The 56,152-nt window shown below is 65.4% G+C and carries 55 protein-coding genes (2 of these 55 only partly in view); 30 read left to right on the top strand and 25 right to left on the bottom strand.

Annotated features, from left to right (window positions below; all coding sequences use genetic code 11):
* The 9 genes from FBF35_RS03465 to FBF35_RS03505 form a co-directional block, all read right to left on the bottom strand.
* A protein-coding gene (locus FBF35_RS03465) for a LutB/LldF family L-lactate oxidation iron-sulfur protein (protein WP_060566689.1) crosses the window boundary here: on the bottom strand, positions 1–609 show its 5' portion. The gene continues 1,014 nt to the left of window position 1, outside the view; the window shows 609 of its 1,623 coding nt (coding positions 1–609); it begins with the start codon at positions 607–609; its stop codon lies beyond the left edge, outside the window.
* Between the two features lies 1 nt (position 610).
* Positions 611–1,408 (bottom strand): (Fe-S)-binding protein, encoded by a 798-nt coding sequence (locus FBF35_RS03470; RefSeq protein WP_007589553.1) that lies wholly within the window; start codon positions 1,406–1,408, stop codon positions 611–613.
* A 312-nt stretch (positions 1,409–1,720) separates the two neighbouring features.
* The gene (locus FBF35_RS03475; protein ID WP_060566692.1) at positions 1,721–2,269 is read right to left on the bottom strand and encodes a hypothetical protein; all 549 of its coding nucleotides are present in this window, start codon (positions 2,267–2,269) and stop codon (positions 1,721–1,723) included.
* Positions 2,270–2,301: 32 nt separating this feature from the next.
* A complete protein-coding gene (locus FBF35_RS03480) occupies positions 2,302–2,856 on the bottom strand; it encodes a hypothetical protein (protein WP_060566695.1) in 555 nt (184 codons plus the stop codon).
* Positions 2,857–2,961: 105 nt separating this feature from the next.
* Positions 2,962–3,543, bottom strand: coding sequence for a hypothetical protein (locus tag FBF35_RS03485; protein ID WP_060566697.1), 582 nt, complete (start codon positions 3,541–3,543; stop codon positions 2,962–2,964).
* 3 nt (positions 3,544–3,546) lie between these two features.
* On the bottom strand, positions 3,547–3,909 hold the full coding sequence (locus FBF35_RS03490) for a hypothetical protein (RefSeq protein WP_060566699.1): 363 nt from the start codon (positions 3,907–3,909) through the stop codon (positions 3,547–3,549).
* A gap of 33 nt (positions 3,910–3,942) precedes the next feature.
* The gene (locus FBF35_RS03495; RefSeq protein ID WP_060566702.1) at positions 3,943–5,127 is read right to left on the bottom strand and encodes a hypothetical protein; all 1,185 of its coding nucleotides are present in this window, start codon (positions 5,125–5,127) and stop codon (positions 3,943–3,945) included.
* Positions 5,121–5,411: a hypothetical protein gene (locus tag FBF35_RS03500; protein ID WP_060566704.1), complete on the bottom strand. Its 291-nt coding sequence runs from the start codon at positions 5,409–5,411 to the stop codon at positions 5,121–5,123. Before FBF35_RS03500 ends, FBF35_RS03495 begins: the two co-directional genes overlap by 7 nt.
* Positions 5,412–5,510: 99 nt before the next feature.
* Positions 5,511–7,172 carry an L-lactate permease gene (locus FBF35_RS03505; RefSeq protein WP_060567181.1) on the bottom strand — a complete coding sequence of 554 codons (1,662 nt, stop codon included), beginning with the start codon at positions 7,170–7,172 and terminating at the stop codon, positions 5,511–5,513.
* Between the two features lie 182 nt (positions 7,173–7,354).
* Here FBF35_RS03505 and leuA point away from each other — a divergent pair, with 182 nt between their 5' ends.
* Positions 7,355–9,109 (top strand): 2-isopropylmalate synthase, encoded by a 1,755-nt coding sequence (gene leuA / locus FBF35_RS03510; RefSeq protein WP_060566706.1) that lies wholly within the window; start codon positions 7,355–7,357, stop codon positions 9,107–9,109.
* Between the two features lie 70 nt (positions 9,110–9,179).
* Here the strand turns inward: leuA and FBF35_RS03515 are convergent, their stop codons facing one another.
* Positions 9,180–9,764 carry a TetR/AcrR family transcriptional regulator gene (locus tag FBF35_RS03515; RefSeq protein WP_060566707.1) on the bottom strand — a complete coding sequence of 195 codons (585 nt, stop codon included), beginning with the start codon at positions 9,762–9,764 and terminating at the stop codon, positions 9,180–9,182.
* 244 nt (positions 9,765–10,008) lie between these two features.
* Complete coding sequence (locus FBF35_RS03520) at positions 10,009–10,548, bottom strand: TetR/AcrR family transcriptional regulator (RefSeq protein ID WP_034467160.1); 540 nt, start codon at positions 10,546–10,548, stop codon at positions 10,009–10,011.
* 242 nt (positions 10,549–10,790) lie between these two features.
* On the opposite strand from FBF35_RS03520, the gene recO reads away from it, so the two are divergent.
* Entirely contained in the window at positions 10,791–11,528 is a 738-nt protein-coding gene (gene recO / locus FBF35_RS03525; RefSeq protein WP_060566709.1) for a DNA repair protein RecO, read from the top strand.
* Positions 11,525–12,349, top strand: coding sequence for an isoprenyl transferase (locus FBF35_RS03530; protein ID WP_060566711.1), 825 nt, complete (start codon positions 11,525–11,527; stop codon positions 12,347–12,349). The genes recO and FBF35_RS03530 overlap by 4 nt, the downstream gene beginning before the upstream one ends.
* On the opposite strand, the gene FBF35_RS03535 is transcribed toward FBF35_RS03530, so the two are convergent.
* From FBF35_RS03535 to FBF35_RS03560, 6 genes are all read right to left on the bottom strand, one after another.
* A complete protein-coding gene (locus FBF35_RS03535; protein ID WP_060566713.1) occupies positions 12,346–12,888 on the bottom strand; it encodes a hypothetical protein in 543 nt (180 codons plus the stop codon). The genes FBF35_RS03530 and FBF35_RS03535 overlap by 4 nt on opposite strands.
* Positions 12,889–13,001: 113 nt before the next feature.
* The gene (locus FBF35_RS03540; protein WP_060566715.1) at positions 13,002–13,391 is read right to left on the bottom strand and encodes a Fur family transcriptional regulator; all 390 of its coding nucleotides are present in this window, start codon (positions 13,389–13,391) and stop codon (positions 13,002–13,004) included.
* Between the two features lie 13 nt (positions 13,392–13,404).
* Complete coding sequence (locus tag FBF35_RS03545) at positions 13,405–14,334, bottom strand: metal ABC transporter permease (protein ID WP_060566717.1); 930 nt, start codon at positions 14,332–14,334, stop codon at positions 13,405–13,407.
* Positions 14,335–14,347: 13 nt separating this feature from the next.
* On the bottom strand, positions 14,348–15,172 hold the full coding sequence (locus tag FBF35_RS03550; protein ID WP_060566719.1) for a metal ABC transporter ATP-binding protein: 825 nt from the start codon (positions 15,170–15,172) through the stop codon (positions 14,348–14,350).
* The gene (locus FBF35_RS03555) at positions 15,169–16,209 is read right to left on the bottom strand and encodes a metal ABC transporter substrate-binding protein (protein WP_060566721.1); all 1,041 of its coding nucleotides are present in this window, start codon (positions 16,207–16,209) and stop codon (positions 15,169–15,171) included. The genes FBF35_RS03550 and FBF35_RS03555 overlap by 4 nt, the downstream gene beginning before the upstream one ends.
* A gap of 65 nt (positions 16,210–16,274) precedes the next feature.
* The gene (locus FBF35_RS03560; RefSeq protein ID WP_060566723.1) at positions 16,275–17,291 is read right to left on the bottom strand and encodes a LacI family DNA-binding transcriptional regulator; all 1,017 of its coding nucleotides are present in this window, start codon (positions 17,289–17,291) and stop codon (positions 16,275–16,277) included.
* Positions 17,292–17,456: 165 nt separating this feature from the next.
* Here FBF35_RS03560 and FBF35_RS03565 point away from each other — a divergent pair, with 165 nt between their 5' ends.
* The 9 genes from FBF35_RS03565 (at position 17,457) to aroD (ending at position 27,354) form a co-directional block, all read left to right on the top strand.
* Positions 17,457–18,683: an extracellular solute-binding protein gene (locus tag FBF35_RS03565; RefSeq protein WP_060566726.1), complete on the top strand. Its 1,227-nt coding sequence runs from the start codon at positions 17,457–17,459 to the stop codon at positions 18,681–18,683.
* Between the two features lie 215 nt (positions 18,684–18,898).
* A complete protein-coding gene (locus FBF35_RS03570; RefSeq protein WP_060566728.1) occupies positions 18,899–20,491 on the top strand; it encodes an ABC transporter permease subunit in 1,593 nt (530 codons plus the stop codon).
* The gene (locus FBF35_RS03575; protein WP_060566729.1) at positions 20,491–21,387 is read left to right on the top strand and encodes a sugar ABC transporter permease; all 897 of its coding nucleotides are present in this window, start codon (positions 20,491–20,493) and stop codon (positions 21,385–21,387) included. The genes FBF35_RS03570 and FBF35_RS03575 overlap by 1 nt, the downstream gene beginning before the upstream one ends.
* Before the next feature lie 200 nt (positions 21,388–21,587).
* Positions 21,588–21,977, top strand: coding sequence for a GntR family transcriptional regulator (locus FBF35_RS03580; protein ID WP_060566730.1), 390 nt, complete (start codon positions 21,588–21,590; stop codon positions 21,975–21,977).
* Positions 21,974–22,870: an ABC transporter ATP-binding protein gene (locus tag FBF35_RS03585; protein WP_060566732.1), complete on the top strand. Its 897-nt coding sequence runs from the start codon at positions 21,974–21,976 to the stop codon at positions 22,868–22,870. The genes FBF35_RS03580 and FBF35_RS03585 overlap by 4 nt, the downstream gene beginning before the upstream one ends.
* On the top strand, positions 22,867–23,589 hold the full coding sequence (locus tag FBF35_RS03590) for a hypothetical protein (protein WP_060566734.1): 723 nt from the start codon (positions 22,867–22,869) through the stop codon (positions 23,587–23,589). Before FBF35_RS03585 ends, FBF35_RS03590 begins: the two co-directional genes overlap by 4 nt.
* 222 nt (positions 23,590–23,811) lie before the next feature.
* A complete protein-coding gene (locus FBF35_RS03595) occupies positions 23,812–25,200 on the top strand; it encodes a glycine--tRNA ligase (protein ID WP_060566737.1) in 1,389 nt (462 codons plus the stop codon).
* A 40-nt stretch (positions 25,201–25,240) separates the two neighbouring features.
* A complete protein-coding gene (gene dusB, locus FBF35_RS03600; RefSeq protein WP_187348966.1) occupies positions 25,241–26,518 on the top strand; it encodes a tRNA dihydrouridine synthase DusB in 1,278 nt (425 codons plus the stop codon).
* A gap of 11 nt (positions 26,519–26,529) precedes the next feature.
* The gene (gene aroD / locus FBF35_RS03605) at positions 26,530–27,354 is read left to right on the top strand and encodes a type I 3-dehydroquinate dehydratase (protein ID WP_060566741.1); all 825 of its coding nucleotides are present in this window, start codon (positions 26,530–26,532) and stop codon (positions 27,352–27,354) included.
* A 181-nt stretch (positions 27,355–27,535) separates the two neighbouring features.
* Here the strand turns inward: aroD and FBF35_RS03610 are convergent, their stop codons facing one another.
* A complete protein-coding gene (locus FBF35_RS03610; protein WP_060566743.1) occupies positions 27,536–29,608 on the bottom strand; it encodes a glucose PTS transporter subunit IIA in 2,073 nt (690 codons plus the stop codon).
* Between the two features lie 184 nt (positions 29,609–29,792).
* Between FBF35_RS03610 and FBF35_RS03615 the strand changes: the two genes are divergently transcribed.
* The 3 genes from FBF35_RS03615 to FBF35_RS03625 are packed head-to-tail and all read left to right on the top strand — an operon-like array spanning position 29,793 to position 33,599.
* Complete coding sequence (locus tag FBF35_RS03615; RefSeq protein WP_060566745.1) at positions 29,793–31,097, top strand: deoxyguanosinetriphosphate triphosphohydrolase; 1,305 nt, start codon at positions 29,793–29,795, stop codon at positions 31,095–31,097.
* Between the two features lie 45 nt (positions 31,098–31,142).
* Positions 31,143–33,116, top strand: coding sequence for a DNA primase (gene dnaG / locus FBF35_RS03620; RefSeq protein WP_060566747.1), 1,974 nt, complete (start codon positions 31,143–31,145; stop codon positions 33,114–33,116).
* Positions 33,117–33,119: 3 nt separating this feature from the next.
* A complete protein-coding gene (locus tag FBF35_RS03625; protein ID WP_060566748.1) occupies positions 33,120–33,599 on the top strand; it encodes an S-ribosylhomocysteine lyase in 480 nt (159 codons plus the stop codon).
* A gap of 118 nt (positions 33,600–33,717) precedes the next feature.
* On the opposite strand, the gene FBF35_RS03630 is transcribed toward FBF35_RS03625, so the two are convergent.
* The gene (locus FBF35_RS03630; protein WP_060566750.1) at positions 33,718–34,215 is read right to left on the bottom strand and encodes a hypothetical protein; all 498 of its coding nucleotides are present in this window, start codon (positions 34,213–34,215) and stop codon (positions 33,718–33,720) included.
* A gap of 198 nt (positions 34,216–34,413) precedes the next feature.
* Between FBF35_RS03630 and FBF35_RS03635 the strand changes: the two genes are divergently transcribed.
* Positions 34,414–35,562, top strand: a complete 1,149-nt coding sequence (locus tag FBF35_RS03635) for a branched-chain amino acid aminotransferase (RefSeq protein WP_060566752.1) — start codon at positions 34,414–34,416, stop codon at positions 35,560–35,562.
* An 84-nt stretch (positions 35,563–35,646) separates the two neighbouring features.
* Here FBF35_RS03635 and FBF35_RS03640 read toward each other — a convergent pair whose 3' ends face one another.
* Positions 35,647–36,552 (bottom strand): LysR family transcriptional regulator, encoded by a 906-nt coding sequence (locus FBF35_RS03640; RefSeq protein ID WP_060566754.1) that lies wholly within the window; start codon positions 36,550–36,552, stop codon positions 35,647–35,649.
* 88 nt (positions 36,553–36,640) lie between these two features.
* On the opposite strand from FBF35_RS03640, the gene FBF35_RS03645 reads away from it, so the two are divergent.
* From FBF35_RS03645 to manA, 4 genes are all read left to right on the top strand, one after another.
* Positions 36,641–37,702: a YeiH family protein gene (locus FBF35_RS03645; RefSeq protein WP_060566756.1), complete on the top strand. Its 1,062-nt coding sequence runs from the start codon at positions 36,641–36,643 to the stop codon at positions 37,700–37,702.
* Between the two features lie 119 nt (positions 37,703–37,821).
* On the top strand, positions 37,822–39,423 hold the full coding sequence (locus FBF35_RS03650) for an ABC transporter ATP-binding protein/permease (RefSeq protein ID WP_060566758.1): 1,602 nt from the start codon (positions 37,822–37,824) through the stop codon (positions 39,421–39,423).
* Positions 39,420–41,177 (top strand): thiol reductant ABC exporter subunit CydC, encoded by a 1,758-nt coding sequence (gene cydC, locus FBF35_RS03655; protein ID WP_060566760.1) that lies wholly within the window; start codon positions 39,420–39,422, stop codon positions 41,175–41,177. The genes FBF35_RS03650 and cydC overlap by 4 nt, the downstream gene beginning before the upstream one ends.
* Positions 41,178–41,257: 80 nt before the next feature.
* The gene (gene manA, locus FBF35_RS03660) at positions 41,258–42,475 is read left to right on the top strand and encodes a mannose-6-phosphate isomerase, class I (RefSeq protein WP_060566762.1); all 1,218 of its coding nucleotides are present in this window, start codon (positions 41,258–41,260) and stop codon (positions 42,473–42,475) included.
* Between the two features lie 216 nt (positions 42,476–42,691).
* On the opposite strand, the gene FBF35_RS03665 is transcribed toward manA, so the two are convergent.
* On the bottom strand, positions 42,692–43,384 hold the full coding sequence (locus tag FBF35_RS03665) for a type 1 glutamine amidotransferase (RefSeq protein ID WP_060566764.1): 693 nt from the start codon (positions 43,382–43,384) through the stop codon (positions 42,692–42,694).
* Between the two features lie 278 nt (positions 43,385–43,662).
* A complete protein-coding gene (locus FBF35_RS03670) occupies positions 43,663–44,856 on the bottom strand; it encodes a cobalamin-independent methionine synthase II family protein (RefSeq protein WP_060566766.1) in 1,194 nt (397 codons plus the stop codon).
* Between the two features lie 322 nt (positions 44,857–45,178).
* Between FBF35_RS03670 and ilvD the strand changes: the two genes are divergently transcribed.
* Both ilvD and FBF35_RS03680 read left to right on the top strand, forming a co-directional pair.
* Positions 45,179–47,026, top strand: a complete 1,848-nt coding sequence (ilvD, locus tag FBF35_RS03675) for a dihydroxy-acid dehydratase (RefSeq protein WP_082632871.1) — start codon at positions 45,179–45,181, stop codon at positions 47,024–47,026.
* A 23-nt stretch (positions 47,027–47,049) separates the two neighbouring features.
* A complete protein-coding gene (locus tag FBF35_RS03680) occupies positions 47,050–48,099 on the top strand; it encodes a biotin/lipoate A/B protein ligase family protein (RefSeq protein ID WP_060566770.1) in 1,050 nt (349 codons plus the stop codon).
* A 67-nt stretch (positions 48,100–48,166) separates the two neighbouring features.
* On the opposite strand, the gene FBF35_RS03685 is transcribed toward FBF35_RS03680, so the two are convergent.
* Together FBF35_RS03685 and FBF35_RS03690 are read right to left on the bottom strand one after the other, a co-directional pair.
* Positions 48,167–48,787 carry a MarC family protein gene (locus FBF35_RS03685; RefSeq protein WP_060566772.1) on the bottom strand — a complete coding sequence of 207 codons (621 nt, stop codon included), beginning with the start codon at positions 48,785–48,787 and terminating at the stop codon, positions 48,167–48,169.
* A 47-nt stretch (positions 48,788–48,834) separates the two neighbouring features.
* Positions 48,835–49,533, bottom strand: coding sequence for a YggS family pyridoxal phosphate-dependent enzyme (locus FBF35_RS03690; protein WP_060566774.1), 699 nt, complete (start codon positions 49,531–49,533; stop codon positions 48,835–48,837).
* 115 nt (positions 49,534–49,648) lie between these two features.
* Between FBF35_RS03690 and FBF35_RS03695 the strand changes: the two genes are divergently transcribed.
* The 8 genes from FBF35_RS03695 to FBF35_RS03730 all read left to right on the top strand — a co-directional run bounded on the left by FBF35_RS03695 (position 49,649) and on the right by FBF35_RS03730 (position 53,888).
* Positions 49,649–50,038, top strand: a complete 390-nt coding sequence (locus tag FBF35_RS03695) for a YccF domain-containing protein (RefSeq protein WP_060566776.1) — start codon at positions 49,649–49,651, stop codon at positions 50,036–50,038.
* Between the two features lie 19 nt (positions 50,039–50,057).
* The gene (gene ybaK, locus FBF35_RS03700) at positions 50,058–50,567 is read left to right on the top strand and encodes a Cys-tRNA(Pro) deacylase (protein WP_060566778.1); all 510 of its coding nucleotides are present in this window, start codon (positions 50,058–50,060) and stop codon (positions 50,565–50,567) included.
* Positions 50,568–50,718: 151 nt separating this feature from the next.
* Positions 50,719–50,997 carry a type II toxin-antitoxin system RelB/DinJ family antitoxin gene (locus FBF35_RS03705; RefSeq protein WP_034496870.1) on the top strand — a complete coding sequence of 93 codons (279 nt, stop codon included), beginning with the start codon at positions 50,719–50,721 and terminating at the stop codon, positions 50,995–50,997.
* Positions 50,987–51,286, top strand: a complete 300-nt coding sequence (locus FBF35_RS03710) for a type II toxin-antitoxin system YafQ family toxin (RefSeq protein WP_081493511.1) — start codon at positions 50,987–50,989, stop codon at positions 51,284–51,286. Before FBF35_RS03705 ends, FBF35_RS03710 begins: the two co-directional genes overlap by 11 nt.
* A 37-nt stretch (positions 51,287–51,323) precedes the next feature.
* Complete coding sequence (locus FBF35_RS03715; RefSeq protein ID WP_034496886.1) at positions 51,324–52,007, top strand: Pr6Pr family membrane protein; 684 nt, start codon at positions 51,324–51,326, stop codon at positions 52,005–52,007.
* A gap of 53 nt (positions 52,008–52,060) precedes the next feature.
* Positions 52,061–52,489, top strand: a complete 429-nt coding sequence (locus FBF35_RS03720) for a bleomycin resistance protein (protein ID WP_007589492.1) — start codon at positions 52,061–52,063, stop codon at positions 52,487–52,489.
* Positions 52,490–52,666: 177 nt separating this feature from the next.
* On the top strand, positions 52,667–53,230 hold the full coding sequence (locus FBF35_RS03725; protein WP_007589486.1) for an NAD(P)H-dependent oxidoreductase: 564 nt from the start codon (positions 52,667–52,669) through the stop codon (positions 53,228–53,230).
* A gap of 34 nt (positions 53,231–53,264) precedes the next feature.
* A complete protein-coding gene (locus FBF35_RS03730; protein WP_007589536.1) occupies positions 53,265–53,888 on the top strand; it encodes a TetR/AcrR family transcriptional regulator in 624 nt (207 codons plus the stop codon).
* On the opposite strand, the gene FBF35_RS03735 is transcribed toward FBF35_RS03730, so the two are convergent.
* Positions 53,869–56,152 carry the 3' portion of a DEAD/DEAH box helicase gene (locus tag FBF35_RS03735; RefSeq protein ID WP_060566779.1) on the bottom strand. It continues 470 nt past the right edge of the window, so only the last 2,284 of its 2,754 coding nucleotides appear in the window; its start codon lies beyond the right edge, outside the window; the stop codon is at positions 53,869–53,871. The two genes, FBF35_RS03730 and FBF35_RS03735, sit on opposite strands and share 20 nt — an antisense overlap.

Here is a 56,152-nt window from a genome sequence, read left to right on the forward strand (position 1 = left end):
ATCCAGGAAGATACCGCGGACCTCGGAACGGTTGCGGTGGATCGCGGGGACCACGATGTGGCTGGGCATGTCGTCGGCCAGCTGGACGATCATCTCGGCGAGGTCGGTCTCGCGAGCGTGGATGCCCTGGTCCTTCAGGTACTCGTTGAGGTTGGTCTCCTGGGTGGCCATGGACTTGACCTTGACGACCTCGTCAACGCCCTTGGACTTGATGATGTCCGCGACGATGCGGTTGGCCTCGTGCTTGTCGCGCGCCCAGTGGACGATGCCGCCGCGGGCGGTCACGTTGCGCTCGAACTCTTCGAGGAGCTCGGGCATGCGGGACTCGACCTCGAACTTGACGGCCTCGGCGGCGTTACGCAGATCCTCCCAGTCCGGCATCTCCGCGACGCGCTGTCCGCGCTTGGTGCGGATCGTACGGGTGGCGTGACCCAGGTTGCGGCGCATCTGGGTGTTGGCCAGCGTCTTGTGGGCGCCTTCCGGGAAGGTGGGGCCCCAGCGGAGGGTGTCCTCAGGGATGGAGACGGTGGTGCGCCAGCCGCCGGTGTGTGCCTGGGCGTTTGAGTCGTCAGAGACCACGCCGGGCATGCCGATGAACGTTTCAGACATATCAGATCACCTGTGCGCTTTCGGGTGCGAAGGAGATGTTGCCCTCGAAGGGCTGATCCTTGGTGGATGCCAGGATCTCGGCGAGGTGCATCGGGCGGATGCCCGAGTTGAGTCGGGAGAGGCCGCCGCCGACGTGCATGAGGCAGGAGTAGTCGCCCATGACGAGGACCTCAGCGCGCGTGGACATGACGTTGGTGACCTTGTCCGCGAGCATCGACGTGGAGGTCTCAGAGTTCTTCATGGAGAAGGTGCCACCGAAACCGCAGCAGACCTCGGCGTCGGGCAGGTCGACGAGAGTCAGTCCCTCGACGGCGCGCAGGAGGCGGTAGGGGCGGTCGCCGACCTTGGCGATACGCAGCGAGTGGCAGGTCGGGTGGTACGTGACGGTGTGGGGGAAGTACGCGCCCACGTCCTCGAGGCCCAGAACGTCGGTGATGAGCTCGGTGAGGTCGTAGGTGTGCTCAGCGATACGCTGGGATTGCTTCGCGAGATGCTCGTCGCCCACGTGCTCGGCGACGATCTTCTGCTCGTGGCGCGCTGCACCGGTGCAGGAGCCGGAGGGGACGACGATAGCGTCCCACTGGCCGTCGAGCACGGGCTCGAAGGTCTTGACGTGGTTGCGGGTAATCTTCGCGGCGTCTTCGAAGTAGCCGGTGTTTGCGTGCATCTGGCCGCAGCAGACCTGGTCTTCAGGGAAGACAACCTCGTGGCCGAGGCGTTCAAGCAGGGTCACTGTGGCCTGGGCAGCCTGGGGGAACATGACGTCTGCCAGGCAGGTGGAAAAGAGAGCGATGCGCACTGGGGGATCCTTCCTCGTGGGTGCTGTCCAGCCCAGGTTATGACTGGGTCCGAGGTCCCAGCGGCCGTTTTTGTTCAGACAAGATAGGTGGGTGTGATTTTTTGGCTTTTTCGTGCGGAAAAATCGCCACACGTAATCAACGAAAATTGGCCTCTCATTGGGCGTTTTAGGACCTTCGAGGCGCGACTTAGCTCAGGGTGAGTTTTCGTTTTTCAGTTTTGCGATGGTTTCGTGTGCACAAGAGGTCGCCCGGCCTCGAAAATGGACGAGGTTGGGGCGCGGTGGAGAGGACGAGTGGGAGGTCCCTGGGGCTCAGGAGTAGCCGAGGGCGGTGAACACGAGAAGGTGACAATCTTCCGACATGGCCAGCGCTTGGATGTCCATGGGACCGAAATCGTGTGGGATCTTCTCTTTATCCGGCGCGAGGGCCTTATCCGCGAACTCCGGGTCGATCGTGGTGAACTGGCATCCCTGCGGCACGTACTCGTAGAGATCGGGATAGATGCCGGGCAGGAGCGTGTCGGTGGCTGCGCCCTCCGCGAGGAGCTGGATCGTCTCATCGGGGACAGCGGCAACGGCGGTGAGCCAGAATTCGGGGTCCTTGTCGGGAAGGAAGCCTGTTTGGCTGGAATAAGCGATGGTGAGGTGCGCTTCGCTTGCCTCCATGTTTGGCCAACGTAGGTTCACGGAGTCCGTCTGATCCTTGATGGTCGGCTCCTTATCGCTTTGGAAGACGAACTCCGCAAAGCGTGGATCCTTCGGGTACTGAGGAGCCGAAGACTTGTGTGCGAACGGGTTGCACGCGGCAGCGAGCGCCACGACCGCGAGTAGGGGCACGATGGTCTTGAGTGCGAGCTTCATGAGCGTCTTTCGGTCGCTGGTCGGTGGGGGAATTAGGGGCGGCCGATCGCTGTGAGGACGAGCAGCTGGCAGTCCTTGGACACCGCTATAGCGCTGATGGGCAGGGTTCTGAAATCCTTATTTCCCTTGCCTTTCTCGGGTGGGAGAATGGCGTTGGCGTGATCGGGGTTGATCGTCGAGAAGTGGCAGTTCTCGGGCACGAACTTGTGGAGCCGCGGATTGATTCCGGGCAGAACGCTCGCGTCCCCGGTTGCTCCTTCCATGAGGGTGTCGATCGTCGTGGTGGGGACGGTGGCGACTCCGGTCAACCAGTATTCGGGATCCTGCTCGAGGGAGTGGAGGATTCCCGAATGGGTGCGAGCGGCGACCACGTTGCCGTTGGTTGCTTGCATTCCCGGCCAACGCTCGTTGAACGAGTCGAGGCGTGTCTGCACCTTCGTCTTACGGTCGCTCGTGTAGGTAAACGGGGCGAAGCGTGGGTCCTGCAAGCCGTTCGAGCGGGAATTACCCTGCGCGAACGGGTTGCACGCGGTGGCGAGAGCCGCGACCGCGAGTAGGGGCACGATGGTCTTGAGGGGGAGCTTCATGGCTTTCCTTGGCTGGTCCTTTGGACTGTCATTGACGAGACCGGGGTGAGGGGCGTCAACGCGGTGCTTGAGAGCGTGTCTTGGCAGTTACGACCATGCAACTGCTCACTGGGATTGGCCAGGATACGAAGGGGGAGTGTACTCATGCCCGAGCGCTGTCATCACGACCAGATGACAGTTCTTTGACACCGCAAAACCGGTGATTGGGATTGGGGTGAAGCCTTTCGTGGCCTTATCGATGTCTATCCCGAGGCGATCGTCGGCAAATTTGGCGTCGATGGTTGTGAACTGGCAGTCCTGAGGGACGTATTCATAGAGACCGGGGTAGATCCCGGGCAAGAGAGAGGTGTCGCCGATGTTGTTGTCAACCAGCTGAGTGATTGTCTCGTCCGGGACGGTCGCGACAGCGGTGATCCAAAACTCTGGTTCCGTCTGCGGAATACCAAAACCCGAACGAGAGTATTCGACCGTGATGTGGGCTTCAGAAGCTGCCAGCCCCGGCCAACGGAGGTTAAGTGAATCGACGCGCGTTTGGATCTTAGGTTCTTCATTAAAGTCGAAGACGAACTCAGAGAAACGCGGATCCTTCGGGTACTGAGGAGCCGTCTTGTGTGCGAAGGGGTTGCACGCTGCCGTGAGAGCCACCGCGACGAGGATCGGGAGGATGAGTTGACGTATGGACTTCACCCGTCACACCCCGATGTGCGCGCAGACATACACATACTGTCCGCAGACCGCGACGCGGGTCGGGTAGCTGCTAATGCCGAGATAGGTCGGCAGGTCGGGACCGGTCATCCAGCGCTGGCCTGCGAGGTGTTCAAGGGCCTCGGGAAGCCACAGATCACCCGTGTATTCGCCGGTGCAATTGTCGACGAGGAGGTCACTCCACTCCTGGTTCACCTCAACGCAGATCACCATGAACCTATCCGATGGAAGTGGAAGATCCGACTCGGACTTTAAAATGACGCGACGGTCAATGACGCGAAAAAACTCGTGGGTCGGCAGCAGTTCGTCGAGCATCTCCGCTGACATGAGCTGACGGAAACTCACCATGGGCTGCGGCCTCCTTTCTCGTTCCTGTTTTCTTTATCGGCGACCGTTATTGTCGTAGACCGGCTGAAAAGGTGGTTGTTGGCCGACCTTCCAGGTGTATGTCTTGGTCATGCTCCCACTGGTCTCGAAGCTTTTGGCCCATCCGAGTTCCTCGAAACGGCCGTTGACATCATCGCCGAGGCCTGTAATTGAGTCGTGATCGCCCCTGTTGAAGTTCCACTTGTCCCGCGCATGAACGGTCACGGTCGCGGTGATCGTGTCCCCGTTGACCTGAACGTCGGTGTCGGTGTAGGTGTTGTGGCCGCCGAGTGTCCATCTCCAGTTCGCTGTCTCCGGATAATTTCCGGTTGCGCCGAGACTGGTCTGGGGTCCATGGAGCGTGACGCCGGACTGGCCGGCCAAAGCCGCCTCGTTCGCCGCTGCCAGCGCACCATTGAGTTCTCCGTTGACGTGGTTACGGATACCTGCGTCCTCCTTGTACGCTCTCTCGTAATCGACAGACATGGGCGTGCCGGTGTTGTCGCGGAAATGCGCGTAGCACCTCGCTGCGTCGGTCATGCCGAGGCTATATGCGCCGCCGAGGCCGCTCTGTCCCGCCTCCCAGAGGGCATAATCTCCGGCGTTGGCTTGCCCCTTCTTTGACCCCCAGACGAAATCTTCGTCCCATTTCTGGGTGCGATCGGGCTCGACGGTCGAATAGCCGCCCCATGTCGTGTAAGGCGTCGCTCCCGGTCCGGCCGTGATTGCAGCCTGCAAATCGTACTGCTCGAAGGCCGAGACCCGCGGGGCCAGGATGTTTCGATACTGAGTCGCCAGGATGAAGAGTCGTCCGATGTCCTTGGGGCTTGCAAACAGCAGGCGGTTTCGGAGCGGTCGAACACCCCACGTGTCAGTGACGACGAAACCATGGAGCTCGATCTGCTCTACCAGCGTAATAACGTCGCCCTGAAGGCTCGTCTTGTTCGTGCGATATGTCGTAACGACAGTCTGTAACTCTTCAACCAGCGCGATGTGAGTGTTGATCTGGCTTTCAATCTTCTGCAGATTGGCGAGGAGCGCGTCGGCGCTCTGGCCCTGCATCGTCTGTGTAATGAGCTCTTTTGCGTGCGCAATATCGTCCAACTTCGCCTGATCCTCGCGAAGTACCAAATCGCACCTGGCAATCGTGTCCGTGAAGCTGGACAAATCGAGTGCGTAGAGTTCCGTTTTCGTTACCACGAAATGTCCCCCTTCAGGACGGAGGCAATCGAGTCGGAGATGTCGCGTTCCATGGCTTCGAAGGAATGGAGCGTCTTGAGCATGTTTGCGCGGGTCTTCTTCATCGCTTTCTGGATGCTCTTTTGTTCCTCATTGATGACCTGGATAGGCTCGCTGATCCGCTGTGCGTAGATGCGGCTGCACGGATCTCCCGCGGGGGGCGTGACCTCTGTGGTGGATGATGACCCGTCGAGGTACTGAGCCGCCGTGCGTAAGGCGTCGCTCGAAAAACTCAAGTCCGGCACTGTCGTCTCCTTTGTCCGTACTTCTGTTAGGAGCCTACAAGGGGGAGGTCCCGGGAAGCAACTTGCTTCCCGGGACCTCCCGAGCCCATCCGCCGGCGATCAGTGCGGCATGTAGGCGCCGAGCCAGCCCTGGGATGCGATGAACACCAGGGTGCACAGCACGAGGAGCAGGCCGATCGAGTAGGGGGCGGCCTTCTTGAGGATTTCCGCGTCGGAGCCCTTCGAATCCACCGCGGTCGCGGCGATCGCGAGGTTCTGCGGGGAAACGATCTTGCCGATACCGCCGCCGATTGTGTTGGCGGCCAGCAGGATCGACGGGTCGAGGCCCGCGCCGGCTGCGGCGGTCGACTGCAGGTTTGCGAAGAGCGCGCCCGCCGAGGTCGCGGAGCCTGCGACGGCCGTGCCGATCCAGCCCAGGATGGGGGAGAGGAACGCGAAGGCCGCGCCCGTCGTCGCCAGCGCGGCGCCGATCGAGGTGGTCTGGCCGGAGAAGTTCATGACGAAGGCGAGGGCCATGACGGAGGCGATCGTCAGGATGGCCATGCGCAGCGAGTAGATGGTGCGCGGCAGGACCGCGAACATCTCACCCACGGAGGTCTGGAAGCGTCCGTTCGAGGAGTTCGTGCCGTAGACGATGGCGACGATGATGCCGGTGACGAAGATCCAGGTGCCGGGGTTGGACAGGATCTGCAGGTTGTAGTTGGCGGCGGTCGAGGGGGAACCGTCGGCGGTCAGCAGGTTGCCGTAGATGCCGGGCCACGGGATCTTCACGTCTGTCGAGGAGAAGAAGGCAGCGACCGGCTTGGCCAGCTTCGTGATCGCGATGATGACGACGACGAGGACGTAGGGCAGCAGGGCCAGGCCGATGCGCGAGCCGGTGGGCTTGTCGGCCTCGTCGGCCTCGGTTGCGCACTCCGCAGGGGTCGTCGGGCCCCAGACCAGCAGGAAGACGTAGCAGGCCGCGAAGCCCAGGAGTGAGGCGACGACGGCGGTTAGCTCGTAGGAGACCGATGGGGTGAAGAAGTGGCCCGCACCGGCAGCAAGGCCGGCAACGAGGGCGAGGGGCCAGAGCTGGCGCACGCCGCGGCTACCGTCGAGGATGAACAGCATTAGGACCGGGATGAACAGACAGAAGATCCAGGTCAGGTGGCCCATGTCGCCGGCGACGACAACGGGCTCTGCGCCGCCGAGCTTACCCGCGGTGGTCGTGGGGATCGCCATGGCACCAAAGCCCACGTTGATGGCGTTGCCGACGACGGTGACGACAGCAGCCTTGATCTTCGGGACGCCGAGGGTCACTAGCATGGCGCAGGTGATGGCCACGGGGGCGCCGAAGCCGGCCAGGCCCTCGAGCAGGCCGCAGAAGCACCAAGCGACGATGAGGGCCTGGGCGCGCTGGTCGCCGCGGCCGATCGTATTAAAGACGGCCTTCAGGTCAGAGCTGCGGCCCGACTTCTCGGTGAGGTTGTAGAGCCACACGGCCGCGATGATGATGTAGATGATCGGCATGAAGCCCATCGCGGCGCCCTGCGTGCCGGACAGGAGCGCCATACCGACGGGCATCTTGAAGGCGAACACCGCGATGCCCAGGGACAGCACGAGGGAAATGAGCGAGCACCAGTGGGTGGCGACCTTGAAGACGCCCATGAGGACGAAGAAGACGACGAGCGGAAGGAGCCCGACGACGGCTGTCAGGAAGACATTCCCCGCGACTGCCGTCGTCGACGGGGTAAAGGATTGGGCTAACAAGAGAGAAGTCATGGCTGCTCCGCGCGTCAGTGTGTGGGACATTGGACCCAATTATCATGACATATGAACGCTGAGGCGTACACATTTTTGAGCGTTTTTCTTTGTCAATTCTGGATGGGGGAGCGCGCCGCATCTCACGTCCAGTATGCGCAGCGTCTGCTCGCGGGCGGGGCCTCGTCGATAGACTACGAAGCGTGAAGACTACATCCGCTGTTCCCGTCCCCTCCGGTTCGCGCATGCCGATTCGTAAGTATCGGCCGTTCCTCGATACGAATCCGATCGACCTGCCGGATCGCCAGTGGCCCTCCAAGCGCATCACGAAGGCGCCGCGCTGGATGTCCACCGACCTGCGCGATGGCAACCAGGCCCTCATCGAGCCGATGGATCCTGCTCGCAAGCGCCGCATGTTCGACCTGCTCATTAAGCTGGGTTATAAGGAGATCGAGATTGGTTTCCCCGCGGCCTCGCAGACGGACTACGACTTCGTGCGCTCCCTGATCGAGGACGACGCGGTGCCCGAAGATGTGACGATCTCGGTGCTCACCCAGTCGCGCCCCGAGCTGATCGAGCGCACGGTCGAGGCCATGGTGGGCTTCCCGCGCGCGACGGTGCACCTCTACAATGCGACGGCCCCCGTGTTCCGCGAGGTCGTCTTCCACGCTGATAAGGCGCAGACGATCGAGCTCGCCCAGTCCGGTGCGCGCGAGATTATTGCGCAGGCTGAGAAGCGCCTGGGCGATGAGACGATCTTCGGATTCGAGTACTCGCCCGAGATCTTCGTCGACACCGAGCTCGATTTCGCCCTCGAGGCGTGCGAGTCCATCATGGACGTCTGGGAGCCGGGCGAGGGACGCGAGATTGTCCTGAACCTGCCGTCCACGGTCGAGCGTGCGACCCCGAACGTGTTCGCTGATCAGATCGAGTGGATGAGCCGCAACCTGAGCCGCCGCGAGTACGTGGCGCTGTCCGTGCACCCGCACAATGACCGCGGCACGGGCGTGGCGACGGCCGAGCTGGCGCTGCTGGCCGGCGCGGACCGTATCGAGGGTTGCCTGCTGGGCCAGGGCGAGCGCACCGGCAACGTCGACCTGCTGACGCTGGGCCTGAACCTGTTCAGCCAGGGTATCGATCCGGGCATCGACTTCTCCGACGTGGACGCGATTCGCCGTACGGTCGAGTACTGCACGCAGATGGAGACGTCCCCGCGCGCCCCCTACGTCGGCGACCTCGTTTACACGAGCTTCTCCGGTTCCCACCAGGACGCGATCAAGAAGGGCTTCACCGCCCGCAAGGCTAAGGTTGACGCGGCCGGCGGCGACGAGGAAGCGGTCGTGTGGGAGCTGCCCTACCTGCCGATCGACCCGCACGACGTGGGCCGCTCGTACGAGGCCGTGGTGCGCGTGAACTCGCAGTCCGGCAAGGGTGGCGTCGCCTACCTCATGTCGACGGCGCACGCCCTGGAGCTGCCGCGTCGCCTGCAGGTGGAGTTCTCTCGCATCGTCCAGCGCCACACCGACACCTACGGCGGCGAGATCAATGCGGCCACGCTGTGGCAGATCTTCGCGGACGAGTACCTGCCCACGAGTGCCGCTCCCGGTCTGGAGCCGTGGGGTCGCTTCGATCTGCGCGCCTCGCAGGTCTCGTCGATCGACGATGAACACGTCGAGCTCAACGCGACGCTCACGGACGGCGGCGAGACCGTGAAGGTGCAGGCAACGGGTACGGGCCCGATCGACGCCTTCGTCTCGGCGCTGCACGAGTTCGATCTCGATGTGCGCATCCTCGACTACTCCGAGCACGCGATGAGCCAGGGGCGCGACGCCCGAGCCGCCGCCTACGTGGAGGCCGCGGTTGACGGTCAGATCGTGTGGGGCGTCGGCATCGACTCCTCGATCACGCGCGCGTCCTACAAGGCCGTCATCTCGGCGGTTAACCGAGCCCTGCGCTAAGCGCTCGCAGACAGATAAGGCGAACCCCGGCCTCGTTGATGGAGAAACGAGGCCGGGGTTCGTCGTGTCATCAGGTGCGCTGGGCGGCCGGGATCGGGTTGGCCGCCAGGGCCTCAAGGGATCGGCGCACCTGGCCGTCGAGGACGCGGGCGATGCGCTCGGTGAGGATGTAGGGGTCGGTGCTCATGCCGGTTGCGAGCCACTGAGAGGTGTGGCCGAGAATGGCGAGGGTGAAGTGGTCGGTGACGAACACTCGATCGTCTTCGGTGACCTGCAGATCGATGCTGTGCTGATCGACGATGGGTTCCATGACGGCTCGCAGCTGCTTGTGGAGGAAAATCTGCAGGTCCTCCATGCCGATGGAGGAGACGACGGAACGGGTCTCTTCGGGGTGGTTTTGCATCCACACGAACATGGCGAGCAGGCCATCGGACCAGTCATCGTAGGTGGTGTTGGCGATGATCTGGTCGGCGACCTCGCGCTTGAAGACCCACACGGTGAGGTCGCGGATGTCAGAGAAGTGGTAGTAGAAGGCCTGGCGTGTCACGCCGGCGGTGCGCGTGATTCCGGAAACCGTCACCTTCGACAGTGGGACGGTCGTGAGGGCCTCGCGCAGGGCGCGTGCGAGCCGCTCTTTCGCATCGGGGTGGGGCATCAGTGATCCTCGGCGACAAGAAACGATGAGGTTACGTGCGAACTATACATGCAAATTCGCGGAGCTGCCTACTGCCTGTCTAGACAGAACTGACCAATCGTACAGCGAGGCCCAGGTCATGCGTCTAGGGATTGGTTGTCACGATTGTGTTGCGGATATGCGTCAGGCCCCGGTCTCGTTGGAACGAGGCCGGGGCCTGACGTGAGCTGTGTCTGCCCTCGTGCGGTTGGTGGGAATTACCGCATTACTTGGCGAGACGACCCAGCGCCGGGGTGGTCTGGTCGGTCATGAGCACTCGCATGCGCGCAATCGCGAGCGAGGGGTTGACCTCCAGGCCGGAGAGCATCCACTGAGCCATGTGGGCGGTGGTCGCCAGAGCGAAGTGCTGAGCGACGACGTCGCGCGCCGTGGCCGAGGCGGAGCCGGGGAGGCGGGACTCGATGAGTTCCTGAATGTGGGAGGCCAGGAACGCCCACAGGTCGTTCGCCTCGATGGTCTTCATGGCGGCGGCGGTCTCGTCGCGATGGGCGTGCATCCACGTCATGGTCGCTTCGATGGCGTCGAGCCATTCTCCCGAACTGGTGGTCAGGTGCGCTGTGACTTCCTCGCGGAAAACCCAGGCATTGAGGTCGTTGAGGGAGTTGAAGTGGTAGTAGAACGCTTGACGGGTGACCCCGGCGGAGCGTGTCAGTGCGCTGACAGAGATCTTTGACAGCGGGGTCTGCGTCAGGGCCTGGCGCAGTGCGGTGCCAAGCTTTTCGCGGGCATCAATCGGCGGAGCCATTTGTTTCCTTCCTTCGACGGTTATGGGTAAACCATATCCAGTTACGAAGAAACTATCTACTCGAAAACCATTTGCCGGCTGTGTAACCGACCACGCTGTCAGTTTCTCATACATTGTTGACAGTGCACGCGGGGGCGCTTGTCGATCGATGTGACAGCGCACTTCACAACAGATTTCGCGCCCTGCGATGCGGGCCGGGCCTCCTCTCCCAAGTCCCGCGGTCGTGACACAATGTTCGTGTGATGAAGTCCTATCGAGACGAGGCGATCGTCCTGCGCACCCACAAGCTGGGCGAAGCGGATCGCATCATCACGCTTCTCACCGCCGAGCATGGGCAGGTGCGCGCCGTCGCCAAGGGAGTGCGCAAGACGACCTCAAAGTTCGGCGCGCGCGTCGAACCCTTCTCCGTCATTGATGCCCAGCTCCATCGAGGCCGCACTCTCGACACTCTCACCCAGGTCGCCTCAATCGCCCAATACGGCGACGCCATCGCCGCCAACTATGACCTCTACCTTGCGGCCACCGTCGTCGTCGAAACCGCCGAGCGCCTCACCACGGACGCTCACGACGGCACCCACTCCCAATACCTGCTCCTCCTGGGGGCGCTTAACGCCCTGGCGCGAGGCCGTCACGACCCGACCCTCATTCGCACGTCCTACACGCTGCGCGCCCTCGCTCTCGCCGGATGGGCGCCCTCCTGCTTCGACTGCGCCGTGTGCGGCACCCAGGGGCCGCACACCTCGTTCTCGATCCCCGACGGTGGAACCGTCTGCGATACCTGCCGACCGCCCGGCGCCTCCTCGCCCGCACCCGACACGGTGGCCCTCCTCGGTCAGCTGCTCAGTGGCGACTGGGAGCGGGCCGACCGGTGCGAACCCTACGCGCGCACCGAGGCCTCGGGCCTCATCTCCTCGTACACTCAATGGCATCTGGAACGTCGCCTGCGCTCGCTGAGCGTCATCGATAGGAGTCACCCATGACGGACCTGCGACCCACCCCCATGGACCGCGCACCGAACGACCCCACCGCGCCGCTGCTCGGCCCCGGCCAGTGGCACTGCGAGGCGCCCGTCTTCCGTAAGGGTGAGGTGCCCGCGCACGTCGCGCTCATCATGGACGGAAACGGGCGCTGGGCCAATAGCCGAGGCCTGGCGCGCACCGAGGGACATCGGGCGGGGGAGTACGCGCTCATGGACACGATCGCCGGTGCGATCGACGCGGGTGTGCGCTACCTGAGCGTCTACACGTTCTCCACCGAAAACTGGAAACGTTCGCCCGCCGAGGTCTCTTTCATCATGAACTACGCCTCCGACGTGCTCGCGCGGCGCACCGACCAGCTCGCCCAGTGGGGTGTGCACGTGCGGTGGAGTGGGCGCCGGCCCAAGCTGTGGAAGAGCGTCATCAACGCGCTGGAGAAGGCTGATCGGGCGACCTCACACTGCAAGACTCTCGACCTGATCATGTGCGTGAACTACGGTGGTCGAGCCGAGCTGGCGGACGCCGCGCGCTCCATCGCCGAGGACGTCGTGGCGGGGCGTCTGAGCCCGCGCGGTGTCACCGAAAAGACGCTCTCGCGCCACCTCTACCTGCCTGACGTGCCCGACGTCGACCTCATGATCCGTACGTCGGGGGAGCAGCGCCTGTCCAACTACCTGCTGTGGCAGATGGCGTATGCGGAAATGATGTTCGTCGACACCCCCTGGCCCGCGTTCGACCGCGAGGAGCTGTGGGGGTGCCTGGAGGAGTTCGCGGGACGCGATCGCCGTTTCGGCGGTGCGGTCGACCGTGTCGCGCAGTCCTAGGCGTTGTCTGTAGCCAGCGCCGCGTCGACCGCGCGGCGCTTACGGCGGCCCCACGCGATCTTCGCGGCGATCAGCGCGATGATGAGGGCGAGGCCCGCCCAGCCCCAGGGGGAACCGGCAACCGCACGGATCGCCGTAGCGAAGACCGCGAGCGTGCCGAGGCCGTACAGCAACGCCCAGAGGACACAGCCCGGGATCATCGCGATCGTGTAGGTGCTCCAGCGCATGCGCACGAGGCCCGCGCCCGCGTTGATTGCCGTCTGGATGCCCACCGTCAGGAAGCACAGGGGAATGGCGATGATGCCCCACTTGTCCAGCATGGCCGCGCCCTTGCGGGGAACCGGGCCGTCGAACCAGCGGGCCATGGTGCCCAGGAAGCCCTGTCGTCCTGTTGCCAGGACTGCGCCGGAGGCGGCGCCGCGAGCCAGCCAGTAGGTCGCCTGCGCGCGGAAGAAAACGACCACAAACAGGAAGACGAAGAGCCAGATACCTTCGCGTGCAAACGCAGGGACCATGGAGTCGATTCCGGCGGCGAACATGACACTCCCAGACTGAGGCTAACCAAACGAAGCCTATCCTAACCTACGCAAGAGGCCTGGGAAAGCGTCGTCCGCTTCCCAGGCCTCGTCGTGACTGATGCAGCCTCAGTAGGTCACTTCTTCGACTGGCACGAGCTGCATACCCCGAAGAGCTCCAGGGAATGCTCGACATCTCCAAAACCGTGCGCCGCTGCGACCGAATCCACCCACGACTCGATCTGCGACTGCTCGATCTCCTCGGTGAAACCGCACTTGCGGCACACCAGGTGATGATGGTGGTGGTGCGTCGTGCACGAGCGGTACAGGGCCTCGCCGTCGGAGGAGCGCAGCGTGTCGACGCGGCCGTCATCCGCGAGGCTCTGGAGCGAGCGGTACACGGTTGCCAGGCCCACGCGCTGCCCCTGGACGTGCAGGTCCTCAAAGATCTGCTGGGCGCTGCGGAAGTCGCTGACACGGGTCAGCTCATCGAGGACCGCCTGACGCTGCTTCGTCATGCGCTGCATGGTGTTCCCTTCCTCATGATGCGTCTGCGTGAGCGAGGTGTTCGCGCTCCGGATGCTGGTTGAGACCGCGGGCTGCGCGAAGCCTGCGCACCCTGCGGATACGGTCCACAATAGCCCGGATCGTAAATCCAATCGCGTACAGGCAGATTGCGCCGACAACGATGGTCGCGCCGGGCGACAGGTCAACGAAGTACGTCAGCGACAGGCCGCACGTGCAGATGATGACCCCGAGAGCCATCGCGATGCCCATCGTGGAGCGGAAGGAGCGTGCTCCGAGCTGTGCGATTGCCACGGGGATGACCATCAGTGCGCTGACTAGCAGCGAGCCGACGACCCGCATCGCGACGGCCACGGTCAGTGCCGACAGGATCGCGATGAGCAGGGACAGCGTGCGTACGGGCAGCCCCGTCGAGCGTGCGAAGTCCTCGTCGTTGGTCACCGAGAAGAGCGCGGGGGCCAGGCCCACGCCGAGCGCCACGATTGCGACCCCGAGGAGCGTGATGAGCGTAATGTCGCTCCACCGCACGGTCGAGATCGAACCGAACAGATAGGAGTTCAGCTGGGCGGACGTGCCGCCTGCGAGGCCGATCAGGAGGACGCCGCCGGCGATGCCCCCGTAGAACAGCATGGCCAGGGCAGTGTCGCCGGATGTGCGACCGCTCTGGCGGACCAGCTCGATCGTGATTGCGCCGAGTAGGGAGATGATGACCGCGCCGGGGATCGCCCACGAGTCGGCGGGGCTCACGTTCGCGAACGTGCCCGCCAGCCACCCCAGCGCAACACCGGTCAGAGAGATGTGGCCGATGCCGTCGCCGAGCATGGCGAGGCGCCGATGGACCAGGTAGGTGCCGATGATCGGGGCGGTGAGGCCGACGATCAAGGCGGCGAGCAGCGAACGCTGCATCATCGGTGAGGACAGGAGGGTCGTCAGTGCGTCAATCATGCGTTGCTCCCGTCTAGATTCCGCTCACGAGGCCGTGGTCGACCGTCACGGGCCTCGTCTCGGTCTCGGGGTGGCAGTGGTCGCCGCCGCCGTGGTGCTGCTCGTGATCATCCTCGATGTGGGGCGGGCCGTCGTAGGAGACGTGTCCCGCGTTGATGTGCAGCTCGCGATCCAAGAGCGGGCCGAGCTCGCCCAGTTCGTGCAGGACGATGAGGATCGTGGTCCCCTCCGCCTTGGCCTCGGCGACGATCTGCGCGAGGCGCGCTCGCGATGTCGCGTCGATCCCAGCCATCGGCTCGTCCATGATGAGCAGCTCAGGTCGGCGCACGAGGGCGCGCGCGATGAGGACGCGTTGTGCCTGCCCGCCCGACAGAATGTTGAGGGGGGAGTGGGCGCGGTGGGCCATGCCGACGCGCTCGAGGGCGGCCAGAGCCTTCGCTGTGTCGCCCGGCAGTGCCCACAGGCGACGAGGCCCGAGCAGGCCGGATCGCACGACCTCGATCGCGCTGGCGCTAATCGCGCCGCCCGAGGAGATGCGCTGGGGGACGTAGCCGATCTTGTTCCACGGCACGCGGCGGCGAGTGGAAATCGAGTGACCGAAGAGCTGGGCGTCGCCGCTTGTGATGGGCGCGGTGCCCAGCAGGGCCTTCAGGGTTGTGGACTTACCCGATCCGTTGGAACCGGTGATCGCTACGGTCTGGCCGGCGGGGATATCGAGCGAGATCCCGTGGAGGATCAGGTCCGTATCCCAGGCCACGTGCAGGTTGTCGAGACGCACGACGGCGGTCGCCTCCGCGAAGGAGGCTCCCGCCGTCGTGGGGTTGTCAGTCGTTGTCACTGGCAGTCGAGGGCTTTCGTCAGGGCGTCAATGTTGGAGTTCATCGTCGCGGCGTAGTCCTTGGACGCGTCGGTCTGGGACTCGATCGGGTCTAGGACGGCCGTCGTGATGCCGAGGTCGTCGGCCAGGGTCTGAGCGACCTTGGGATCGATGAGGGCCTCGGTGAAGATCGTCGTCACGCCCTGCTCCTTGGCGATCTGGGCGATTTCAGCCAGACGCGCGGGGGAGGGGGAGGACTCGGGGTCGAGGCCGGAGATGCCGACCTGGGTCAGGCCCGTGCGGTCCGCCAGGTAACCGAAGGCGGTGTGGGCGGTGACGAAGGTCTTGACCTTGCAGCTCGAGGTCTTGGTGACCAGGGTGTCGCTCAGGGTGTTGAGCTCCTCGGCCAGGGCCTTCGCGTTCGCCTTGTAGACGTCGGCGTGGGCGGAGTCAGCCTCGGCGAGCTTGTCGCCCACCAGGGTGGCGGCATGCGCCATGCGGGTGGGATCCAGCCAGAAGTGCGGGTCCGCGCTCATGTCGTGGTGGTGCTCGTGGCCCTCGTGGTCGTGGCCTTCGTGGTCGTGGCCCTCATGATCATGGTCGTGGGCTTCGGTCTCGCCGGACTGGGCCTCCTCGGTGGCCTCTTCCTCCTCCTCGGCGGGGTGGTTGGCGTCGGTGCCCGCCTCAACCAGCTCGGCTGCGGGAGAGACGTCGATGACGGTCTTGGGGGCCTGCTGCTCGATGGCCTCGTCAACCGCGCTCTGGAAGCCCGCGAGGTAGACGACCGCGTCCGCGGAGGACAGAGAGTCGACCATCTTGGGGGAGAGCTCGAGGTCGTGCGGCTCGGCGCCTTCCGGGGTCAGAGAGGTGACGGAAACGTGCTCGCCGCCGATCTTCTCAGCCAGGTACTGCAGGGGGTAGAACGAGGCCATGACGGTCAGTTTGCCGTCCTTGGAGGAGCTATCTCCGGACGTGGCCGTGGAGGTGCAGGCGGACAGGGCGAGCGCTGTGGCAGCCGCGCATGCGGCAGCAAGGATTCTCTTCGACATGAAAATCATTCTCTTTGAAATTGAGAATCTTTGTCAAGTCAATCTCGGTGCCCGGACCGCCGTGATCTGGGGAGTTAGCGGACGTGTCCAGTGGAGCTCCGCACGATCAAATCGGGCGAAAAGACGTAGTCGGCGTGCGTGGGGGTGTAGTCGGCTGTGTTCAATGCCTCGAAGAGGGCGCGCACGGCGGATGCGACGATCGACTGCACGGGCTGGTGGATCGTCGTGAGTGCCGGATCCAGGTGGCTCATGAGGAACGTGTCGTCGAAGCCGATGACCGAGACGTCGCTCGGGACGGATAGGCCGAGCGAGGAGATCGTGCGGATGGCGCCGAGGGCCTGCAGGTCGGATCCGGTGATGATTGCTGTCACGCCGCGCTCCAGGAGGGCGTGCGTGTAGGCGGCAGCGGCCTCGTACGTGTAGAAGGTTTCTTCGATGATGGGGGAGTGGTCTCCGATCAGCTCGCCCATCACCTGTGTGAATGCCTCGGCCTTACGTAGGGCCGGGACAATGTGCGTGCGGCCGGTGAGAAGCGCGATGCGCGTGTGGCCCAGCTCGTGCAGGTGAGTGACCGCGGCGCGAATGCCGAGGGAATCTCCGGTGGAAAAGTCGGGGGCTGGGACCTCCGGGCGCGCGCCGTTGATCGTGACGAAGGGGATTCCGCGCGCAGCGACGTCGTGATAGGGGGAAAGGTCGGACAGGAGATCCGCGTGCCTGCCGGAGACAAAGATGAGTCCGTCGACGCGGTGATCAATGAGTGAGGAGAGGTGGTCGAACTCGGACGTCGCGCCCGGTGTCTGCGTGCGAATGAGGGCGATGCCGCCCGCGCGGGAGATCTCCTCTTGAAGGTGATGGGCGAAGGAGGCGAAGATCGGGTTCGTCAGCTCCGGCACGATAACGCCGACCGTCGGAGTGCTGGGCGTGTGCTCGCTGGGAGGGCGGTCGTAGCCCAGCTCGTCGATCGCCGTCAGGACCCTGCGGCGTGTGTCTTCGGAGACCTGGCCGACGCCGTTGAAAACGCGTGAAACAGTTGCGGTTGATACACCCGCATGGGCCGCGATATCGGCCATGCTTGTACGATTTTTGGTCATCGGCTCAACTCTCCTTTGGGTGTCCGAGTGCAGCTGTTTCCCTATAAATGTAACAGCTTGCACACAATTGCGAAAATTGTTGCAGAAACAAAATCGGGCGTATTACAGTGACCATGTAGCAGGTCGCTGATGGAGGCGACCCGCCTGACCAACACAGGAGTAATAATGCGACGTGGCATCGCAGCGCTCGGCGTCCTCGCGGCGGCTACCGCCCTGGCCGCCTGCAACAACGGCACCACCTCTTCCTCGACCTCCTCGGACAGCGCGAACACCGACGCTGTGGCGACCCTGACGATCTGGGCGGATGACACCCGCTTCTCCCAGGTTGAGGACCTCGCCGAGGACTTCACCACCAACACAGGCGTGAAGGTCAACGTCGTGCAGAAGTCTGAATCCGACATGGATACCGAGTTCACCACCCAGGTGCCCACCGGCAACGGCCCCGACCTGATCGTCATGGCCCACGACAAGCTGGGTGCACTCGTCGCTAACGGCGTCGTCGCCCCCGTGGACCTGGGCGAGGCCAAGTCCAACTTCGCAGACGTCGCCGTCAAGGCCGTCACCTACAACGGCCAGACCTACGGCGTCCCCTACGCCGTTGAGTCTGTCGCACTGGTGCGCAACAACGCCCTCACCAAGGACGAGCCCAAGACCTACGACGACATGATCGCCTCCGGTAAGACCGCCGGCGTCGAGTACCCCTTCATCATCCAGATGGGCGACAAGGGCGACCCGTACCACTTCTACGGCTTCCAGACCTCCTTCGGCGCCCCCGTCTTCAACACCAACGCTGACGGCGAGTACACCTCCGAGCTGGCCATGAGTGGCTCCGGCGGCACCGACTTCGCAAACTGGCTCAAGGCTCAGGCTGACGCGAATGTGTTCTCCACGTCCATCACGGGCGACATCGCCAAGCAGGCCTTCCTCGACGGCAAGGCCGCCTACACGGTGACCGGCCCCTGGAACGTCGCCGCCTTCCGCGAGGCCGGCATGGACGTCTCCGTCCTGCCGATCCCCTCCGCCGGCTCCCAGGCTGCGCAGCCCTTCGTTGGTGTCCAGATGTTCTACCAGAGTGCCAAGTCTGCCAACCCGGTCGCTGCCAAGCAGTTCTTCAACTACCTGGCCACCCCCGAGGCTCAGGAAGAGATGCAGAAGCTCGGTGGTCGCGCCTCTGCGATGCCTTCGGTCGCCGCCAAGTCGGATGACCAGGACATCAAGGACTTCGCGAAGGTTGCCGAGTCCGGCGCTCTCGCCCCCGCGATCCCCGCGATGGGTTCCGTCTGGAACTTCTGGGGCCAGACCGAGGCCAACATCGTGAGTGGCACCGAGGCCCCGGCCGAGGGCTGGGCGACCATGGTCACCAACATCAACAACGCGATCGCCTCCAAGTGATCGAACTCGCCGGTTGCATAGCGACTGGCACCCCGCTCGCCTGAGGCGAGCACCCAGCCTCGCACCCGCCCGCGTCCCACGCGGCGGGCGGGTGCGAGGCCCACAAAACGCTCGCGCCGCCCTGCGGCGCACTCGCACCCCCGGGTGCTTTCCGACCCGCCACCAGGCGGGTATCGTCGCAATGACGCGCAAACTGCGCACGTGTGGAGGACACGATGTCTGAGCCAGCGAAGGCTGCAGAAAAGAAAAAAGAGGCGCGCACAGCCTCGCACGCTAGCGAAGTGACCAGGCCCGGTTTCTTCGTCAAACTCGTCCTGATGATGCTCATCGATGCCCTGGGGATCTACGGCATGTTCACCGCTTACCTGGTGAAGTCCTGGACGGTTCTCGCCGTCCTCGCCGTCCTGCTTCTCGCGGTCAACTGGGTGTACTTCTCCAAGCGGACTATTCCCGCGAAGTACCTCGTTCCCGGCATGGTCTTCCTGCTCATCTACCAGGTCTTCGTCATGGGGTACACGGGCTACGTGTCCTTCACGAACTACGGCCAGGGCCATAACTCCAGCAAGGATGACGCTGTCGCCTCGATCCTGCAGGCTTCCGAGCAGCGCGCCGAGGGTGCGCCGAGCCTCCCCGCCGCCGTCGTTGAGGACAGCAACGGCCTCGGGCTCGCGGTGGTCGACACTGCGACGGGCGCGATCCGCGTGGGCGACTCCGAGACCCCGCTGCACGAGGTGTCCGGCACCTACGCAGCCGGCGTCATCAGCGCGGTTGACGGTTACAAGGTCCTGACGCTCGCCGAGATCCTCAAGCCCGAGGTGCAGCAGAAGGTCTCCGCCATCAAGGTTCCGGTCTCCGACAATCCGAACGACGGAAGCTACCGAAGCGATGACGGATCGACCGCCTACCTGGCCAAGTCCCGCTACAACTACGACGAGGCCGCCGACACCCTGACCGACACGACGACCGGCGTCGTCTACACGGCCAACAACAAGATCGGCGCCTTCGTTGACGCGGACGGCAATCAGGTCGACCCGGGCTGGCGCGTCTTCGTCGGCTTTGACAACTACATGAACATGTTCGCCCGCGGCGACCTGGCCGGTCCCTTCCTGAAGGCCCTGCTGTGGTCCTTCGTCTTCGCCGCGGTCTCGGTCCTGTCGACCTTCGCGCTCGGCCTGATCCTGGGCCTCGTGTTCGCAGACAAGCGCATCAAGGGTCGTAAGATCTACCAGTCCCTCATGATCCTTCCCTACGCCTTCCCGGCCTTCCTGGCCACCCTGGTGTGGAAGGGCATGCTCAACACAGACTTCGGCTTGATCAACCAGGTGTTCCTCGGCGGCGTGAAAATCCCGTGGCTGACGGACGGATTGCTGGCGAAGTTCTCGATCTTGGGCGTGAACCTGTGGCTGGGCTTCCCCTACATGTTCCTCGTGTGCCTGGGTGCCCTGCAGTCCCTGCCGGGTGACGTCGAAGAGGCCGCGAAGATCGACGGCGCCTCCGGCCTGCGTACCGTGTGGTCCATCAAGCTGCCGCTCGTGCTGCAGTCGACCGTTCCGCTGCTGATCGCGTCCTTCGCGTTCAACTTCAACAACTTCTCGCTCATCTACATGCTGACCGGCGGCGGCCCGAACTACCCGGGCTTGGATGTCGGCCAGACTGACATCCTGATCTCGATGGTCTACAAGATCGCGATCGAGTCGGGTTCCCCGAACTACGGCCTGGCCTCGGCCATGTCTATCGTCATCTTCATCGTCGTGGGCGTGATCGCGTGGCTCGGTTTCCGCCAGACGAAGACCCTTGAGGAGCTGTGATGAGCGCTGCAACTGTGAAGAAGAACCGTGAGTCTACCCTGAAGGGTGCGCGCTGGTGGAAAGAGGTCGGTTGGCGCCACATCGTCGCCATCCTGATGATCATCTACTGCCTGGTCCCGCTGCTCTACGTCCTGTCGGTGTCCCTGAACCCCGGCGCGACGCTCACCGGATCGACCAAGCTCTTCTCCGCGTTTTCCTTCGAGAACTTCCTGGCGCTGGGCTCCGGCAAGTACGCCGGCTACTGGTCGTGGGTCCTGAACTCCCTCATCGTGTCGACCACGACCGCTGTGGGCACCGTCCTCATGGGCGCGGCTGCCGCCTACGCGTTCAGCCGCTTCCGCTTCAAGGGACGCCGTGCGACCCTGACCGGCCTGCTGCTGGTGCAGATGTTCCCGCAGATGCTGGCCTTCGTGGCCCTGTACCTGCTGCTCCTGGGAATCCAGGACATCTTCCCGGTCCTCGGCCTGAACTCCAAGCTCGGCCTGATCTGCGTCTACCTCGGTGGCGCGCTCGGCTCGAACACCTTCCTGCTCTACGGATTCTTCAACTCGATCCCGCGTTCGCTGGATGAAGCGGCCATGATCGACGGCGCGACGCACGCCCAGACCTTCTGGACGATCATCATGCCGCTCGTCCGCCCCGTCCTGGCAGTTGTGGGCCTGCTGAGCTTCATCTCCTCGCTCGGCGACTTCGTGATCGCGAAGGTCGTCCTGCAGGATCAGAGCCAGTTCACCCTGGCTGTCGGCATGTACATGTGGGCATCCGATGAGCGCACCGCTCCGTGGAGCATCTTCGCGGCCGGCTCCGTCATCGCGGCCATCCCGGTGATCCTGCTGTTCCAGTACCTGCAGAAGTACATCGTCTCCGGCCTGACCGCCGGCGGCGTCAAGGAGTAAGCGTCTCCGCGCTTTTCCGCTGAGCCAGCCCCGGCCTCGTCCCCTATCCCCGTGGGACGAGGCCGGGGCTGTTTTATGCGTTCGGGTGCGGGGGAGTGGGCTTCTTGGGGTCCGCGTGGTGGGAGCAGTTGACAGGTTAGTTGGTTATATGGTTCATTAGTCATGTAATGAACCACTGAAGCTGAAGGGAGGACTTGCGCATGGCACCCACGTTCGTCTCGGGGATCCCGATCTACGTGCAGATCGCCGACGACATCCGCGCGCAGATCCTGCGCGGCACCCTGCGTGCCGGGGATCAGCTCACCTCCACCACGGAATACTCCGCGACCTACCGCATCAACCCGGCCACCGTCGGCAAGGCCTTCGCGATCCTCGTCGACGAGGGCCTCGTCGAAAAGCGGCGCGGCATTGGCATGTTCGTCGCCGAAGGCGCCCGCCGCGCGCTCGTGGCCGACGGGCTCGCATCCTACGTGGAGGAGACCCTGAACCCCGCCGTCGAAGCGGGCCTGGCCCTGGGCCTCGACATCGACGCCATCATCGACCACGTCCGCGCCTACAGCGCCGACACGACCGCCAAGGACAACTCATGATCACCCTCAACTCCATCAGTCACACGTATCCGGGAGAGAACGAGGCGGCGCTGCGCGACATCTCGCTCACCCTCGGGGACGCCACCGTCACGGCCCTGGTTGGCCCCAACGGCTCGGGCAAGACGACGCTCATGCAGATCCTCGGCGGCCTGCTTCCGCCGTCGTCGGGAAATGTGTCCATATGCGGAACGGAGGTGAGTTCTAACGACCTACTTGGTTACTCAGTCGTGGTCTCTTCCGACAGGGACTTTGATAATTCATCGGCTTCGGCCATGGTCGCCTACGCCGCGCTGCGTCCGACCTGGGATCAGAAACTCTTTGACCACTACGTTCAGCGTTTCTCCTTCCAGCTGAAGGGGCGCAAGAAGCTGCGCAAGATGTCCTCGGGGCAGGCTGCCATCCTGGCCGGCGCTGTGGCACTGGCATCGGGTGCACCCATTACCGTCCTTGATGAGATTCAGGCTCCCATGGACGTTCCCACCCGATACGCGTTCTACGAGGAACTGCTCACCCTGGCCTCCGACAGTATGGAGGGACGACGCCCGCAGCGCGCCTTCCTCATGTCCTCACATATGGTCTCCGAGCTCGAAAACGTTGCTGAAGACGTCGTCGCCCTCAAAAATGGGCGTCTGCTTGCCCATGAGAGCGTTGATGAGTTCACTTCGCGTATCTGTGCGATTACCGGTAACACCGCTGACGTGGAACGCTTCCTGGCCGATCACTCCGATATTGCCGTCATTACTTCTCGCGTGCTTGGGTCCGCACGAGAAGTCATCGTGGACCTGCGTGGCCGTGGTGTCGCTGACCATGAGATTGCATCCCACTCACTGACCTCCTCGCCCTGTTCCTTCCAGGACGCCTTCGCCTACCTCATCCAGGAGAACGACCAATGAGCACTGCCACCCCCGACCTCATCAAATCCGCCCCCTCCCCCCTGCGCATTGGCCTTGTTGGCTCGAGATTCACTGTGGTGCTCTACCTGCTGGTTGTGGGCCTCCAGTTCCTCACCAACTTGGCGATCAACGGCATCGTCTACCTCGCAGTCTCCGACATCGACAAGAACATTGAACAGTCCGCCACAAACTCCGCTTTTGTCACGGGTACTTTCCTCTTTATCTGCGGGATCGTCAGCGCTACCGTCGACTTGCGAGCCTCTGCTCTCAGCGGTGGATCACGTACCGCACTCACTGTGGCGAGTTACGTGCACTCCGTTGTCATCATTGTCCTGGGGTCTCTTATCTGGTGGCTTCTTATCGCAATCCATCCCCTGCTCTTCTTCATGGGACGCGGCTCCTTTCCACTCGGCGTCGACACGTGGTTATTTGTTGTCTTCGCTTGGGTCGTCTGCGATGGGGCCGGACGTTTCATCGGAGGAGTTTCTCGTTGCGTCGGCTCGACCTGGAAGAGGGCTTTCGCGCTCATGCTCGCAATCCCGCTGGGTATCTGTAGCATTGGCGTGCCGATCACTTGGGTGATTCTCACGCTTGTCCACAAGTCAGGCTATCTGCCCCCGATGAACCCGGCCTTTTGGCTGCTCGGCCTTATTTCGGCAGCAGTTGTCGTCGCGGGCTGGCCCCTGACGGCATCCGGCCACATCCGTCGCGTCGGCTGAATGCTAGTTGCACTGGGGAACATGACCCCTCGGCCCGGCCCCGGCCTTGTTCCCGCTTCATCCAGGGACGAGGCCGGGGCTCCTTCGTGCCAGCCACACGCGCACCTGTGGTGGGATCCATGGGTGCGCAAGCGGCGCGAAACCGCCCCACGCAGTAGTTATCGGCTAGTATCGATGGCGACACGACAGCCAGTCGTGCCCCAAATACTCAAGGAGTGACAAGTGGCTAAGGGACCCTCCCGCCTCGACAACGTTATTAGCCTGGCCAAGCGCCGCGGCTTCGTCTTCCCCTGCGGTGACATCTACGGTGGCACCCGCTCCGCGTGGGACTACGGCCCGCTCGGCGTGGAACTGAAGGAAAACATCAAGCGCGCCTGGTGGAACGCCATGGTCCGCCGCCGCGCCGACGTCGTCGGCCTTGACTCCTCCGTCATCCTCCCGCGCGAAGTGTGGGTCGCCTCCGGCCACGTCAAGGCCTTCACCGACCCGCTCATCGAGTGCCTCAACTGCCACAAGCGCGCCCGCGAGGACCAGCTCATCGAAGAGCTCGCCGAAAAGAAGGGCGTCGAAGAGTCCTCCCTGACCACCGCCGACATCGCCTGCCCCAACTGTGGCGTGCGCGGCCAGTGGACCGAGCCCCGCGCCTTCTCCGGCCTGCTCAAGACCTACCTGGGCCCCGTCGACGACGAGGCCGGCCTGCACTACCTGCGCCCCGAGACCGCCCAGGGCATCTTCGTCAACTACGCGAACGTCATGAACGCCGCGCGCAAGAAGCCGCCGTTCGGCATCGGCCAGATCGGCAAGTCCTTCCGCAACGAGATCACGCCCGGCAACTTCATCTTCCGTACCCGCGAGTTCGAGCAGATGGAACTCGAGTTCTTCTGCGAGCCCGGCACCGATGAGGAATGGCACCAGTACTGGATCGACTACCGCAAGGCTTGGTACGTCGACCTCGGCATCGATCCCGAGAACCTGCGCGAGTACGAGCACCCGCAGGAGAAGCTCTCGCACTACTCCAAGCGCACCGTCGACCTGGAATACCGCTTCGGCTTCCAGGGCAGCGAGTGGGGCGAGCTCGAAGGCATCGCCAACCGCACCGACTACGACCTGACCGTCCACTCCGAGGCCTCCGGCGCGAAGCTCGACTACTTCGACCCGAACACCAAGGAACGCTGGACCCCCTACGTCATCGAGCCCTCGGCGGGCCTGACCCGTTCCCTCATGGCCTTCCTCATCGAGGCCTACCACGAGGACGAGGCCCCCAACGCCAAGGGCGGCGTCGACAAGCGCGTCGTGCTCAAGCTGGACCCGCGCCTGGCCCCCGTCAAGGCCGCCGTCCTGCCCCTGTCCCGCAAGCCCGAACTGACCGGCCCCGCCCAGGAGCTGGCTGACGAGCTGCGCGGCATCTGGAACGTCGACTACGACGACGCCGGCGCCGTTGGCCGCCGCTACCGTCGCCAGGACGAGATCGGTACGCCCTTCTGCATCACCTACGACTTCGACTCGATCGAGGACCACGCCGTCACCATCCGTGAGCGTGACACGATGGAGCAGGTGCGCATCCCGCTCGACAAGGTCAAGTCGTACCTGATCGAACGCCTGGGCTGCTGACTTGCAGATAGCCTCAACATCCGCAGCGGCCCCTCTTCGCGTGGGGCCGCTGCGCCTGTGGACACCCGTCGTCCTGGCCCCCATGGCCGGGGTGACGGACGTGCCCTTCCGACGCCTGTGCCGCATCATGGGCGAGTCGGGCCTGCCCGACCACCTGCGACCCACCGGCATCCCCTCCTGGGCGGCCGAGTCGGGGGAGGGGGCCACGGCCTCGTCCCCGAAGAACCCCGGTGAGGCTATGAGCGAGCCGCGCCACGTCGCCATCCCGCACGTGGACGCGCCCGCCGGCCTGTACGTCACCGAGATGGTGACCAGCCGCGCCCTCGTCGAGGAGAATGAGCGCACCCTGGAAATGGTGCGCCCCGACCCCGCCGAGCGCGTTCGCTCCCTGCAGCTCTACGGCGTCAACCCTGCCGTCATGGCGAAGGCCGCGACGATGCTCGTCGAGCGCGACCTCACCGACCACATCGACCTGAACTTCGGGTGCCCCGTCCCCAAGGTGACGAAGAAGGGTGGGGGAGCGGCCCTGCCCTGGAAGCGTGACCTGTTCTCCGACCTCGTGGGTGCCGTCGTGCGCGCCTGCGACGAGGCCGGGGAGCGCGCGGGGCGCGAGATCCCGGTGACCGTCAAGATCCGCATCGGCATCGACTCCGAGCACGAGACCGCGACCGACGCGGCGCTCGCTGCGCAAAAGCTTGGCGCCGCCGCGCTGACCCTGCACGCGCGCACGCAGAACCAGCACTACGCGGGCCAGGCCCACTGGGACGAGATTGCGCGCCTCAAAGAGCTGCTCGACATCCCCGTCTTCGGTAACGGCGACGTCTTCGAGGCCGCCGACGCCCTGGCCATGCTGGAGCGCACCGGCTGTGACGGTATCAGCGTCGGGCGCGGTGCCCAGGGACGCCCCTGGATCTTCCGCGACATCGTTGCCGCCTACCACGGCGGGACGATCCCGCCCGGCCCCAGCCTCGCCGAGGTCGTCTCCGTCATCGAGCGTCACGCCGCCTGGTGCGTCGTCGACCAGGGCGACGAGGGGCGCGCGCTGCGCGAGATGCGCAAGCACATCGGCTGGTACCTGCGCGGATTCGCCGTCGGCGGCCCCCAGCGCCACGCACTGTCCATGGTCTCGACCCTCCAGGAGCTCCACGAGCGCCTCGCGGACCTCGACCTCGACCAGGCCTTCCCGCCCGCCGCGCGCGGACCTCGCGGCCGAGCAGGCGGCGAAAAGACCCCCCACCTGCCCGACGGCTGGCTGGACCACCCCTACCTCACGCAGAGCGAACGAGATCGCCTGCACCTGGCTGAAATCGGATACTAAGCGAAGGAATCATGCCTCACCCATCTGCGCCCGACCCTGACCCTGCGCCCGGACTCGTCACCATCGGGCGAGCCGCCAAGAAGGCGACGCTCGGGGGACGTACCCAGGTCATCGTTCCCGTTAGCGGGGACGCGGCAGCCCTGAGCGGGCAGGTCGAGGCGCTGGCCTCGTGCCGTGCGGACATCGTCGAGTGGAGAGTCGACGCCTTCCTGTCTTCCCTTGTGGGGTCGCACTTTGTGGCCGCCTCGGACGTGGAGGAGGACTTGGTGCGCATGGCCCGCTACGTCGCGGATTCCTCTCCGCTGCCGGTTTTGGCGACCATCCGCACGTCGGTCGAGGGCGGTCAGGCATACCTGGACGACGAGGAATACTGCGCCCTCGTGCGTCGGCTTGCGTCCTTCGCGGGAGGTGTGGACGTGGAGATCTCGCGCGATGGGTCCTCCGCGCTTATCGAGGAGGCGCACGAGGCCGGGACGATTGTCGTCTCTTCCTTCCACGATTTTGAGGGGACTCCTGGCGACGAGCAGCTCGCCGAGGTGCTCGCGGCCATGAACTACGCGGGCGCCGACGTCCTGAAGTTCGCGTGCATGGCGAACAGTGCCACGGACGCGGCCCGCGTGCTGGCCGCGCAGGCGTGGGCGCGCGAGGCCTACGATCGCCCCGTCATCGGCATCTCCATGGGGGAACACGGCGCACCCACGCGCCTGGTCGGCTCTGCCCTCGGGTCCGCGGCCACCTTTGCGACCTTGCCCGGCTGGCAGGGGAGCGCCCCCGGCCAGTTCACCGTCGAGCAGGTGCGAACCGTCTTGGATATCGTCGAGGGGCCCGAGGCCTAGAGCTTACTGCGCGGGGTCCGTATACCCGCAATAACGTCTGAGGGGCGCTGGAGAGTTCTCCAGCGCCCCTCGCGCTATGTGTCCGGTTGCCGCATACATCGGTGATAAGCGGGGTAGAAACGCGTGTGGGTGCGGGCCGAGAGGCCCGCACCCACAGCTATGTCAGCGATGCTCGGAGAGCTCACGCCTCCTTGGGGGACACCGTCACGACTGTGTCGGTGATACCCACCGGGCCGGGGGCGGCCGGGGTGATCTCGCCGAACTTCTTCTTGTTCGTCACGACCATCGGGGTGATCGTGTCGTAGCCGGCCTCGCGGATGACATCCCAGTCAACCTCAGCCAGGACGTCGCCGCGCTTGACGACATCGCCCTTGGCGACGCGCGGCGTGAAGCCCTTACCTTCCAGCTTCACTGTGTCCATGCCGATGTGGATGAGCACCTGGACGCCGGACGCGGACTTGATGCCGTAGGCGTGGCCCGTCGGGAACGCGACCGACACCTTGCCGTCGCACGGGGCAACAACCACGGCGCCAGCAGCCGGGGAGACGGCGATGCCGGGGCCGAGCGCGCCGGCGGCAAAGGCCTCGTCGGCAACGTCCGACAGCGCAACCGTCGTACCCGCCATGGGGGAGGTGAGCGTCAGGTCAGCCTTCGCCTCGTCGCTGAAATCGGAAGCGGCCTCGGCCACCGCAGCGGCGGCAGGAGCAGCAGCGGGGGCGGGAGCGGCGGACGGAACAGTCGCGGGGGCGTCGTCCTCGAGGAGGGACTTCTTGGCGCGAACCTCAGCCTTCTGCTCCTTCGTGCGGTAGTCGAAGAAGACGACCATGAGGAACGCCGTGAAGAATGCGGCGGCAATACCAAGGCCATAGACGGACATGGGCGAGAAGACCGGGATCGTCAGCAGCGACGTGAACACGAAGGTGTGCGTGATTGCGCCGCGACCGATGCCGATGACCAGACCGCCGACGACACAGCCGGTGAGCATCAGCGGGTAGATACGCTTGAAACGCAGGTGGATGCCGTACAGAGACGGCTCGGAAATACCGCCGAAGAGGCCGGCCGCCAGGGCGCCGGACGCGGTCTGGCGCATATCGGTGTCGCGGTCGCGGATCGACAGGAAGAGTACACCGGCCGTTGCGCCGAAGCAGGCGAAGTTCCACGCGCCCATGGGGCCTTGGATGAAGTCCGAACCCGTCGAGGCGATGTTCGCCAGCTGCAGGGCGTTGAGCGGCCAGTGCAGACCCAGTGGCACCAGGAAGGGGTAGATGATCGGGATGATGATCGCGAAGACAATCGGCGCGGTGGCGTTCAGCCATGCCAGTCCGGCACCCAGGCCGTTACCGATCCAGATCGACAGAGGGCCGATCAGGAAGGCGGTGAGCGGCATGATGATGATGAAGGAGATGAAGGGGACGAACACCATCTGGACGTTCGAGGGGATGATCTTCTTCAGTCCCTTGTAGAGCAGGGCGAGGATCGGCACCATCAGCAGCGGCACGAAGACCTGGCCGCCGTAGTCAGACAGCTGCAGGGGCAGAGTACCGATCAGTGGAACATTGTCGATGTGGGCGGTGCACTGCAGCAGGTCGTCGCGGCCTTCGACGAGCTGGAAGCAGGTGGTGCTCGCGAACTTGTCCGTGTTGCTCAGGCCCGTGAAGTTGGGGGTGAGCAGCGACAGAATGACGGCCGTGCCGACCCAGGGATCGATGTCCAACTTCTTGGAGGCGTTGTAGGCGACCATCGCGGGCAAGAAGTAGAAGACCGCGCGCCACATGGAGTTCACGTAACCCAGCCACGGGGGGATGATTTTCGCGTGCGTATCAACGACGCCAAAGGCTTCAAGAACCGCGAGGAACGCCAGGATCAGGGAGGCGCCGAGCAGGACGGGCAGCAGCGGGCGGAACGAGTCCGACAGGTACTCGAAGAAAGCGTCTACGATGGCGTTCTTGCCGCGCGCCTTCGCGCGGGCGGCGGCCTTGACATCGTCGTTCGAGGCTGCGGCGCCCGACTTCATCGACGGCAGGTTGTTGATCTCGTTGAAGACCGACTGCACGGCACCGCCGATAACGATCTGGTAGCGGTCCCCCGACTGCGGGACGGCACCGAGGACGCCGTCAATGGCCTCGACTCGGTCCTTGTCGACGACCGACGCGTCCTTGAGTTCAAAGCGCAGACGCGTCGCGCAGTGGGTGAAGTGGGTGATGTTGCCGGGGCCACCGACCGCATCGAGGATTTCCTGTGCCGTGTTGGACACTCGGGACTCCTTCCGTGGATGAGGATTCGACGCTGAATGCGACACTTGACAATTAGCATGTTTGAACAAATGCTGAAAGATCCGACGGGGCATCTCACAGTAACTTCGCGGTGATTTTCAGTGCTTTTACAGTAACGAGGCTTGGGCCCGTTTCGCGCAGGCCTTTCCCTAGTAAAATGGCCCCGTGAATGAGTTTTCCTTGGCAATCCCCGGTGTTGATGGTGGCGACGCGCGCCGCCCGTACGCGTCCGCCGATTCCGAGCGCTGGGTGCCCGAGGACCACAAGTCCTCCGAGCGCACCGAGTTTGAGCGCGACCGCGCGCGCATCCTCCACTCCTCGGCGCTGCGTCGCCTCGGCGAAAAGACGCAGGTGCTGGGCCCGATCTCGGACGATTTCGTGCGCACCCGCCTCACGCACTCTCTCGAGGTCGCCCAGGTGGGCCGCGAGCTCGGCAAGGAGCTGGGGGCCGACCCGGATGTCGTGGACGCCGCGTGTCTGTCCCACGACCTCGGGCATCCCCCGTTTGGACACAACGGCGAGCGCGCCCTGGACGCGGCGGCCGCCTCGATCGGCGGGTTCGAGGGAAACGCCCAGACCCTGCGCGTCGTCACGCGCCTGGAGCCCAAGGTCATCGGCGCGGGCGGCGTTCCCGCTGGCCTCAACCTGACGCGGGCGACCCTGGACGCGATCTGCAAGTACCCGTGGGTCAAGGCCGGCGGCCCGGACCTGGCCAAGTCGACGCGCAAGTACTCCGTGTACCCCGACGACGCGCCCGTTTTCGCGTGGATGCGCCAGGGCGCACCGGCCGGCCGGCGATGCCTGGAGGCCCAGATCATGGACCTTTCGGACGATATCGCCTACTCGGTGCACGACGTGGAGGATGCGGTCGCGACCCGCAAGCTGGACCCCGTGGACCTCTTCGATGACGCGCACTGCTCGGCGGTCGTGGCCTCGACCCTGGACTGGTACGGGCCCTCGGTCGCGCGCTCGGACCTGGAAGACGCCCTCGAACGCATCGTCTCCATGCCCGTGTGGCTGCGCTCCTTCGACGGGTCCTACGCCTCCCTCGCGCACCTGAAGGATGCGACGAGCGAGCTGATCGGCCGCTTCTGCTCGGCGACCGTGGCCGCCACGCGCGAGACCTTCGGGCACGAGCCGCTGGGTCGCTACCGCGCGGACCTCGTCGTGCCGCGTGAGGTGCGCGCTGAGATTCAGATCCTCAAGGGCATGGCCGTCCACTACGTCATGAGCCCGCGCGAGACCGAGCCGGTGTACTACCAGCAGCGCACGCTCCTGGCCGACCTCGTCGACGCCCTCTACGAGGCCGGGGCCGACGCCCTCGAACCTGTGTTCGCCGCGCAGTGGCGGGCCGCCTCCGACGACGGCGTGCGCCTGCGCGCGGTCATCGACCAGGTCGCTTCGCTCACCGACGTGTCTGCCTCCGCGTGGCACGCCCGCTGGTGCGGCATGCTGTCCTCGCAGCTGTGAGCATGATCGGACGCAGACGTGGGCGGGCATCGGTAGACTGAGATCATGGCGGGTCTGATTCGTAAGGACGACATCGAAGCGGTACGTAACGCAGTGAAGATCGACGAGATCATCGGCGAACACGTAGCGCTGCGACCCGCGGGCATCGGCTCCCTCAAGGGCCTGTGTCCCTTCCACGACGAGCGCACTCCCTCCTTCAACGTGCGCCCTCACCTGGGCATGTTCCACTGCTTCGGATGCGGTGAGAGCGGCGACGTCATCTCTTTCGTGCAAAAGATCGACCACCTGCCTTTCACTGAGGCGGTCGAGATGCTGGCGGCGAAGGCCGGGATCACCCTCCACTACGAAGAGGGCGGGGCGCGCGTGCGCACCGAGGAGCCGGGCAAGCGTCAGCGCCTCCTGGACGCCCACCGCGTCGCCGAAGAGTTCTACCAGCAGCAGCTGGCTTCCCCCGAGGCGCATAAGGGCCGCACGTTCCTCGCCGAGCGCGGCTTTACCCAGGCGATGTGCGCGCATTTCGGGGTCGGCTACGCCCCGGCATCGTGGGATTCCCTGACGCGTCACCTGCGCTCCAAGGGCTTCACGGACCAGGAGATCCAGATTTCGGGCCTGGGTTCGCAGGGTAATCGCGGCGTGTACGACCGTTTCCGTGGGCGCCTCGTGTGGCCGATCCGCGACATCACGGGCGCGACGGTGGGTTTCGGCGCGCGTCGCCTGGACGACAGCGACAAGGAGTCGCCCAAGTACCTCAACACCCCCGAGACGCCGATCTACAAGAAGTCGCAGCTCCTGTACGGCCTGGACCTGGCGAAGAAGACGATTGCGACGGAGCACAAGGTCGTCATCGTCGAGGGATACACGGACGTTATGGCCGCGCACGTCGCGGGCGTGACGAACGCCGTGGCCACGTGTGGCACCGCCTTTGGCTCTGAACACGTCAAGATCATTCGTCGCCTGCTGGGCGACCACGCGGATCCGGCCGCCGGCGTGCTGCTGTCCACGGGGCGCGCGCACGGCTCGGAGGTCATCTTCACCTTTGACGGCGACAGCGCCGGGCAGAAGGCCGCGCTGCGTGCCTACGGCGAGGACCAGAACTTCGCGGCCCAGACTTTTGTTGCGGTGGCGCCGGGCGGCCAGGACCCCTGCGACCTGCGTCTATCCCAGGGTGATCAGGCGATCGTCGACCTGGTGAACTCGCGTATCCCGCTCTTTGAGTTCGCGATCCGCTCGGTCCTGTCTCAGATGGACCTGCGCAGCGCCGAGGGCCGCGTGCAGGGCCTGCGCGCCTCGGCCGGCATCGTCGCGCACATCAAGGATCGCGCCCTGCGAGCCGAGTACACGCGCCAGTTGGCCGGGTGGCTCGGCATGGATATCCCCACGGTCGAGCAGGCGATCCGCGCGGCCGGCCGCGTCGAGGTCATCTCGCACGAGGCGCGCCCGGGCGAGATCGAGATGGCGGGCGCGGGCCGCCCCGGCCCCACCACCCCCGAGCGCCGAGGCCCCGAGGACCCGGTGAGCCGCATCGAACGCCAGGCTCTCGAGGCCGTCCTCCAGCACCCGCTGTACGCCGTGGGCTCTGGCTTCGAGGAGCTTGACGGGCAGTCCTTCACGGTGCCCACGCACCGTGCCGTCCACGACGCGATCCGCGCGGTCGGAGGCCTCGACGCCTTCACGCAGATGATGCGCCAGGCCGAGGCCCACTTCGGCCCGGGCGAGAACGCCACGCTTGCGGCCTCGCGCCACTTCGTCCAGGTGGTCCTGGAGACTGCCGGCGAGTTCATTGGCCCCGCCGTCACCCAGCTGGCCGTCGCGCCCCTGCCCGTCGCGGGCGAGGCCGACGTGCGCTCGTACTGCCGCGGCGTGGTGGCCGCGATGGTGCGCATGGACCTGACTCGCAAGCTCGGCGAGGCCCGCGCTGCCCTGTCGCGCTTGAGCGAGGACGACCCCACGTACTCCGAGACCTTCCGGGAGCTCATGCGCCTGGAGCAACGCCGGCAAAACTACACCGAAAGGGACTAACCGATGGCTGAAGTTGAGAGCTTTACCCTGGACCACACCGCAGTGAAGGCACCCTACGTGCGCCTCATTAACGTGGAGGCCGGCCCGAAGGGCGACCAGATTTCGAACTTTGACGTGCGCCTCCTCCAGCCCAACGCCGGGGAGATCCCGACCTCGGGCCTGCACACGATCGAGCACCTGCTCGCCTCCCTGCTGCGCGACCGCATCGATGGCGTCATCGACTGCTCGCCGTTCGGCTGCCGCACGGGCTTCCACCTGATCATGTGGGGCACCCCCTCGGTGCGTGAGGTGACGCAGGCGCTGGCCTCCTCCCTGCACGCGATTGCCGAGGACGTCACCTGGGAGGACGTGCCCGGCACCGACGCGTACTCGTGCGGCAACTACCGCGACCACTCGCTCTTCAGCGCCCGCGAGTGGAGCCGCGCGATCCTCGAGCAGGGCTTCTCCCTCGACGCCTTCGAGCGTGTCGACGTCATCCACTGATTCTGGGCGTTCGCCTGGATACGGAAGCGGGACCCATCCGGTGAGGATGGGTCCCGTTGTCGTCGCAGGACACGTTGGCGAGGGGGAGCGTGCCCCGAGGGGGAGCCCCGGCCTCGTTTCAGTCGAGACCGACCGCGTCGCGCACGCGGGCCTCCAGGGCGTCCGCCTCGCGCTGCCCGTCAGCGTCCAGCGGCCCGTCGGCCGTCAGCACCGAGAAGAGTCCGTCCTCGCCGCGGCGGACCCACGCCGTCACCGTCGTCCCGTTGCCGACCTCCACCTGAGAGTGCAGGACGATCGAGTGGTTCACGAACTCGCTCGTATGACGCATGAAGTCCTCCGGATCACCCTTCCCGCGCCCCGCCAGGGCCGGGCGGGCCGGATCCACCCACTCCAGGGCGAAAAGCGAGCCCTCGGCCTCCCAGCGCGCACGCGCCACGTCGTACCAGGGAAACACCTCGGGGGTAGGCTCCCCCTCGCCGGACGAGGCCTCGGCACTGAACACGTACAGGCCCGACTTCGCGGCCACCATCCAGCGCCCGTCCTCGAGCTCCAGGCCGGGGGAGCGGCGCTCGCGGGAGGGTAGGGCGGAGGCAAGGGCGTCAGGCAGAGTCGTCATGCGTTGATCGTATCCTTTCGGGCCGGTGTATGCGGTGACAGGTCGCAGGAATCGGGACTGCGATGGGTGAGGTGTGACGGGGTGAGAACGTCCACAGGGGGCGGGGGAGTGGGTCACATGCCGAAATCAATCGGCCACAATACGGACGGCGGGCATATTCTGGCCTCATATTTGTGAAAAACCACGACAGGAGACCTCATGGCATCGACGCAGCACACCCCCACGGAACTTGAGGCTGCCGGCGACCTGGTACTTCCCGCCGCCGACGAGCTGGCCGGTCGTTTCCCCCTGACCCCCAACGCTCACCCGGCGACGCCGGAAGAGTACAACGAGATCATGTCGACCCTGGCCTTCGGCAAGAAGTTCACGGATCACATGGCCCACATGCGCTGGACCCGCGAAGGCGGCTGGGATGACCGCGGCGTCATCCCCTACGGCCCGCTCGAGCTGACCCCCGGAGCCTCCGTCTTCCACTATTGCCAGTCCGTGTTCGAGGGCATCAAGGCCTACAAGCGCGAGGACGGCTCCGTGTGGACCTTCCGTCCCGGCTACAACGCCGCGCGCCTGAACCATTCGGCCCGCCGCCTGGCCCTGCCTGAGTTGAGCCGCGAGGACTTTGTGGCCTCCCTCGTGGACTATGTGCGCGCGGACGTCAAGTGGGTTCCCGATGTCGATGGTTCGTCGCTCTACCTGCGTCCCTTCATGTTCGCCTCCGAGGAGTTCGTGGGCGTCCACCCCGCCGGCGTCGTCGACTACTACGTCATCGGCTCTCCGTCGGGTCCCTACTTCAAGGGCGGCCTGTCGGGCGTGGCCATCTGGGTGGAGCGCGAGTATCATCGCGCCGGCCCCGGCGGCACCGGCAGTGCCAAGGCGGGCGGCAACTATGCGGCCTCCCTGCTGCCCCAGATCCAGGCCGAGGCCAAGGGCTTCTCCCAGGTCTGCTTCCTGGACACCTACGAGGGCAAGTACCTCGAGGAGCTGGGCGGCATGAACATGTTCGTCGTCATGGCTGATGGAACCATCCGCACCCCCGAGCTCACCGGCGTCATCCTCGAGGGCGGCACGCGCAGCGCGATTCTGCGCATGCTGCGCGACCAGGGCGTGGACGTTCGCGAGGAGAAGATCGCCCTGTCCGAGGTCGTGGACGGCATCCGCTCGGGCGCGGTCGCCGAGGTCTTCGCGTGCGGCACTGCCGCCGTGGTCACCCCGATCACGCGCCTGGCTGGCGACGACTTCGATGTGGAGATCGAGGTGGGGGACAGGACCCGCGAGATCCACAAGCGTCTCACCGACATCCAGTGGGGCCGCGCCGAGGATCCCTACGGCTGGACGTACCGCCTGGTCTGAGCGCGATCGCTTGAGGGAGCCACGGCCTCGTCGATTGATACGAGGCCGTGGCTTCTTTATGTGGTCGCGATGCAAAATTGGTCGTTACCGGTCAGTTCGCGCGATGACGTCCAGGAAGTCCCGTATGTGAGGGGGCGGAGTCGTCCCGGCCCAGATGGCGGTGAGCGGGCGGGTGATCTGGAGATTGTTGATCCGAACTCGCACGAGTCGGCCGGCGCGGGCGTCCTCGGACACGGCGAGGGAGCTCAACGCGCCGGGGGCTATGCCGGCCATAATCGCGCTGCGAACGCCGAGCGTGGTCGTCAGCACGGCTGCGGGCTCGGCTGCGAGGGGAAAGCCCGCCTCGGTGAGGGCGTCCTCGAGCGCTTGTCGGGTGCCGCTGCCGGTCTCGCGGAGCACCAACCCAGTGCCCGCCAGTTCACGGACGGACACCCGGCGGGTCTTCGCCCATCGGTGACCGTGCTGCACAACGACTTCGATGGTGTCGTAAGCGACGGTGACCGACCGGAGGCCGGCGGGAATGACAGGGGTCTCGACGAGCCCGAGGTCTGCGGTTCCCTCGCGTATGGCCTCGACGACCGTGCTGCTGTTGGCGGCTGTGAGTTGAACGACCGGGCCGTCATTGCCGTGAGAGATGCGCCACCGGGCGATCCAATCCGGTAGGAGGTGTTCTGCGATCGTGAGGCTCGCGGCGATGCGCATCATCTTCCCGCGATCCGTGCGGAGCGAGTTGACAGCATCCGAGAACTCGTCGGCCGCTGTCAGCAGCGTTGTTCCCCAGCCAACAACCAGCTCGCCTGTCGGAGTCAGTCGGGAGCCCCGTGCGGAACGCACCAGCAGTCGCATGCGCAGATCTTTTTCCAGGTTCCGGATGCGCAGAGATATCGCCTGCTGACTCACGCCCAACTGCGCGCTTGCCGCCGACATGCTGCCTTCCTTCGCGACGAGCGCCAAGACTCGCAGTGCCTCCAAGTCCGGCTCGTAGTGCATCTTCCGCCTCCCAGCCACAAGCATAACTTGTATAGCGGACCGTATCTGCCTCTACTCGCGCAAGCGAGTCCCAGGAAACAATGGATGCATGACACAGACACAGAACATTGCGACTGCCCGACCGGAACACACGCTGCTTGCCCGAGTCCGCGCGCTCCTGCCCGGGCTTGTCCTCTGCCTGGCCGCGGCCGGAGCATCGTACGGGGTCAGCCTGCTGCTGCCGGGAGTCAGCCCGCTCATTATCGCGATCGTGCTTGGCGTACTCCTGGCCAACGTCGTCCGGCTGCCAGCAGCGGCCTCCGACGGCATCGACTTCTCCGCGAAAAAGCTCCTGCGCGCCGGCATCGTCTTCCTCGGACTCCAGCTGGTACTGACCGACATCCTCGACCTCGGAGCCCCAATGCTGGTCGTCGTCGTGTGCATTGTCGCCGGCGGTCTGCTCGGCACCGTTCTCCTGGGGAGGCTGCTGCGGGTTCCATCCGGGCTCTCGCTGCTCATTGCCTGCGGATTCTCCATCTGCGGCGCGGCAGCCGTGGCGGGCGCGGCAGGGGTCACCGACCCGGACGACGAGGCCGAGGAAGACACCATCACCGCGGTCGCCCTCGTGGTGATCTTCGGAACGCTGATGATTGCCCTCGTCCCACTGCTCGCGAACCTGCTTGGCCTGGGCTCCGAGACGGCCGGGATGTGGGCCGGGGGTTCCATCCATGAAATCGCGCAAGTCGTCGCGGCCGGAGGCATCATCGGCGGCGGAGCGCTCACGGTCGCGGTCATCGTCAAACTCGCCCGAGTGCTGCTGCTCGCCCCGGTCGTGGCCATCCTCAGCATCCGGGAGCGCCGTCTCAGCCGTACGGCAGGCGAACCCAGTCAACAGAGGTCGAGTTCGAAGCTGCCGCCCATCGTCCCGCTGTTCATCATCGGGTTCATCGCCATGGTGCTCCTGCGTTCCTTTATCCCTCTGCCGGACTTCGTGCTGACGACCGGCGGGCTGCTGCAGACAGGGTTGCTGGCTGCAGCGATGTTCGGACTCGGCTGCGGCGTCAAGATTCGGAACCTCATCAAGGTGGGCCTCAAGCCCTTCGCCCTGGCCGCGCTCTCCACCCTCCTCGTCGCCACCATCGCCTATTGCGGAGTCGCCCTCGCCGGCTGAACATGGCTCACCAGGGCGTCACTACGCGCCGCAAACGGTCCAAAGTGACACTGGTGTCAGAACCTAACTAAGGGTATCCTTGGTTGTGTACTCGTGTGCGTCATGTTGATAGGAGAACAATGAAACGCGCGATCGTGGTCGTCTGCTCGTGGGCAGCGGCTCTGTGCCTGGCCGCCGCCTACCTGGCGATCGGCTGGGGCATCGATGATATTGCGGGACACAACGCCTGGTCGACGTGGTGGATCAGCGTGCTGGGGGCCCTGGGATCGGGCGTGTTCGCGTGGGCGGTCAGCGCCCTGGGAGCTGCCCAGATGAACCAGATGGAACCCGCGCTGCGCCATTCGATGATCCGACAGGTCTTCGCCCTGGGGCCCTCGCAGCGCACCAACGAGCGTGCGGGGCGCGTCGTCAACTCCGCCACCGACGGCGTCGAGCGCGTCGCCGCCTACAAGGGCATCTTCCTGGCCCCCATGATCGCGTCGCTGACGACCCCGATCCTCGTCGTCATCGTCGTCGCCCTGACGATCGACCCGGCCGCGGGCGGATTCCTCGCGATCGCGATCCCGCTGGTCCCGATCTGCGTCATGGGCTTCCGCAAGGCCTTCAAGCCGGTGTCCTCGCGCTATCGCCACGCCTCGCGCCAGCTCGCCGCCAAGGAGCTCGACGCCATCCAGGGACTGGGCGACCTGGCGCTTATGAACGCGGGCAAGGATATGGGCAAGCGCCTGGCCGAGGCCGCCGAAGAGGTCCGCTCGAAGGTCATGAGCTACCTGGCTGGCAACCAGCTGATCCTCCTCGTCATCGACTCCGTCTTCTCCCTCGGCATGATCACCGGCGCGATCGCGCTGGCCCTCATCCGTTACAAGCAGGGTGCGATCAGCGTCGGCGAGGGCATTTCCCTCGTGCTGCTCTCCTCGATCATGCTCGACCCGCTGGACCGCATCGGCCAGTTCTTCTACATCGGCATGGGCGGCATCGCGGCCAACAAGGAGATCAAGAAGTTCATCAAGCAGACCCCGCCGGTCGTGGACGCCAAGGGTGTTAAGGCCCCGGCCATCCCGCCCCAGCGCGGCGAGATCCGCCTCAGTGGTGTGTCCTTCTCCTACACCAAGGACACGCCGGTTCTGCAGGGTGCGAACCTGACCCTCACCCAGGGAGAGCACGTCGCGCTCGCTGGCCCCTCGGGCGCCGGAAAGTCCACAATCTCGGCGCTGCTGCAGGGCTTCCTGCGTCCGACGCGAGGCCGCGTGAGCCTCAACGGTGTCGACCTGGCGACCGCGCCCCTGTCGTGGGTGCGCGCCCAGACCGCGGTCGTCGAGCAGAGCACCTACCTGTTCTCTGGCACGCTGCGCGACAACCTGCTCCTGGCCTCTCCCGCGGCCACGGACGACCAGCTGATCGAGGCCCTGCGCGCCGCGCACCTGGGGGAGTTTGTTGACACGCTACCCGGCGGCCTGGATGCTCGCGTGGGTGCCCGAGGTCTGGCCGTGTCCGGCGGCGAGGCCCAGCGCATCGCGATCGCCCGCGCCTTCCTGAAGAACGCGTCGATCATGATCCTGGACGAGCCCACCGCCCACGTCGACCTGGCCTCCGAGCGCGAGATCCTCGCGTCGCTGGAGACCGTGTGTGCCGGGCGCACGACCCTGACGATCTCCCACCGAGACGCCACCATCAAGGGCGCCGACCGCGTCGCGACCCTGCAGGAAGGAACGATCCGATGACCCGCAGGCAACTGTCTCTTCGACTCCTGTCGATCACGCGGCGCGTCCTGCCGCCCCTCGCGGCCTCCATCGCCGCCCGCATCGTCTTCCTCATCATTGGCATCGCCCTGTTCGCCCTGGGCGGCTGGGCTGTCGCCGGCCTGGCGTCGGGGGAGAGCGCCTGGAGCATCGCGCTGATCATCTGCTGCGCCATCGGCCTGAGCCTCCTCAAGGGCTTGGCCCGCTACCTCGAGCAGTTCGCCGGTCACTTCGTGGCCTTCCACTCCCTGGCGATGCTGCGCAACTACTTCTACGACCAGCTCGAGCCCCAGGCTCCCGCGGGCACGGATCGCCTGGATTCGGGCGACATCATGAACCGCGTGACGAAGGATATCGACCGCGTCGAGGTCTTCTTCGCCCACACGCTCGCCCCCGTCACGACGGCCGTCATCGTTCCGATCCTGTCTATCGTGTGGATGGGTAGCGCGGTGTCCTGGACGCTGGCCGCCGTGTTGGCACCCTTCCTCTTGATCGTCGGCGCGGTCATTCCCTTCCTGGGTTCCGGCTCGACCGCGCGTGCGGCGCGTGAGCTGCGCGAGGCCCGGGGTGCGATTGCCGCCCACGTGACCGACTCGGTGCAGGGCGTGCGTGAGGTCCTCGCCTTTGGGGCCGAGGAACGCCGCGAGGCCGAGATGAGCGCCATCGAAAAGCGCATCTCCTCGGGTCTGGGCACTCAGGGCCGCTGGATCGCGCTGCGGCGAGGCCTCAACCAGGCAGCCGTCGCCCTCGGCATCGTCACGGTCGCCATGGTCGCGGGCTCGAACGTGCTTGCCGACACGCTGACGCTGCCCCAGGCGGGCCTCGCCCTCGGTATCGCGATGGGATCCTTCGGACCGGTCCTTGCGGTCGAGGAGTTCGCCGCGGACCTGGATCAGGCCTTCGCGTCGGCCGCCCGCGTCTTTGCGATCACGGACCGTGCGCCCGCCGTCGCCGACCCGACCGACCCCAAGGCCCTGACCCCGGGCGACATTGAGTTCACCGACGTGACCTTCTCCTACCTGACGGACGCGCCCGCGCCCGCCCCCACGGTCCTGGACGGCGTGAGCATCCACATCTCCGCCGGCAAGCGCACCGCCATCGTGGGTGCCTCCGGCTCGGGCAAGTCGACGCTGGCCTCGCTGCTGACCCGCACGTGGGACCCGGCCTCGGGCACCGTCACGATCGGCGGCACGAACGTGGCCGCGGTGTCCCTGCGCGACCTGCGCGCGACAGTCGCCTCTGCGCCCCAGCGCCCCTACCTGTTCAACGACACGCTGCGCGCCAATCTGCTGCTCGCCGCACCGCAGGCGAGCGAGGAGGACCTGGAGCGCGCGCTGGAGGCCGTGGACCTCACCGACTGGCTGGCCACGGAAAAGGACGGCCTGGACACGGCGGTCGGTGACATGGGCGAGCGCCTCTCGGGCGGCCAGCGTCAGCGCCTGGCCCTGGCCCGCGCGCTCCTGCGAGACGCCCCGATCTACGTGTTTGACGAGGCCACGAGCCAGGTCGACCCGGCCACCGAGGCGCGCGTGCGCGAGGGCATCGCCCGCGTCGCGAAGGGGCGTACCATCGTCGAGATTGCCCACCGCATCAGCGCCGTGCGCGATGCCGACCAGATCATCGTCATGGACGCGGGCCGCGTCGTGGAGACCGGCACCTACGCCGAGCTGCACGCGCGCGGAGGTGCGCTCGCCGCCCTCGAGGCGCGCGAAACCACCGATCAACCCAGCGCCTGACAGGCGCGAGCGCGCGGGGGATGGGGCCACGGCCTCGTCCCTCGCGTGTTGACGCGCCCGATACCGATAGGATTCAACCTATGGAAAGACTGATCGGCTGGACGAAAGCTGACGCGTGGGGCTCCACGAACGCGATCCCCGAGTTCCTGGGGGCCGCCGCCGGGGACGACCCGGTGTCCGAGGTGTGGTTCGGCGCCCACCCGGACGGACCGACGCTGCTGACGGGCGGGCAGACCCTCGCCGAGCACATCGGCGAGGACCCCAAGCGAGCGCTCGGCGGTGGCCTGCTCTACGCGTTTGGGCCGACCCTGCCGTACCTGGCGAAGATCATCGCCCCCGCGCAGACCCTGAGCCTGCAGGTGCATCCGACGAAGGAGATCGCGCGCGAAGGCTATCTGCGCGAGGAGGTCCTGGGCATCGAGCGCACGGACACGCGCCGCGTCTACCGGGACATGAACCACAAGCCCGAGATGATCTACGCGCTCACCGAGTTCAGTGCGCTCGTCGGCTTCCGCGTGCCGCGCAAGGCCCGCCAGCTCCTCGTCGGACTGGAGGGTGAGCTCGCCGACCGCCTGCGTCACAGGCTCAAGCTGTCCACCGTGCGCGGAGGCCTGCGCTCCCTGGCCACGTGGCTCTTCGACGAGGACTCCCCGGCGACCCCGGAGCGTGTCGAAGAGTTCGTGGCCGCGTGCCGCTCCCGCCTCGCGTCGGGCACGTCCCCCTCGCCGCGTACGGACGAGCTCGTGAGTGTCCTGGGGGAGAAACACCCGGGCGATCCGGGCATCATCGTCGCCTTCCTCATGAACCCGGTGTCCCTGCGCCCGGGCGAGGCCGTCTACATTCCGCCGCGCCAGATCCACGCCTACCAGTCGGGCCTAGGCATCGAGGTCATGGCGTCCTCCGACAACGTCGTGCGCGCGGGCCTCACCGGCAAGTACGTGGACTCCGCCCAGCTCGTGGAAATCACCGAGTTCTCGGCGCTGCCGCCCGTGCGCGTGGCACCCGAGCATCCCTCGGCGACGACGGACCGCTTCCTGGCACCCGCCCAGGAGTTCGAGCTATCGGTGACGACGCTCGCGCCCGGCAAGCACACGTCCCGCGTGGACGAGGTCGCCGTGCCTGGGGAAGGCCCGCGCATCGTCATCGCGACCTCCGGGTCGGTCACCCTGCACGTGAGCGAGGAGCAGGGCGGGGACAGCGTGGAGCTGGCGCGTGGCCAGGCTGTGTTCATCTCAGCCGCCGAGCGCCGCGCGTGGGCGTACGGCACCGGCTCGTTTGTGCAGGTCGCGGCCCCCTGACCGGGGTGCGTCGCGCGCCGTGACGAGGCCGTGAATGGGAGCGTTGTCAAGTCGTCCCACGTGGTGGTCTTGGTTCCTGGAAAAGCCTTGTAGGCGCGCAGTTTTCCTCTAAAATAAGGAGCAGGGCCTCATCTCCGCTCGCTGCGACGAGGCCCGATTGTCAATCGCAGTGTGGGTACCGCGTGGGGGTGCCCGCACTGCGATTCTGTTTGCGCCTTAGAAGACGCCGGAGACCCAGTCGGCGAGCGTCTTGCAGGTGGAGGCCAGCTCGCCCTCGTGGGCGTTGTAGCCGGCGACGATGTCCTCGGTGTCGACGTCCTCGTTGTTCACTGCCCACACGGTCGCTGTCTCGCGCGTGACCTCGGGGTGGAACTGGACGCCTAGGGCGGTGCCGAAGGAGAAGATCTGCGTGTACTTGTCCGAGCGTGCCCACTCGCGCGCTCCGTGGGGGAGTTCCACGATGGCGTCGCCGTGGTCGGCGAACACCGTGTGGGTCGAGGCCAGGGCCATGCGCAGGGGGACGGCTCCGCCGCCGCCCGCCTGGTCGTTCGTGCCCCACGTCAGGGGAATAACGCCGTATTCGGGGCCCGCTGGGTCGGCGACGCTGACGCGCCCGCCGAAGGTCGCGGCGATCAGCTGGGCACCCAGGCAGATGCCGAGCACCCGGATGTTGGCGCGCACGCAGCGGCGCAGCAGCTCGCGTTCGGCTTCCAGCCACGGCCATGCCTCGTCGTCGTAGGCGTTGGCGCGGCCACCCAGCAGGATGAGGGCGCCCGGCAGGGGAGCGGCCGCCAGGTCCTGGAGGCGCTGCGGGTCCTCCCAGGTGCGCACCACCTCGTGACCGCCGAGGAAGGCGGACAACTGACCCACCGGAACGATCGGGTCGTTTTGAATCACGAGGATGTTCATACGCCAATTGTAGTCGCGATCACGCGCGGATACCTATCGGCCCTTGAAGAAAGCGAACAGCTGGCGCTCGCGGACGCGCCGCAGCCCCCAATCCCGGAACCCGACGCGGCGTGCGATCCCCACCGCAGCAGGCCGACCCGGAAGCGGGGGCTGCAACACACAATCCATTGTGTGACGCCAAACTCAAAAAACAAGGAGCTTTGGCTGAGAAAACCCTGGGAAAAGCGCGCGGGGTGGATCCTCATCCACCCCGCGCGCCCCAGGCAGCAATCAGGCGATCACTTCGATGCGAGACGAGCGCCCTCGGCCAGCGCCTCCAGCTTCGCCCACGCGATCGACGGGTAGATGCGGCCGCCCAGGCCACAGTCCGTCGACGCCACAACGCGCTCGTCGCCCACAATGTCCGCGAACTGGCGGATACGCTGAGCCACCAGCTCCGGGTGCTCCACAACGTTCGTCGAGTGCGACACGACACCCGGGATCAGGTACTTGCCCTCGGGCAGTTCGATGTCGCGCCAGATCGTCCACTCGTGCGCGTGGCGAGCATTCGCCGCCTCGAACGTCAGTCCGTTCGCGTTGACCAGCAGGGCCAGATCCACGATGTCCTTGAACGGGATATCCGTCGTGTGCGGGCCGTGCCACGAACCCCAGCACACGTGGAAACGCACCAGAGACGGGTCAATGCCCTCCAGCGCGTGGTTCAGCGCGTCGATACGCACGCGAGAGAACGCGCGGTAATCCTCGACGGACGGCTCCGGGTTCATCTGATCCCAGCCCTCCGCGATATCCGGCGCGTCAATCTGCACCGTCAGGCCCGCGTCCGTAATGCGCTTGTACTCCTCGCGCAGCACATCCGCGCACGCCCACACCACGGCCTCGTCATCCTCGTAGAACGCGTTGCCCACGCGAGCCGCCGAACCCGGCGAAATCGCTGCCACGAAACCATCCGACACGGGCTTGCCCACAGCCTCCAGCGCGTGCTTCACGCCCGCGATATCGCGCTCCACGGCCTCGGCACCGATGTAGGTCAGCTCGTCCACGATCGCCGGGAACACGACCTTGTTGTCGCTCACGATCTGAATACCCGACTCCGGGTCACCGTACGCGTCCGCGAAACGCTGCCAGTCGCGGCGCTCAGCAAACGACGAGAAAGCCAGGCGGCCATCGCGGCCAGCCGGGGGACGCAGCTCAAAGCCACCCGAGTTCTCAAACGACAGCCCGCCGAAACGCGAGAAGGAATACGTCCACCACGCACCGTAATCAACCGTGTCGAGCATCGCGTGGCCGTACTCGCCATCGTTGACGATATCCAGGCCAATCTCGGCCTGACGCTTCACAACGCCATCAACCTCAGCCTGCAGCACAGAGGTGAAATCAGCGTCGCTCAGGGAACCCTCGCGGTGCGCGGCGTTCGCCTTGAGCAGTTCGGGGGTACGGGGCAGGGAACCAACATGAGTGGTGCGAATGGTCATCGCAGTCCTTTCTCTTCACTGTGCCCTCAGCCTACGTTTCGCGCGTCGAGAACGAGGGCGAATGTCCGAAGCGTGACCAATGCGATCAACCACTCATCTGGCCAGACACTAATTCACGCACGCACCCCTTGCGTTTTCCTTGCAATCACGCCCACAAGCGTCCACCCACTGACACGGTGACCCGCTCACCACAGCCCCCGAAATACCGCGCGAAAACCGCCCCCACCCAGCCCCGGCCTCGTCCATGAGACGAAACCCGCACGGAAACGCGGCGCTCACGCTCCTACTGTTGAGTCATTACAAGGCAAAAGAAAGGCACATCATGAGTCGCCCGCTGCGCTCGGCAACATCCACCCAAGGCCGCAACATGGCCGGAGCTCGCGCCCTGTGGCGCGCCACCGGCATGACGGACGGCGACTTCGGCAAGCCGATCATCGCCATCGCCAACTCCTTCACCCAGTTCGTCCCCGGCCACGTGCACCTGAAGAACATGGGCGACCTCGTCGCCGGAGCCATCGAAGCAGCCGGCGGCGTCGCCAAGGAATTCAACACGATCGCCGTCGACGACGGCATCGCCATGGGCCACGACGGCATGCTCTACTCCCTGCCCAGCCGCGACCTCATCGCCGACTGCGTCGAAACCATGGTCAACGCGCACCGCGCCGACGCCCTCGTGTGCATCTCCAACTGCGACAAGATCACCCCCGGCATGCTCCTGGCCGCCATGCGCCTGAACATCCCCACCATCTTCGTCTCCGGCGGCCCCATGGAATCCGGCGCCGCCGTCGACGGCGTCGTCGAACACCGCCTCGACCTCATCGACGCCATGGTCATGGCCGTCGACGACTCCGTCAGCGACAACCAGCTCGCCAGCATCGAAGCCAACGCGTGCCCCACCTGCGGCTCCTGCGCCGGCATGTTCACCGCGAACTCCATGAACTGCCTCAACGAGGCCATCGGCCTGGCCCTGCCCGGTAACGGCACCACCCTGGCCACCCAGATCGAACGCAAGAAGCTCTTCACCGAGGCCGGCACGCGCATCGTCGACATGTGCCGCGCCTACTACGACAACGAGGACGACTCCGTCCTGCCTCGCTCCATCGCCACGAAGGCCGCCTTCGAGAACGCCATGAGCCTGGACGTGGCCATGGGCGGCTCCACCAACACCGTCCTGCACATCCTCGCCATCGCCAACGAGGCCGGCGTCGACTTCACGCTCGACGACATCGACGCGATCTCGCGCCGCGTGCCCTGCCTGTGCAAGGTGGCCCCCAACTCCACGACCTACTACATCGAGCACGTCCACCGCGCCGGCGGCATCCCCGCCCTGCTCGGCGAGCTCGACCGCGCCGGCCTGCTCAACCGCGACGTGCACTCCGTCCACTCCGACAACCTCGCCGACTGGCTGGGCGCGTGGGACGTGCGCAGCGGGAGCGCCACCGACGAGGCCAAGCACCGCTTCCTCGCGGCCCCCGGCGGCGTGCGCACTACCCAGGCCTTCTCGACCGCCAACCTCTTCGAGTCCCTCGACACCGACTCTGAGGCCGGCTGCATCCGCTCCGTCGAGCACGCCTACACGAAGGACGGCGGCCTGGCGGTCCTCTACGGCAACATCGCAGCCAACGGCGCGATCATCAAGTCCGCCGGCATCGACGAGTCCCTCTTCCACTTCGTCGGCAAGGCCTTCGTCGTCGAATCCCAGGAGGAAGCCGTCGAGGCCATCCTCAGTAAGCAGGTGAAGGAAGGCGACGTCGTCGTCATCCAGTACGAGGGCCCCAAGGGCGGCCCCGGTATGCAGGAAATGCTCTACCCGACCTCCTACCTCAAGGGCCTGGGCCTGGGTAAGAAGTGCGCCCTCATCACCGACGGCCGCTTCTCCGGCGGCACGTCGGGCATCTCCATCGGTCACATCTCGCCCGAGGCCGCGGCCGGCGGCGCGATCGGTCTCGTGCGCACCGGCGACGAGATCGAAATCGACGTCAACAACCGCGTCCTGCGCGCGAACGTGAGCGACGAGGAACTCGAGCGCCGCCGCGCCGAAAAGGGCGCCGCGCCGTGGAAGCCCTCCAAGCCTCGTGCCCGCAAGGTCTCCGACGCGCTGCGTGTCTACGGCATGCTCGCCGCATCCGCCGACAAGGGCGGCGTGCGCGTCCTGCCCGACTGGGCGTGAGCGGAGCGCCTACAATCGTGGGCATGCATGGAGAGTACAAAGTCCCCGGAGGAAAGCTCGTCGTCGTCGACACCGACGTGGAGGAGGATCGCCTCGCGCGCGTGAGCGTGTCCGGCGACTTCTTCCTCGACCCCGACGACGCGCTCACCCGGATCACCGCGTCCCTCGAAGGGGCCCCGGCCTCGTCGAGTGCGAAGGATCTGGCCGCGCGCGTGGAGGCCGCCCTCCACGAAGGCGACACGCTCATGGGGGTGACCCCCGAGGCCGTCGGCATCGCCGTGCGCCGCGCACTGGGCGCCGCCCTGTCGTGGGACGACATTGACTTCGACGTCATCCACGGCCCCGTTGTCGCCCCGATGATCAACGTCGCCATGGACGAAACCCTGGTCGAGGACGTGGCCGCGGGGCGCCGCAAGCCGTTCATGCGCCTGTGGGAGTGGAACGGCCCGCAGGTCGTCATCGGCTCCTTCCAGTCCTACCAGAACGAAATCCAGCAGGACGGGGTCGACCGTTACGGCATCACCGTGTCGCGGCGCGTCACCGGCGGCGGCGCCATGTTCATGGAGCCCGGCAACTGCATCACCTACTCGCTCGTTATCCCCACCGCCCTCGTGGAGGGGATGAGCTTCGAACAGGCTTACCCCTACCTGGATCAGTGGGTCATGGAGGTCCTCGAAAAGCTGGGCATCAAAGCCAAGTACGTGCCGCTCAACGACATCGCCTCCGAGTTCGGCAAGATCGGCGGTGCCGCGCAGAAGCGTTGGGCGAACGGCTACATGGTCCACCACGTGACCATGGCCTACGACATCGACGCGATCAAGATGAACGAGGTCCTGCGCATCGGCATGGAGAAGATCCGCGACAAGGGCACCCGCAGCGCCGTCAAGCGCGTGGACCCCATGCGCTCCCAGACGGGGCTTCCCCGCGAAGAGATCCTGAAGGTGTTCTTCGATCACTTCAAGGAGAAGTACAACGCGAGCGTCGGCACCATCACCGAGGCGGATCTCGAGGTCGCGCGCAAGCGCTGTGAGACGAAGTTCGCGCGCGAGGAGTGGGTGCACCGCATCCCCTGAGCACTCCCGTTTCTGTGGCTGCCCGCTCCGGTTTCGTCTCATCGACGAGGCCGGGGCGGGCTTCCGCTTAGAAGAGCTGGAGTGCGCGCACCCCGTGGATGATGAGCTCGACGCCGATGACGAGGATCAGGAAGCCCATGATGCGCACGATCGCGCCGACGCCGGTGGCGCCCAGCTTGTCGATCCAGGGCGTGCCGTAGCGCAGTAGCAGCGCGATGACGGCCGCTGTTACCGCGATTCCCAGGACGATGCCGATATGAAAACCGATGGCCGTGTTGCGGGCGGCCAGCGCGATGACCACGCCGATCGAGCCGGGCCCCGCGATGAGGGGGAGCGCCATGGGGGAGAAGGACACATCCGGCTTGGAGGTCGCGTGCTGAGCCTCCTCGTGGGTGGCACGGCGCTTGTTTTCCAGCATCGAGAAACCCGAGTGCGCGACGACCAAGCCACCCGCGATCTGCAGCGAGGGTAGGTCGAAGCCGAAGAAACGCATGATGAGCGAGCCACTGACCGCGAACACCGTCAGGATAGCGAACACGTAGATGCCTGTCTTCCACGCCTGCGAGCGCACCGCAGCCGGAGCACTGTCGGCGGTGAGTCCTGCGAACGCCGCGAGACCGCCGATCGGATTGGTGATCGGGGCGAGCGCCAGGATCGCGGCGGACATTCCAGCGAGAACAGTCATCATGCGGACAATCCTAGTCGGCGATGTGCTAGCGCGAGCGAGCAGTCCGCTCAGACGCGGCGGGTGCCGAAGATCGCGGTGCCCAGGCGCACGATCGTCGCCCCCTCGGCGATAGCCCACTCCAGGTCGCGGCTCATGCCCATAGAGAGCGCCAGGTCCGACTCTTCAACGCCCAGGTGAGAGGCGGCCTCGTCCCTGATCCCGCGCAGCTGCGCATACGCGGCGCGCACGTCGGCCTCGACGGGGGAGTTCAGGCCCACCGTCATGAAACCCGCGAGCTCCAGGTGGGCCGAGGCCTCGACCGCGTCGATTAACTCGGAGACGTCGGAGGGGGCGCAGCCGTGCTTTGTAGCCTCGCCCGAGACGTTCACCTCGACGAACACGGGGAGCGTGCCGGTCGCGCGCGCGTCGATTTTCGAGGCCAGGGTGGGGGAGTCCAGCGACTCGATCGCGTCCACACAGGCCAGCGCGTGGTTGATCTTGTTGGACTGCAGTGGCCCGATCAGGTGGATGCGTGCGCCGGGTACCTCTCGGATCGCGTCCACCGTCGCGCGCGCCTCTTGGACGCGGTTGTGGCCGAGCAGAATGGGTAGGCCCGCCTCGCTCAGGGAGGCGGCGGCTTCGCGGCATTCCTCGGGCGTGCGCGTCTTGACTGCCAGCTCCAGGTGCACCGAATCCGTGCGCCGGCACGCGGACGTGGCGCGGTCGATGCGGTCGCGGGCTGCGGCGATGGCCTCGGGAATGCTCATGCCCTCATGGTAGACGGGCAGGCGCTATCAGGGGTTAATCAGGGGCGACTCAGGGGGATCTGAGATGCGCGGTGTGGCAGACTAGAATGTTCACAGATCAAGGAAAGGACACGCCATGCGTACCCTGCTCAACATCATCTGGTTCCTCTTCGGAGGGCTCCCGCTCTTCCTGGGATACCTCTTCGCGGGTCTCGTCGCCTGCATCTTCATTGTCACGATCCCCGCCGGCGTGGCCTGCTTCCGCATCGCCGGATACGTGCTGTGGCCGTTTGGCAAGCGCGTCATTGACAAGCCGGGCGTGGGTGCGGGCTCAGGCCTCATGAACATCGTGTGGTTCCTGGTCGCGGGCCTGTGGCTCGCCATCGGCCACATCACCACCGCCGCCGCGCAGGCCGTCACCATCGTTGGCATCCCGCTGGCCATCGCCAACCTCAAGATGATCCCGATCACCTGCTTCCCCTTCGGCAAGGCCGTCATCGACGACCCGACTGCATCCATCCTCTGACGCGTCCTACACTGGGGTCATGGCTCGTAAACACAGCAAAGACCACGGCGGTGGCCCCACCCGCGCCATCGAGGCGCTCACGGCGGCCGGCGTTGCTTTTACCGTTCACGAGTACGAGCACGACCCGGCCGCCCGGGCGTTTGGGGAGGAAACCGTTGAGAAGCTGGGGATCGACCCCACCCAGGCTTTCAAGACGCTCATGGTGCGCCTGGAGCCCACCGGTGAGTTTGTCGTCGGCTGCGTGCCCGCGCTGGCTCACCTGTCCATGAAGCTGATCGCCAAGGCAGCCGGCGCGAAGAGCGCCGCCATGGCTGACCCGGCCGTCGCCCAGCGCCGCACCGGCTACGTCGTGGGCGGCATCAGCCCGCTCGGGCAGACCACCTCGCACCGTCTGTTCATCGACTCGGCGTGCCTGGACCACGAGACCATGATCGTCTCGGGCGGGCGCCGAGGCCTCAGCGTCGAACTGAGTCCCCTCGACCTCGTCGAGCTGACGGATGCTGAGGTCACGGACCTGGCGCAGGTCTGACCCTGGCCGGATTTGAACTCCGCCTCGGCCGTTTCACCATGCCGACTTCATCGCGGAAATCATGTCGGTGTCTGCGCGCGCAGGCATATGTCATACATCTGTGGTGCGTTGTATAATAAAAGTCGTACATTCGTCTGAAAGGTGTGGCGATATGAAAACGGCGACGCTTAACATGCGCGTTGATCCAAGCGTGAAGGAAGAAGCTGAGAGGGTGTATGCCCAGTTCGGCATGAACCTCACCGACGCTGTGAATGTTTTCTTGCACAAGTCCATCATGGAGGGTGGCTTACCCTTTGACTTGCGCCAGCCCCGCTTCAACGCTGAAACCGAGCTAGCTATGCGCGAGGCTCGCGACATCGCCGCAGGGCGTGTTGCCGCTACCCGTTACGCGTCCGCGGCACAAGCGTTCGCGGATGTCGATGATGAGTGAGCCTCAGCGGGGCCAGCGTGCCCTCGTGATGACCAGTCAATTCAAGAAGGATCTCAAAAGGGCCCGCAAACGAGGGCTCCCTATCAAGGAGCTCGAAGCGGTCATTGATCTCATTCTTACGGGCGAAGTGTTGCCTCCCCAGCGGAGGGATCATCTCTTGACCGGGGACTATGCGGGGTTCCGTGAATGTCATATTCGGCCGGATTGGCTGTTGATCTATCTGGATGAGCCAGAGATCTGCGTTGTGACCGCAATTCGTACGGGTTCCCACTCGGACCTGTTTCAATAGCTGCTGTTTCCGTGAGAGTCGAGATCCTATGGTTGACATGACTGAACTGAGCGGTCGCGGGCGCGCCGCCTACTGGGTGGTTGCCGCCCTCGCGTGGGCGGGCGTCGCCGCCACTCTTATTATCACGGCCTTTGATGGCTACGCTGCGCCGACCTACGTCGAGGAGGGCCTCTTCGCGGGTGCCCCCCATGGCTGGGCGGGTGCTCCCGAGCGCCTCATCAACTGCCTGTCCTACTTCACCGAGCTGTCCAACATCATGGTTGCGATCATCTCGACCCTCCTCGCGCGCCGAGGCTGCGTCGGGGCGTGGGGGAGGGCCACGCACCTGTGCGCGCTCATGATGATCACGGTGACCGCGATCGTCTACGCGACGCTGATTGGTCCCTACGAGGTTCTCTCCGGCTTCGCGCTCGTCACCAACCCGCTGCAGCACATCGTCGTCCCGGCCGCCTTCGTGGGCACGGCCGCGCTCGCGGGGCCGCGCGGTGGCATCACGTGGGCGACGCTGGGGCGCGCCCTGCTGATCCCGGTCGCGTGGGTGGCGTACACGCTCGTGCGCGGCTCCTTCACGCACCAGTACCCCTACGGCTTCGTCAACGTGTGGCGCATCGGCTACGCGCAGGTCGCGATCAACATCGTGGCGATCTTGATCGGCGCCCTGGTCTTCATGGCGCTCTTCGCGGGTGCCGATTGGCTGATCCGCAAGGCCTCGCGGCGCTGACGGTCTGCGCATCTCCCGGACACGGTCTCGTCCGAGGCCGCTAGAGTGAGGCTATGAGCAACGAACCCGGGCTTGTTCCTGAACTTACCGTCACCGATTACGAGGCATCGCGCCGTTTTTGGTGCGACCTCGTCGGTTTTTCCCTTCGCTATGAGCGGCCTGAGGAAGGATTCGGCTATCTCGTCCTGGGTAACGCGCACCTGATGCTCGACCAGATCGACCGCGGGAGGACGTGGGCAACCGGTCCCCTTGATCTGCCGCTTGGCCGCGGGATCAACCTCGAGGTTCAGACCGAAGAGCTGGACAGTGCATGGCACCGCATGGCCGAGGCAGGGTGGCCGATCTTCGTCGAACCCGAAGAGAAGTGGTATCGGGCGGGAGATATTGAAATCGGCGTCCGCCAGTTCCTAGTCCAGGATCCCGACGGTTACCTGCTGCGCCTCCAGCAGGAAATCGGTGAGAGACCCGCTCTGCGAGGATAACTTGGACGGCGGGGCAATATCGATCCTAAGTCGGAATGGTGGCTGCCCCTCTTGAGGTGAGAGGGTGCTACTGCTCCTCTCCGGGTGTAACTCTCAGCTCTTTGAGACCTCTTATGTTGTGTGGGTGGGGTCTCTGCACTACAGTTGTAATCAAGCAATTACAACAAAGGGGAAAATATGAAGATTCTTGTCATTCAGGGCAGTCCTGACGCGGGAAGCTACTCGCATGAACTCGCAACGACTTACGCTGATGAGGCGCGCAGCGCTGGGCATGACGTGCGTATGATCGATCTGGCGACGGAGGATTTTGATCCCGTTCTGCGCTACGGATACCGCCAGCACATGGAGGACGAAAGTGGTCCCAAGCGGTATCAGGAGGACATAGCCTGGGCCGATCACCTCGTGTTCAGCTTCCCGATTTGGTGGTCTGCTGAACCCGCGATTTTGAAAGGTTTCCTTGATCGCACTCTCACGCCGGGATTTGGGTACCAATACGTCGACGGTAAGAGCCAGGGCTTACTGAAAGATAAGACCGCGGCACTCATCGTCACATCCCGTGCTCCTTCGTTTATCTACCGAATCTTCGGTGGTCCAATCTGGCGGTGGAAGAGTATGGTCCTGGGCTTCGTGGGGATTCGCCTGACCAAAGCTCTGATGCTTGGCCGCATTGAGCAGGAAGTTGATACTCCTGCTTACCGCGCTGCGTTTGTCGAGACAGTTCGAGCTTACGCGCGCGGATAGACTGTCCGTATCACCGAAATTGGGAGGTCCAGGTATGGCCGCGACGCGTATGCCAGCCAATGAACGCAAGGCACTCATGCTGGAGGCTGCCGTCCGTGTGTTTGCGCGGGTTGGCTACGCTGCGGCCACGACGGACTCGATCGCGCGCGAGGCAGGCGTCAGCCAGGCGTATGTCGTGCGTTTCTTCCGGTCGAAGGAAACACTTTTCGAGGAAGCTGCTACGTATGTTGTTGAGCAGCTGTGTCGACGTTTTGCTGAGGCACCCGTAGCGGCGGATTCTACCGACGTTGAACGTCGGGAATTGCTGGGGGACATGTACGCGGAGATCGTGAAAGACCGCGACATGTTCATGATGATCATGCGCCTATTCATGATGGGATCCGATCCGCGCTTCGGGCAGCTCTCCCGCGATAGCTTTGCACGTGTGTACCGCGTCCTGCGAGAAGACGTCGGGATGGATGCTGAACAGGCTAGGCTCTTCCTCTCCCACGGTTTGTTGATGAACCTCGTGCTGTCGCTGCGTCTGTGGGAAGGCGAAAGAGTCTTGTCGGATGAGATCCTTGGATTTCTCGGGAAAGGACGCGCGGAGGCTATGTATTCACTGCATGACGCGCATGGTTCCTCGAATGATGAAGGATCTACCGCGCCCCGACGGTGACCGTGGCCAGGGCAACCCGCCCAGCCTCGTCTGAGGCGGGCACGTCCACGAGGGCGACGATGCGCCAGTCCATGTCCTCCTCTGAGTCGAACAGGGTCTGCGTGGCCAGCCAGAACGTGCCCGCCGCAGCCTGATCCACCGCGTCCGCGATCGCCTCGATGCGCGCCACCTGGGCGCGCTCGAAATCCGACGACACCACAGCGGGGGCCAGCTCCAGCACGTCCTCGCGGGTCGGGGCCTCGTTCAGGGAGCACAGTGACAGGGCGCGCGCACGCTGGTCGATACCGATCCACTCGTGCTCCGCCCAGTAGCGCTCGAGCACCGCGTCCCACTCGTCCTCGCTCCACGGTGCGACCACCGGGGTGCGCGAGGCCTCGTCCAGACGCGCCAAGGCCTCGACGTTGTCGCGGCTCATCGCCTCCACGCGCTCGAACAGGGCGCCACGGATCGCCGTGCGGAACGCGTGGCGGTTCGCGCTGAAGGGAACGGTCCCGTCCTCCCGCGCGCCAAACGCCAGCTCCGCGCCCTCCGTGCCGTCGCCATCGGCCGCCGGGGAGAGGGCCTGGCCCGTGGACATGGCCTCCCACTCGTCCAGCAGCGAGGAGTCAACCGCGCGGATCAGGGCAGACAGCCACGCAATGATCGACCGTAGCTCGTCCGTCGTCAGCTCGTCCGGCACGATCTGGCGCAGCGCGCGGTACGCGTCCGTCAGGTAGCGCAGCACGATGCCCTCGGAGCGACCCACGTCGTAGCGGCCCACAATCCCCGTGAACGTCAGCGCGTTCTCGATCATCTCGCGCACGACCGACTTCGGGGAAATCTCCTGATCCTCGATCCATGGGTTCGCGTGCAGGTACACCGCGAACGCGTCCCCCAGCAGATCGGCAAGCGGGCGCGGCCACGTCACCTCTTCCAGGGCGGCCATGCGCTCGTCGTACTCCATGCCCTGCGCCTTCATCGCTGCCACGGCCTCGGCGCGCGCGGCCTTCTCCTGCGCGAACAGGAGCGGGCGCGGATCCTCCAGGACCGACTCGATGACCGAGACGACGTCCAGAGCGAAGGTCGGGGAGTCGGGGTCGAGGAGTTCGAGCGCCGCCAGCGCGAAGGGGGAGAGCGGCTGGTTGAGCGCGAAGTCGTCGGGCAGGTCGGTGGCAGCGCGCAGGCGGGGCTCCCCGGAGGCCGAGGCCTCGGCAGAAGACACGTGCTCGACGACGCCCGCCTGCTTCATCGACGTGTAGATCTCACCCAGGCGGCGCAGGTGCGGGTTGCGATCCGTGGGCGGATCATCGTTGTTGCGCGCCAGCCACACGAGGTGCTCGCCCGGGTCACGCCCGGCCGCAGGCGCACCGGCCAGCACGTTGAGAACCATCGCGTGCGTCATCTCGAAACGGCTCGTGAGCTGCTCGGGAGCCGCGTCCACGAGGCGCTCGAACGTTGATCGTGTCCACGAGATCTCGCCCTCGCCGGGGCCCTTGCGCTTCTTCGCGGACTTTTTCGCTGCTCGCTTGGCCTCCCGCGCGTCGCGGGCCGCCTCCTGAGCGGCGCTCAGGCGTGCGCGCTCACGGGCGGCGTCGACCTCGTGCTCGGGGGCCAGGACGCGTACGAAACCGACCGTGTCGAAGCCGGCGCGGCCCGCGCGGCCCGCGATCTGGTGGAACTCGCGCGCGCTCACGTGGCGCATGCGCCGCCCGTCGTACTTCACGAGCGACGTCATCAGCACCGTGCGGATCGGCACGTTGATGCCGACCCCCAGGGTGTCCGTGCCGCACACGATCGGCAGCAGGCCCGCCTGCGTGAGGCGCTCGACGAGGCGGCGGTAGCGAGGCAGCATGCCCGCGTGGTGTACGCCGATGCCCTGCGCGAGCAGCGATTTGAGGGTCTGCCCGAAGCCCTTCGTAAACGACACGCCCGCCAGCTGCGCGGCGATCGCCTTCTTCTGCTCGGGAGAAATCAGCGAGGAACGGTCGAAAGACTGCGCGGTAGCAACCGCGTCGCGCTGGGAGAAGTGCACGATGTAGACGGGCCAACGGCCCTCGCCCAGCAGCCGCTCGACCGTGTCGGGCAGGCGGTCCACGACGTACTCGAACTCGAGGGGCACGGGCCGTTCCGCGTCGTCGATGAGGGACACGTCGCGCCCGGTGCGTTCCTTCCACGCGCGCTCGAAACGCGTCGTGTCGCCCAGCGTCGCGCTCATCGCGACCACCTGCGGGGTCCTCAGCTCCAGGAGCGGCACCTGCCACGCCCAGCCGCGCTGACGGTCCCCG

The sequence above is a fragment of the Schaalia odontolytica genome, from assembly GCF_005696695.1.
GTDB lineage: Bacteria > Actinomycetota > Actinomycetes > Actinomycetales > Actinomycetaceae > Pauljensenia > Pauljensenia odontolytica_C.

What these genes read in the sequence shown, in the direction of transcription:
- FBF35_RS03475 (WP_060566692.1), bottom strand. Translation starts at nt 2,269, where the DNA reads ATGAAGCTCGCACTCAAGACCATCGTGCCCCTACTCGCGGTCGTGGCG.
- FBF35_RS03480 (WP_060566695.1), bottom strand. Translation starts at nt 2,856, where the DNA reads ATGAAGCTCCCCCTCAAGACCATCGTGCCCCTACTCGCGGTCGCGGCT.
- FBF35_RS03490 (WP_060566699.1), bottom strand. Translation starts at nt 3,909, where the DNA reads ATGGTGAGTTTCCGTCAGCTCATGTCAGCGGAGATGCTCGACGAACTG.
- FBF35_RS03505 (WP_060567181.1), bottom strand. Translation starts at nt 7,172, where the DNA reads ATGACTTCTCTCTTGTTAGCCCAATCCTTTACCCCGTCGACGACGGCA.
- FBF35_RS03515 (WP_060566707.1), bottom strand. Translation starts at nt 9,764, where the DNA reads ATGCCCCACCCCGATGCGAAAGAGCGGCTCGCACGCGCCCTGCGCGAG.
- FBF35_RS03520 (WP_034467160.1), bottom strand. Translation starts at nt 10,548, where the DNA reads ATGGCTCCGCCGATTGATGCCCGCGAAAAGCTTGGCACCGCACTGCGC.
- recO (WP_060566709.1), top strand. Translation starts at nt 10,791, where the DNA reads ATGAAGTCCTATCGAGACGAGGCGATCGTCCTGCGCACCCACAAGCTG.
- FBF35_RS03530 (WP_060566711.1), top strand. Translation starts at nt 11,525, where the DNA reads ATGACGGACCTGCGACCCACCCCCATGGACCGCGCACCGAACGACCCC.
- FBF35_RS03535 (WP_060566713.1), bottom strand. Translation starts at nt 12,888, where the DNA reads ATGTTCGCCGCCGGAATCGACTCCATGGTCCCTGCGTTTGCACGCGAA.
- FBF35_RS03540 (WP_060566715.1), bottom strand. Translation starts at nt 13,391, where the DNA reads ATGCAGCGCATGACGAAGCAGCGTCAGGCGGTCCTCGATGAGCTGACC.
- FBF35_RS03545 (WP_060566717.1), bottom strand. Translation starts at nt 14,334, where the DNA reads ATGATTGACGCACTGACGACCCTCCTGTCCTCACCGATGATGCAGCGT.
- FBF35_RS03555 (WP_060566721.1), bottom strand. Translation starts at nt 16,209, where the DNA reads ATGATTTTCATGTCGAAGAGAATCCTTGCTGCCGCATGCGCGGCTGCC.
- FBF35_RS03560 (WP_060566723.1), bottom strand. Translation starts at nt 17,291, where the DNA reads ATGACCAAAAATCGTACAAGCATGGCCGATATCGCGGCCCATGCGGGT.
- FBF35_RS03565 (WP_060566726.1), top strand. Translation starts at nt 17,457, where the DNA reads ATGCGACGTGGCATCGCAGCGCTCGGCGTCCTCGCGGCGGCTACCGCC.
- FBF35_RS03570 (WP_060566728.1), top strand. Translation starts at nt 18,899, where the DNA reads ATGTCTGAGCCAGCGAAGGCTGCAGAAAAGAAAAAAGAGGCGCGCACA.
- FBF35_RS03575 (WP_060566729.1), top strand. Translation starts at nt 20,491, where the DNA reads ATGAGCGCTGCAACTGTGAAGAAGAACCGTGAGTCTACCCTGAAGGGT.
- FBF35_RS03580 (WP_060566730.1), top strand. Translation starts at nt 21,588, where the DNA reads ATGGCACCCACGTTCGTCTCGGGGATCCCGATCTACGTGCAGATCGCC.
- FBF35_RS03585 (WP_060566732.1), top strand. Translation starts at nt 21,974, where the DNA reads ATGATCACCCTCAACTCCATCAGTCACACGTATCCGGGAGAGAACGAG.
- FBF35_RS03590 (WP_060566734.1), top strand. Translation starts at nt 22,867, where the DNA reads ATGAGCACTGCCACCCCCGACCTCATCAAATCCGCCCCCTCCCCCCTG.
- aroD (WP_060566741.1), top strand. Translation starts at nt 26,530, where the DNA reads ATGCCTCACCCATCTGCGCCCGACCCTGACCCTGCGCCCGGACTCGTC.
- dnaG (WP_060566747.1), top strand. Translation starts at nt 31,143, where the DNA reads ATGGCGGGTCTGATTCGTAAGGACGACATCGAAGCGGTACGTAACGCA.
- FBF35_RS03625 (WP_060566748.1), top strand. Translation starts at nt 33,120, where the DNA reads ATGGCTGAAGTTGAGAGCTTTACCCTGGACCACACCGCAGTGAAGGCA.
- FBF35_RS03630 (WP_060566750.1), bottom strand. Translation starts at nt 34,215, where the DNA reads ATGACGACTCTGCCTGACGCCCTTGCCTCCGCCCTACCCTCCCGCGAG.
- FBF35_RS03635 (WP_060566752.1), top strand. Translation starts at nt 34,414, where the DNA reads ATGGCATCGACGCAGCACACCCCCACGGAACTTGAGGCTGCCGGCGAC.
- FBF35_RS03640 (WP_060566754.1), bottom strand. Translation starts at nt 36,552, where the DNA reads ATGCACTACGAGCCGGACTTGGAGGCACTGCGAGTCTTGGCGCTCGTC.
- FBF35_RS03645 (WP_060566756.1), top strand. Translation starts at nt 36,641, where the DNA reads ATGACACAGACACAGAACATTGCGACTGCCCGACCGGAACACACGCTG.
- FBF35_RS03650 (WP_060566758.1), top strand. Translation starts at nt 37,822, where the DNA reads ATGAAACGCGCGATCGTGGTCGTCTGCTCGTGGGCAGCGGCTCTGTGC.
- cydC (WP_060566760.1), top strand. Translation starts at nt 39,420, where the DNA reads ATGACCCGCAGGCAACTGTCTCTTCGACTCCTGTCGATCACGCGGCGC.
- manA (WP_060566762.1), top strand. Translation starts at nt 41,258, where the DNA reads ATGGAAAGACTGATCGGCTGGACGAAAGCTGACGCGTGGGGCTCCACG.
- FBF35_RS03665 (WP_060566764.1), bottom strand. Translation starts at nt 43,384, where the DNA reads ATGAACATCCTCGTGATTCAAAACGACCCGATCGTTCCGGTGGGTCAG.
- FBF35_RS03670 (WP_060566766.1), bottom strand. Translation starts at nt 44,856, where the DNA reads ATGACCATTCGCACCACTCATGTTGGTTCCCTGCCCCGTACCCCCGAA.
- ilvD (WP_082632871.1), top strand. Translation starts at nt 45,179, where the DNA reads ATGAGTCGCCCGCTGCGCTCGGCAACATCCACCCAAGGCCGCAACATG.
- FBF35_RS03680 (WP_060566770.1), top strand. Translation starts at nt 47,050, where the DNA reads ATGCATGGAGAGTACAAAGTCCCCGGAGGAAAGCTCGTCGTCGTCGAC.
- FBF35_RS03685 (WP_060566772.1), bottom strand. Translation starts at nt 48,787, where the DNA reads ATGATGACTGTTCTCGCTGGAATGTCCGCCGCGATCCTGGCGCTCGCC.
- FBF35_RS03690 (WP_060566774.1), bottom strand. Translation starts at nt 49,533, where the DNA reads ATGAGCATTCCCGAGGCCATCGCCGCAGCCCGCGACCGCATCGACCGC.
- FBF35_RS03695 (WP_060566776.1), top strand. Translation starts at nt 49,649, where the DNA reads ATGCGTACCCTGCTCAACATCATCTGGTTCCTCTTCGGAGGGCTCCCG.
- ybaK (WP_060566778.1), top strand. Translation starts at nt 50,058, where the DNA reads ATGGCTCGTAAACACAGCAAAGACCACGGCGGTGGCCCCACCCGCGCC.
- FBF35_RS03705 (WP_034496870.1), top strand. Translation starts at nt 50,719, where the DNA reads ATGAAAACGGCGACGCTTAACATGCGCGTTGATCCAAGCGTGAAGGAA.
- FBF35_RS03710 (WP_081493511.1), top strand. Translation starts at nt 50,987, where the DNA reads ATGATGAGTGAGCCTCAGCGGGGCCAGCGTGCCCTCGTGATGACCAGT.
- FBF35_RS03715 (WP_034496886.1), top strand. Translation starts at nt 51,324, where the DNA reads ATGACTGAACTGAGCGGTCGCGGGCGCGCCGCCTACTGGGTGGTTGCC.
- FBF35_RS03720 (WP_007589492.1), top strand. Translation starts at nt 52,061, where the DNA reads ATGAGCAACGAACCCGGGCTTGTTCCTGAACTTACCGTCACCGATTAC.
- FBF35_RS03725 (WP_007589486.1), top strand. Translation starts at nt 52,667, where the DNA reads ATGAAGATTCTTGTCATTCAGGGCAGTCCTGACGCGGGAAGCTACTCG.
- FBF35_RS03730 (WP_007589536.1), top strand. Translation starts at nt 53,265, where the DNA reads ATGGCCGCGACGCGTATGCCAGCCAATGAACGCAAGGCACTCATGCTG.